General features: G+C 68.1%; 39 protein-coding genes. 24 read left to right on the forward strand and 15 right to left on the reverse strand.

Translation table 11 applies throughout. From position 1 onward, the window contains the following. Positions 1-232 precede the first annotated feature (232 nt). Positions 233-1126, forward strand: coding sequence for a 1,4-dihydroxy-2-naphthoyl-CoA synthase (locus D7X74_RS07320; protein ID WP_120532204.1), 894 nt, complete (start codon positions 233-235; stop codon positions 1124-1126). 19 nt (positions 1127-1145) lie between these two features. On the opposite strand, the gene D7X74_RS07325 is transcribed toward D7X74_RS07320, so the two are convergent. Beyond that, a complete protein-coding gene (locus tag D7X74_RS07325) occupies positions 1146-3209 on the reverse strand; it encodes a lipoxygenase family protein (protein ID WP_120532205.1) in 2064 nt (687 codons plus the stop codon). Positions 3210-3373: 164 nt separating this feature from the next. Between D7X74_RS07325 and D7X74_RS07330 the strand changes: the two genes are divergently transcribed. Next, complete coding sequence (locus tag D7X74_RS07330; RefSeq protein ID WP_120532206.1) at positions 3374-5404, forward strand: lipoxygenase family protein; 2031 nt, start codon at positions 3374-3376, stop codon at positions 5402-5404. Between the two features lie 20 nt (positions 5405-5424). Then, a complete protein-coding gene (locus D7X74_RS07335; RefSeq protein ID WP_120532207.1) occupies positions 5425-6849 on the forward strand; it encodes a cytochrome P450 in 1425 nt (474 codons plus the stop codon). A 9-nt stretch (positions 6850-6858) separates the two neighbouring features. Here D7X74_RS07335 and D7X74_RS07340 read toward each other — a convergent pair whose 3' ends face one another. Next, positions 6859-8709 (reverse strand): hypothetical protein, encoded by a 1851-nt coding sequence (locus D7X74_RS07340; RefSeq protein WP_120532208.1) that lies wholly within the window; start codon positions 8707-8709, stop codon positions 6859-6861. 315 nt (positions 8710-9024) lie between these two features. Between D7X74_RS07340 and D7X74_RS07345 the strand changes: the two genes are divergently transcribed. Together D7X74_RS07345 and D7X74_RS07350 are read left to right on the forward strand one after the other, a co-directional pair. Next, positions 9025-9471, forward strand: coding sequence for a hypothetical protein (locus D7X74_RS07345; RefSeq protein ID WP_147444254.1), 447 nt, complete (start codon positions 9025-9027; stop codon positions 9469-9471). A gap of 79 nt (positions 9472-9550) precedes the next feature. Next, positions 9551-10066 carry a hypothetical protein gene (locus D7X74_RS07350; RefSeq protein WP_120532210.1) on the forward strand — a complete coding sequence of 172 codons (516 nt, stop codon included), beginning with the start codon at positions 9551-9553 and terminating at the stop codon, positions 10064-10066. Between the two features lie 43 nt (positions 10067-10109). On the opposite strand, the gene D7X74_RS07355 is transcribed toward D7X74_RS07350, so the two are convergent. The 4 genes from D7X74_RS07355 to ada all read right to left on the reverse strand — a co-directional run bounded on the left by D7X74_RS07355 (position 10110) and on the right by ada (position 14231). Further along, complete coding sequence (locus tag D7X74_RS07355; RefSeq protein ID WP_120532211.1) at positions 10110-10832, reverse strand: NADPH-dependent F420 reductase; 723 nt, start codon at positions 10830-10832, stop codon at positions 10110-10112. A gap of 179 nt (positions 10833-11011) precedes the next feature. Continuing rightward, the gene (locus D7X74_RS07360; RefSeq protein WP_120532212.1) at positions 11012-12322 is read right to left on the reverse strand and encodes a GAF domain-containing sensor histidine kinase; all 1311 of its coding nucleotides are present in this window, start codon (positions 12320-12322) and stop codon (positions 11012-11014) included. A gap of 95 nt (positions 12323-12417) precedes the next feature. After that, entirely contained in the window at positions 12418-13161 is a 744-nt protein-coding gene (locus D7X74_RS07365; protein WP_120532213.1) for a 2OG-Fe(II) oxygenase, read from the reverse strand. Beyond that, positions 13158-14231: a bifunctional DNA-binding transcriptional regulator/O6-methylguanine-DNA methyltransferase Ada gene (gene ada / locus D7X74_RS07370; protein WP_120532214.1), complete on the reverse strand. Its 1074-nt coding sequence runs from the start codon at positions 14229-14231 to the stop codon at positions 13158-13160. Before ada ends, D7X74_RS07365 begins: the two co-directional genes overlap by 4 nt. A 237-nt stretch (positions 14232-14468) precedes the next feature. Between ada and D7X74_RS07375 the strand changes: the two genes are divergently transcribed. The 10 genes from D7X74_RS07375 to D7X74_RS07425 all read left to right on the forward strand — a co-directional run bounded on the left by D7X74_RS07375 (position 14469) and on the right by D7X74_RS07425 (position 27901). Continuing rightward, the gene (locus D7X74_RS07375) at positions 14469-17744 is read left to right on the forward strand and encodes a C45 family autoproteolytic acyltransferase/hydolase (RefSeq protein ID WP_120532215.1); all 3276 of its coding nucleotides are present in this window, start codon (positions 14469-14471) and stop codon (positions 17742-17744) included. 565 nt (positions 17745-18309) lie between these two features. Then, positions 18310-19587, forward strand: coding sequence for a hypothetical protein (locus D7X74_RS42605; protein WP_147446489.1), 1278 nt, complete (start codon positions 18310-18312; stop codon positions 19585-19587). Positions 19588-19593: 6 nt separating this feature from the next. Then, complete coding sequence (locus tag D7X74_RS07390; RefSeq protein ID WP_120532218.1) at positions 19594-20604, forward strand: DUF2169 domain-containing protein; 1011 nt, start codon at positions 19594-19596, stop codon at positions 20602-20604. Positions 20605-20738: 134 nt separating this feature from the next. Beyond that, on the forward strand, positions 20739-21632 hold the full coding sequence (locus D7X74_RS07395; protein WP_147446490.1) for a hypothetical protein: 894 nt from the start codon (positions 20739-20741) through the stop codon (positions 21630-21632). A gap of 3 nt (positions 21633-21635) precedes the next feature. Beyond that, positions 21636-22721, forward strand: coding sequence for a PAAR-like domain-containing protein (locus tag D7X74_RS07400; protein ID WP_120532220.1), 1086 nt, complete (start codon positions 21636-21638; stop codon positions 22719-22721). Positions 22722-22791: 70 nt separating this feature from the next. Then, entirely contained in the window at positions 22792-23688 is an 897-nt protein-coding gene (locus D7X74_RS07405) for a type VI immunity family protein (protein WP_233595425.1), read from the forward strand. A 39-nt stretch (positions 23689-23727) separates the two neighbouring features. Next, entirely contained in the window at positions 23728-24279 is a 552-nt protein-coding gene (locus D7X74_RS07410) for a hypothetical protein (RefSeq protein WP_120532222.1), read from the forward strand. Positions 24280-24405: 126 nt separating this feature from the next. Beyond that, positions 24406-25032 carry a TetR/AcrR family transcriptional regulator gene (locus D7X74_RS07415; RefSeq protein ID WP_120532223.1) on the forward strand — a complete coding sequence of 209 codons (627 nt, stop codon included), beginning with the start codon at positions 24406-24408 and terminating at the stop codon, positions 25030-25032. Between the two features lie 4 nt (positions 25033-25036). After that, the gene (locus D7X74_RS07420) at positions 25037-26665 is read left to right on the forward strand and encodes a DHA2 family efflux MFS transporter permease subunit (protein ID WP_120532224.1); all 1629 of its coding nucleotides are present in this window, start codon (positions 25037-25039) and stop codon (positions 26663-26665) included. A gap of 3 nt (positions 26666-26668) precedes the next feature. Continuing rightward, on the forward strand, positions 26669-27901 hold the full coding sequence (locus D7X74_RS07425) for an HlyD family secretion protein (protein ID WP_120532225.1): 1233 nt from the start codon (positions 26669-26671) through the stop codon (positions 27899-27901). A gap of 65 nt (positions 27902-27966) precedes the next feature. Here the strand turns inward: D7X74_RS07425 and D7X74_RS07430 are convergent, their stop codons facing one another. After that, a complete protein-coding gene (locus D7X74_RS07430; RefSeq protein WP_147444258.1) occupies positions 27967-28314 on the reverse strand; it encodes a hypothetical protein in 348 nt (115 codons plus the stop codon). A 318-nt stretch (positions 28315-28632) separates the two neighbouring features. Here D7X74_RS07430 and D7X74_RS07435 point away from each other — a divergent pair, with 318 nt between their 5' ends. After that, the gene (locus tag D7X74_RS07435; protein ID WP_120532227.1) at positions 28633-29286 is read left to right on the forward strand and encodes a glutathione S-transferase family protein; all 654 of its coding nucleotides are present in this window, start codon (positions 28633-28635) and stop codon (positions 29284-29286) included. Between the two features lie 12 nt (positions 29287-29298). Here D7X74_RS07435 and D7X74_RS07440 read toward each other — a convergent pair whose 3' ends face one another. Next, positions 29299-29856, reverse strand: a complete 558-nt coding sequence (locus D7X74_RS07440) for a hypothetical protein (RefSeq protein ID WP_233602006.1) — start codon at positions 29854-29856, stop codon at positions 29299-29301. A gap of 51 nt (positions 29857-29907) precedes the next feature. Here D7X74_RS07440 and D7X74_RS07445 point away from each other — a divergent pair, with 51 nt between their 5' ends. From D7X74_RS07445 to D7X74_RS07455, 3 genes are all read left to right on the forward strand, one after another. Further along, positions 29908-30345: a hypothetical protein gene (locus D7X74_RS07445; RefSeq protein WP_147446491.1), complete on the forward strand. Its 438-nt coding sequence runs from the start codon at positions 29908-29910 to the stop codon at positions 30343-30345. A 242-nt stretch (positions 30346-30587) separates the two neighbouring features. Beyond that, positions 30588-31382 (forward strand): hypothetical protein, encoded by a 795-nt coding sequence (locus tag D7X74_RS07450; RefSeq protein WP_233595420.1) that lies wholly within the window; start codon positions 30588-30590, stop codon positions 31380-31382. 191 nt (positions 31383-31573) lie between these two features. Beyond that, entirely contained in the window at positions 31574-32611 is a 1038-nt protein-coding gene (locus D7X74_RS07455) for a hypothetical protein (RefSeq protein WP_147446492.1), read from the forward strand. 23 nt (positions 32612-32634) lie between these two features. Here D7X74_RS07455 and D7X74_RS07460 read toward each other — a convergent pair whose 3' ends face one another. Continuing rightward, a complete protein-coding gene (locus D7X74_RS07460) occupies positions 32635-32877 on the reverse strand; it encodes a hypothetical protein (protein ID WP_199741786.1) in 243 nt (80 codons plus the stop codon). A 345-nt stretch (positions 32878-33222) separates the two neighbouring features. On the opposite strand from D7X74_RS07460, the gene D7X74_RS07465 reads away from it, so the two are divergent. Continuing rightward, the gene (locus D7X74_RS07465; protein ID WP_120532231.1) at positions 33223-35037 is read left to right on the forward strand and encodes a hypothetical protein; all 1815 of its coding nucleotides are present in this window, start codon (positions 33223-33225) and stop codon (positions 35035-35037) included. Between the two features lie 228 nt (positions 35038-35265). Continuing rightward, on the forward strand, positions 35266-36090 hold the full coding sequence (locus D7X74_RS07470; RefSeq protein WP_120532232.1) for an alpha/beta fold hydrolase: 825 nt from the start codon (positions 35266-35268) through the stop codon (positions 36088-36090). 254 nt (positions 36091-36344) lie between these two features. Here D7X74_RS07470 and pcaD read toward each other — a convergent pair whose 3' ends face one another. After that, the gene (pcaD, locus tag D7X74_RS07475) at positions 36345-37151 is read right to left on the reverse strand and encodes a 3-oxoadipate enol-lactonase (protein ID WP_120532233.1); all 807 of its coding nucleotides are present in this window, start codon (positions 37149-37151) and stop codon (positions 36345-36347) included. 100 nt (positions 37152-37251) lie between these two features. Between pcaD and D7X74_RS07480 the strand changes: the two genes are divergently transcribed. Next, on the forward strand, positions 37252-38184 hold the full coding sequence (locus D7X74_RS07480) for a LysR family transcriptional regulator (RefSeq protein WP_120532234.1): 933 nt from the start codon (positions 37252-37254) through the stop codon (positions 38182-38184). A 302-nt stretch (positions 38185-38486) separates the two neighbouring features. Here D7X74_RS07480 and D7X74_RS07485 read toward each other — a convergent pair whose 3' ends face one another. Both D7X74_RS07485 and D7X74_RS07490 read right to left on the reverse strand, forming a co-directional pair. Then, positions 38487-38978, reverse strand: a complete 492-nt coding sequence (locus tag D7X74_RS07485; protein ID WP_120532235.1) for a GNAT family N-acetyltransferase — start codon at positions 38976-38978, stop codon at positions 38487-38489. A gap of 5 nt (positions 38979-38983) precedes the next feature. Beyond that, positions 38984-40270, reverse strand: coding sequence for an MFS transporter (locus D7X74_RS07490; protein WP_120532240.1), 1287 nt, complete (start codon positions 40268-40270; stop codon positions 38984-38986). A gap of 189 nt (positions 40271-40459) precedes the next feature. Here D7X74_RS07490 and D7X74_RS07495 point away from each other — a divergent pair, with 189 nt between their 5' ends. Both D7X74_RS07495 and D7X74_RS07500 read left to right on the forward strand, forming a co-directional pair. Then, complete coding sequence (locus D7X74_RS07495) at positions 40460-42034, forward strand: alpha-amylase C-terminal beta-sheet domain-containing protein (protein WP_120532236.1); 1575 nt, start codon at positions 40460-40462, stop codon at positions 42032-42034. 159 nt (positions 42035-42193) lie between these two features. Next, complete coding sequence (locus D7X74_RS07500) at positions 42194-43177, forward strand: hypothetical protein (protein WP_233602007.1); 984 nt, start codon at positions 42194-42196, stop codon at positions 43175-43177. 87 nt (positions 43178-43264) lie between these two features. On the opposite strand, the gene D7X74_RS07505 is transcribed toward D7X74_RS07500, so the two are convergent. The 3 genes from D7X74_RS07505 to D7X74_RS07515 form a co-directional block, all read right to left on the reverse strand. Further along, positions 43265-46405 carry an efflux RND transporter permease subunit gene (locus D7X74_RS07505; protein ID WP_120532238.1) on the reverse strand — a complete coding sequence of 1047 codons (3141 nt, stop codon included), beginning with the start codon at positions 46403-46405 and terminating at the stop codon, positions 43265-43267. A 25-nt stretch (positions 46406-46430) separates the two neighbouring features. After that, positions 46431-47639, reverse strand: coding sequence for an efflux RND transporter periplasmic adaptor subunit (locus D7X74_RS07510; RefSeq protein WP_370450724.1), 1209 nt, complete (start codon positions 47637-47639; stop codon positions 46431-46433). Further along, positions 47636-48891 (reverse strand): TolC family protein (locus D7X74_RS07515; protein ID WP_147446493.1); only part of this gene is annotated, 1256 nt, incomplete at its 5' end. The genes D7X74_RS07515 and D7X74_RS07510, both read right to left, overlap by 4 nt.

Here is a 48891-nt window from a genome sequence, read left to right on the forward strand (position 1 = left end):
GTGTCCTGGCAGACGTCGAAGCGGGCGATGCCGGGCTCCTTCACGCTGGCGCTGGCGTTGGCGAGGGTGGCCTGGAGGAAGGCGTCGACGTGCTGGGGCAGCACGTGCACGTGGACATGGATGACGAGCAGGCTCGTGGGCATGGCGCGCACGGTAGCGCGGGCGTCTTCGAGCGGGAAACTGGTAGGGTGCCGGCCCGTTCACTCCCCCTATTTTCGGAGCAAGACTGCGCATGGTCTCGGACCTCTTCGACGCGTCCCGCTGGCAGCCGGTGGAAGGCTTCAAGTTCAAGGACATCACGTTCCACCGCGCGGTGGACCAGGGCACGGTGCGCATCGCGTTCAACCGGCCGGAGGTGCGCAACGCGTTCCGTCCGAAGACGGTGGACGAGCTGGCCCGGGCGCTGGAGGCCACGCGGTTCATGACGGACGTGGGCGTGGTGTTGCTGACGGGCAACGGGCCGTCGCCGAAGGACGGCGGGTGGGCGTTCTGCTCGGGTGGGGACCAGCGCATCCGGGGCAAGGATGGCTACAAGTACGAGCCCGGGGAGGACGCGGCGGATCCGGCGCGGCTGGGGCGTTTGCACATCCTGGAGGTGCAGCGGCAGATCCGCTTCCTGCCCAAGGTGGTGATCGCGGTGGTGCCGGGTTGGACGGCGGGAGGCGGGCACAGCTTGCATGTCGTGTGCGACATGACCATCGCGAGCAAGGAGCACGGCATGTTCAAGCAGACGGACGCGGACGTGGCGAGCTTCGACGCGGGCTACGGGTCCGCGCTGCTGGCGCGGCAGGTGGGGCAGAAGCGGGCGCGGGAGATCTTCTTCCTGGGACAGTCCTATACGGCGGACGAGGCGTTCCAGATGAATGCCATCAACGCGTCGGTGCCGCACGCGGACCTGGAGAAGGTGGCGCTGCAGTGGGCGGCGGAAATCAATACCAAGAGCCCCACGGCCATCAAGATGCTGAAGTATGCCTTCAACCTCCCGGACGACGGGCTCGTGGGCCAGCAGCTCTTCGCGGGAGAGGCCACGCGTCTGGGTTACGGCACGGAGGAAGCGCAGGAAGGCCGGGACGCGTTCGTCCAGAAGCGGAAGCGCGACTTCAAGCGCTTCCCGTGGACGTACTGAGCGCGGTTGTCCAAACCGCTCAGATGTTGATGCGGGAGCTGACCGTCCGGACATCCAGGCCCAGCGCTGCGAACTCCGCCGCATGGGCCCGCAGCAGCTCCAGCAACCGGGGATGCACGTCCTCTTCTTCATTGGAGAGGATGAACCCGTAGTTCGTCTTGGACAGCATCCAGGAGATCCACAGCATCTCCGTCGCCTCATCCGGCTCCGGCGCCACGTCCAGGTCCTCTTCCGTCGACAGCGCGCCTCCCTTGCCCCAGCGGAGCCCCAGACACGAATACAGCACCTCGCCCGCGTCCTCCCACTGGAGGTTGTTCGCCCAGGCGTGTCGGAAGGTCGCGAAGAAGATGACGTAGCGGCAGAGGTTCTTCAGCGCCTCCACCTCCCCGGGCTGGGGCGAATCCGTATGCGTCACCGCGCTCACGGCCTTGGGCGGTGGCTCCACGGCCTTCGCGTCCAGGTCCATGCGCTCCGAGCGCACGAACCACGGCGCCTCCTTCCCCGGCACCTTCGCCCGCAGATAACGACACACGAAGGCAGGCACCGAATGCGTCACGAGGTCGTCCGAGAACCGGCGGACCTCATGCCACTGCGCCTCCAACTCCGTGCCGTGCTCCGCGAAGAACGCGTCGATGTGCTCCCCGAGCAATCGCCAGAAGAGCTGTCCGGCCTTTGCATACCGGTGTCCTTCACAGACAGGCGTCGCGGGCGCGAAACCCTTCCAGTCATAGCTGCCCATCAGGTGTTCCAGCCGCTTGTTGATGCCCCGCTCCGTCAGCGCACTGGAGCGCGTGATGTATCCAGTCGATCCCACCAGGAACCCGTTGGCCGAATGGTTGATCAGAACCACCTCCCGCAGGTGCGGCATCAACAGCCAACGCAAGGGATTGCGTCGCAGGTTCCGGTGCGCGGCAATCGCATACTGTTCCACGTTGAAGTGGCACTGCCCCAGGTGGTTGCCCAACTCCACGTCCAGCGTCGCGCTCACCCGAGCCATCCGTTTGGCCGCCTCCCAGTCCGCGCCGTCCGCGGGCGTGAAGGTCCGCCGTGTCACGGGTGAACCCGGCGCCGTCGCTCCAGGCTCGCGCATCCCCAGGATGATGCGCACGGGCAGCAGCCTTCCCTCCACCAGCCGCAGCCTCACGTCCACATCCGGCAGGCAGTGGCGGCCGTCCTGCTCATACGCATTCCACGGCAGGTAGAGCCGGAACGCCTGGGCATCCCCGGGGGCTTCCGGGTCCCGGTCCATCACGCTGGAGAACATGCCGTTGAGCAGGCGTTCACCGAAATAGGCATCACTCCGGGTGGAGCCCGGCGACTCCCGCTCCATCCGGGCCGTCGTCGACTCCGGATAGTCCGCTTGAATCTTCGCCAGACTCGGCGCCTGCCCCAGCCGTCCCTGGAGCTGGTGCTGCCGTTTGATGAGTTCAATGGGCGCGACTGCCTTCAGCATCGCCAGGGAACGTCCCGGCGCATACGCCGTCGGTGGCGTGCCTTCCTCCACGACGAGCAACCGCGCCAGGGGTGACGCCGGGTCGTATTCCCAGTAGGGAACTCGCACCGTGCCGAAATCGTACTGGAGCCCGCCGTGGTCGTCCGGGCCCCGCTCCGAACCGATGCGCCGCCACGTCTCCACCACGCGCCCGTCCTTGCGGAACGTGTGCTGGGGCTCGAAGAAGCGAAGCTCAAGGTCCGGCAGGTCGCCTTCACCCGCGTCGGCCGGGTCGTAGCGGATGGCGAAGGCCCCGTCCGCATCCGTGAATCCCTCGCCCAGGAAGTCGTCCGGCGTCCCGAAGTCCCGGTCCCATAACTCCACCTTGAGGTGGTGCAGCGCAATGGGCCCCCGGGGACCGTCCTGCTCGAAGACCAGGCGGCCCCTGGCGACGGCGGGCAGGGTGGCTGGATCCCTTGTCGCACGCGGCGCACGCACGCGCGAAGCCAGGTTCCGGCTCACCGCCAGCCGCTGTTTCAGGTCGAGCCCCGCGTACCACCGGGCCAGCTCGTCCGGCTCCAGGAGGTCGGCTTCGGGGCTTCGGGACTTGAGGCCCAGGGACGCGATGATTCGGCGCCAGACGGTGCTCATTGACGGCGGACCTCAATGCAAGACATCGCACCGAAGGGCATCGTGGATTCGGGTCCGTGACAGAGGCTGTTCGGGGCGGGTGTCATCGCACCCTGGAGGGTATCACGGCTTGTCCAGCCCGCTTTTGCGCCATACGGTGTGTCCCCGTGCTAGTGGGGGATTCCATGACTGTCGATTACACGCTAACGATTCGCACGAACTCGCGGCTCGGTGCGGGAACCAACGCCAACATCTCTGTCGTGCTGGTTGGGACGCAGGGTGAAAGCGACTCACACCCGCTGGACAAGCGCTTCCACAATGACTTCGAAGCCGGAGCGCAGGACTCCTATCCGCTCCAGACCCGCGACCTGGGCGAGCTGCTGCTTCTCCGTTTCTCGAACACCGGCAATGGCGTCGCGAGCGACTGGCTGCTCGACAATGTCGTCGTCACCGCGGGAGAGAAGCGCTGGTTCTTCCCCCACCACCGCTGGGTGCTGGGCAGGGCGACCGTGGAGGTCCTCGAAGGCACGGCGCGAATGGCGCATCAGGAGCAGCACGAGCGCGCGGCGTCCGCCCGTCAGGAGCAGCTCCAGGCACGCCAGCGGATGTACGGCTGGCGTGCGCCCGAGGCCACCGCCGGGCTGCCCGGGGCGCTCGACATCAGCGAGGCGAAACCGCTCCCGAAGGATGAACTGTACCGGGGCCTCGTGGATGGCAGCTACGAGGTGGTCATCGCGAAGACGCTGGCGGCCATCAAGCTGCACATGCCCCTGCTGAACAAGGCGTGGAACGGCCTGGTGGACATCTTCGACTTCTTCAAGGGCATCGAGCTGCCCCAGCTCGCCAACCGGTGGAAGGACGACTACGAGTTCGCCCGGCAGGCCGTCCAGGGCATCACCCCCGTCCACATCCAGTCCATCACCGCGCTGCCCCAGGGCCTGCCGCTCGCGGACGGAGACCTGCACGGCCTGCTGTCACCGGGCACCTCGCTGGCCCAGGCGCTCGCGTCGAAGCGGATCTTCCTGCTCGACTTCGAGATCCTGGACGACGTGCCCATGTTCAAGAAGGTGGACGAGAAGGGCGTCGAGGAGCGGCGCTGGTCGCCCGCGTCCCGCTGCCTGCTGTACCTGGACGACACCCGGCAGTTGCGGCCCATCGCCATCCAGCTCGGCCGGGACCCGGAGAAGGATCCGGTGTTCACGCCCAATGACAGCCAATATGACTGGCTGGCCGCGAAGATCTACGTCCGGTGCAGCGAAGGCAATACGCACCAGATGGTGGGGCACGCGCTGCGGACGCACTTCATCGCGGAGCCGTTCGTCATGGCGACGATGCGCAACCTCCCGGACCCCCACCCTGTCTACAAGCTGCTGCGCCGGCACTTCCGGTACACGCTCGCCATCAACGATGGCGCCCGAAGGGGCCTGCTCGCGGAGGGCGGCGTGTTCGACGACATCATCGCCACCGGCGGCCCCGACAAGGGCCACGTGTTCCTGGGCAAGAAGGGCTACCAGCGCTGGAAGCTGACGGACAACAAGCCGCGCCAGGACATCGAGCGCCGCGGGGTGATGGATCCAGCGGTGCTCCCACACTACCCGTACCGGGACGACGCGCTGCCCTTGTGGGACGCGTTCGAGGAATACGTCGGCGGGGTGCTCGGGCACTTCTACAAGTCCGACGCGGACCTCATGAACGACGTCGAGATGCAGCGCTGGTGGGCCGACCTCATCTCGCACGGCATGTCGGTGGAGAAGCTGCCCTGCACGGAGCTCAAGCGCGTCGCGGACCTGGTGGACATCCTCACCACCGTCCTCTTCACCGTCAGCGTCCAGCACGCGGCGGTGAACTACCTCCAGTACGAACACTATGCCTTCGTGCCGAACGCGCCCCTGTGCATGCGCAAGCCGCCTCCGACGAAGAAGGGCCTCATCGGGCCGGATGACATCGTGGAGATGATTCCCACCAAGTCGCAGATGCTCTGGCAGGTCTCCATCGGCCGCGCGCTCTCCAGCTTCGGTGACGACGAGGAGTACCTGCTCCACGAGGGCGGCTGGTACGAGGAGTATTTCCAGGAGCCGGAGGTGCTCGCCCTCCGCGACCGCTTCCATGCCCGGCTGCGCGCCCAGCGCGACGCGGTGAAGGCTCGCAACGAGAAGTGCGAAGTGCCCTACACGGTCCTGCAGTCCGACCGGATCCCCTGCGGCATCACCGTCTGAGACGTCTGGAGAAGATGCCCATGCCCAACCTGCTTTCTCGTGGCCTGTTCAACCTGTTCTTCGGTTCCAGGCGCAAGCCCTTCGCTTCACTCCCCGGGCCGCAGCCCGGCGTGCTCGGCACCGCGGGTGACTTCCTGGGGCCCCAGCCCTGGGACGTCTGCGCGCGGTATGGCCGCGAGTACGGCGGTGTCACGCTCATCTGGATGGGGCCCAGCCCCGGCGTGGTGCTCAACGACCCCGCGATCATCGCGGAGGTGCTGGAGTCCCCCCGCCGGATGGAGTTCGAGAAGGGAAACATCAGCGAGCAGATCCGGCCCACGGTGACGGACGACACGGTCTTCATCGCGAAGCTGAGCGGGGACTGGGCCCAGAAGCGCAAGCTGGAGCCCATGGAGCAGCCCTGGTCCCCGAAGTGGCTGGCCGCCCAGGTGGAGCCGATGCACCGGTCCATCGTGGAGTCCGTGGAGGCCCTGCTGAAGGAGCCCTCCATCGACTACACCACCGCGATGCGGAAGCTGACCTTCGACGCCTTCGCGGTGGCGGCGGTGGGGGAGAGGCTTCCGACCTCCGTGTTCGACGACTTCATGCTGCTGGCGAAGGGCGCGGATGCCCGGATCCAGGCGAAGCTGCCATTGAAGTTCGTCTCGCCGCCCAAGGGCTTCGACGAGGCGAAGGCGCGCTTCTATGGCCAGTTCGCGGACCGGGTGCGCGCCGCGCGCAAGAACCCGAATCCCCAGGGCGTGGACGTGATGTCGTGGACGCTGCGCGAGACGCCTGGGATTGATGACCAGGTGCTGGCGCACCTGCTGGGCGGCATCTTCTACGGAGGCGCCTTCTCCTCCAGCGTCACGCTGGTGGGGGCGTTCCACCAGCTCCAGAAGCATCCCCAGGCGGAGGCACGGCTCGCGCAGGAGGCTGCTTCGCTGGGGGACGGGCCGCTGACGTTCGAGAAGCTGGGCCATGCGCCCTGGGCGGAGGCCTGCGCCTTCGAATCCCTGCGCCTCCTGCCGGCGGTCCGGGTCTTCACCCGCACGCCGTCGAAGGACGCGCAGCTCGCGGGCGTCACGCTGCCCGCGGGCGCGATGATCATGATCTCCAACCAGCACCTGCACCGGGACCCGGCCCACTGGACGGAGCCGGACACGTACCACCCCGCGCGCTGGCTGGACGGCGGCGCGGCCCGCGACCCGCTGGGCAGCGGTCACTTCTTCCCGTTCGGACGGGGCCCGCGCGCGTGCGTGGGCGGGGACTTCGCGATGGTGTTCCTTCGCACGGCGCTGGCGACCATCGCCGCGCGTGCGAAGGCCCATGTCGATTCGACGGAGCCCTTCGAAGAGGGGTTCTTCTTCGGCGTCGTGCTTCCCAAGGGCGTCACCGGGAAGCTCGTCGCGCGCTCATCGCAAGCAGCGCGGGCCACTCCGCCGGTGGGAGCCATCTCCGCTTGAGGGTGAGCGCTACGGAATGCGGCCGGTGTCCATGAAGGTGTCGGAGGCGATCTGCGACACCTTCCACTCCCATCCGGGGGGCATCGTCGGACGGAGCCACCACTCCCACGCCTCGTGGATGTCCACGTCGTAGCGGCCCACGTAGAAGAGCCGCTCCCGCATCCTGCCGAACGCGCCGCGGGGGCCCAGGCCGTAGGCCGCCTGCAGCACCTCCACGTTGTAGCGATACAGGAAGGTGGATACGCGCATCTCGTTCTCGTTGCCGTTCGCCCACACCGTGCCCGCATCGCCATAGGTGCAGCCCGCACCGTTGCAACCGGTGATCGTCGTAGCGAAGTTCCTCAGGTTGCCGCCTACCGGGTAGCCGTGCCACTGGGCCAGGAGCGCACCGAAGTAGCTGGCCCAACCCTCGTTGTACGCGAGCTCCGGGTGCTGCTGCTCGGTCCCAAAGTGGCTGCCGTAGGCGAAGCTCGGGAAGGTGATGGCGAGCGCTCCCAGCTCATAGGCCGAGTACCAGGATACCGGTGACGTCGTGAAGTACATCAGCTCGTGGCCGAACTCGTGCCAGACGGTGAACGGATCCGCCCAGTCCTGCTCCACCAGCTCCAGCTTCGACACCGTGGCGAAGGAGACGGAGGTGAAGGGCACGTGGGTGGGCCAGGCCACGCGCAGCGAGAAGTAGGAACCTCCCGTGCCGCCAGCGTACGCGTTGAATTCCTCGGCGTGCTGGATGAGGTTGAGCACGCCCAGGGCCTGCTCGGCGGGAGAGTTGCTTGCGGCCAGGTTCACGGAGAAGGTCGTGCCGCTGGTGTCCCAGAAGGTGCCGGTGCGCACGCTGTGGGTGCCGCTGTAGGGCGTGAGGATGTAGTAGACGCCCATGGAGTACAGGTCCTCCGTCTCGACGACGAAGAACAGGTCCGCGAGCGACATGTCCCACGGGGCGCCGTAATCGCAGGTGGGTTTGCGGAAGTGGAACCAGCCCGAGGCGTCCGTGTAGCCCGTGGCCACCTGGGTGTTCGGCAGGGCGGGGTTCTCGTCATAGACGGTGACGCGGGTGTTGCGGACGTCCTGCCAGCGCCCCTGGTACGACAGGCCCACGTGCACGGACGCCGCGTCGCCATTGGCGTTGCAGCCCAAGCCCTTCGCCTGCACTTCGCCGGACGGCGCCACGCGGGAGGCGGCCTCCAGGTCGACGCGAGACGGGGCGCCACTGCCGGTGTCGGGCAGCACCGTCATCACGGTGCTCACGGGGGCGGAGCGCGTGCCATCCCCTCGGGGGAAGGTGACGCCATCCAGCATCACCGTGCGGGGCGACGTGTCCTGTCCGCCGCCGCGCGCCGCCGCGCGCACGTCCTCGGCGTCCAGTCGGGCCAGCTCCTCGGCGGAGTGCACCCGGGGGACTCCGGACAGGTGCTCGGTGAGTGTCTGCGTGACGGGTGCGAGGACGGTCTCGCCGGGCCGGTGCGCGTTGAGGCCGAGCAGGTGCGACGTGGGCCGTCCCCATGCGTCAGCCCGGGCCACGGCGGTGACGGAGAAGAAGCCCGCGCGAGGCGCGTGCCCGCGCACCCACACCGACTTCGTCTCGCCCGCCGCCAGGTCCACCGTCAGCGTGCGGCGCTCCAACGCCAGACTTTCGGGAGCGCTCAGCTCCACGGTGGCCGTGGTGGCCACCGGGCTCGCGACCTCCACCCGCAGGGCCAGCGGACCGCCGGCGATGAGGTCCTCCTGCGCGAGGTGGAGCTTCACCGCGGCCTCGTGCGCGGCCTCCGTGACTACGGGTTCCAGAGCCGGGTCCCCACACCCACTCAGCGCACCCATGACGAGCGCCACACCGCACACCGCTGCCTTGATCCTCGACATACCCATCCCCTCATCGTGTTGTGTGGGAAAGGGCCTTCGTGCTCCGGCCGTCCCCCCTGCGAATACGGAGCCGGGAAGGAAACCGGGTCGTTGCCCCGAACTTCTATTTTTCTGTTGGGGTTGCGCTTCAAAGCCAGAGGTCCGCCTCGGGCCAGGCGCGGCGCTTCCACAAACGTCCGCTGCACAATACTTCCAGGCGGCGGGACGGGCCCTTCAGGCCCGGACTGGCTTGGCGGGGATGTCCTGGCTGGCATGATTCCAGGTCGGAAGGTCGGGCTTCATTCGGGAGCCCTGTACCGGACCCAGGAGTCGTCCATGAAGTCTGGAACCTTGTGGCTGCGAGCGCTCACCCTGGTGTGCACGAGTCTGGCATTGACGGCCTGTGGCGGGGCGATGACGCCCGAGGAGGCCGCGGCCGAGGAGGCCGAAGCGCTGGCCACGGTGGAGGCGGAGCTGGGCTCCTGTGGCACCTGGTCCACCTGGACCAACACGGGCACGACCTCCTGTGGTGCCACCACGTCATGTGGCTACTACTGGGTTTGTGAACCGTACGCGAAGGAGGGCGACCCCGAATCCCTCGTCGGTGGGGGAGGAATCGAGGGCGCCGCCCCGTCCTGCCCGCTGGGTCAGACGGCCCGGCGCTACAACTATCGCGGCCGCTTCAACCAGCAGTCCAGCTACCGCGTGTGCTTCAACGAGGCGGGGACCTACACGCACACGGAATACCAATACCAGAACATCTTCAACACCTGCAGCTGCTGAGCGGGAGGGCGAGTCCCTGCGTCTCCACTCCAACGCCTGACGCCCATCCGTCGTATGGGCGTACCCAGGAAGCCCGCCCATGTTCCGTCCGCTTGCCCTGACGTCCTCCGCCGCCGTCTGCCTCCTCTGCTCCGCCTGCGGTGGAGGTGACGACAATGACAGTCCCATCGAGCCGCTCCAGGACACGCGCTCCAGCGTCACCGGCACCCATCCCGTCACGATGACGATGTTCAGCCCGGTGACGAGCGACGCGATGAATCCCGTCCAGTCCCAGCCCATCCTGAGCCTGACCGCGGAACCGGGCGTGTCGGATCGCCTGCGCGTCTCCCTGGCCCCTTTCGAGTGCACCCTGACCGCGACCATGACGGGCGCGGCCACCTTTGCCCTGAATCAGGGCTCCTGCTCCTTGATCATCCCTCCTCAAGACATGAAGTTCGGCTGCTCCATCACGCTGGTCATCACCGAGGGCACCGGCGGGCGCGACACCCCGCACGCCAAGGTTGGAATGACCTTCAACGCGGACTACCGCAAGATGTGCGCGGACGATGACGCTCCCTTCGTCACCCCCGTGAGCGTGACGCTGGTAGGGAGCTGAGACACCGGGACCCCGGTTGTCCCCACGCGGCGACGGTGGGGTGTCAGTCCTTTTCAGGCAGGCCGAGCAGGCGACGCAGCTCCGGCATCGTCGTGTTGGCCCGGAAGCCCGGCCCGCCCCGCTGGAAGCGGGTGGCCGCGGCCAGGTTGCCCACCACCAACGGCTCGCAGCCGGCGTCGCGCACCAACTGTGCCGCCACCTGGACGGCCTGGGTGTCGTCCCCGGCGATGGGAACCGCCAGCAGCCCGCTCTGCCGGCCGGCGGACGCTTCGACCGCCGTGGCGTCGACGGCGCTGAAGGCCCGGACCAGCCGCGTGCCCGGCAGGTACTTCGCGGAAGTGGGGCCGGCGCCGTGGGCCTGTGCCTCGCGCGCCAGGGCGTCGTCGCGGCCCGCGGGCGGATTGCAGGCATCGAGGACCACCTTGCCGCGCAGGGCCTTCTTCAGGTCGCGCCCGAGCTGCGGAATCGCGCTGTAGGGCGTGGCGATCAACACGACGGAGCCGAACTCGGCCGCCTGCTGTGGCGTGCCCACCGAAGCGCGCGGGCCGAGCTGGCGGGTCATGGAGACGAGCTCGTCAGGATGGCGGGAGGAGAACAGCACCTCGTGCCCGGCCCGGACCCAGATCTGGCCGACGGTGCCCCCCAGCCACCCCGCGCCGATGACGCCGATCCGCAGGGCCTGGGTCTTTGTCTTCATCTGGCCCAGGACCGGGAGCGAGGCCAATGCTGCGAAGGTCCCCAGGACGGAGCGACGGGAGATCGGCATGACGGTGAACCTTCCTTGGAGTCGAGGGCGTTCGTGCCTCGCTGTCAGGAAGAAATACGCCCGGCGCCGGTCGGGAAATAGACGCGACCGACGCAATGGGCCTTCAAGCCATGCTTCACAATCACGGACGCGCTCCCTGACTCAGGGAGGCGTCTCGCGCCCGCGGTGGGCGCTCGTGCTCAGCTCCGGAAGCCCGTGAACTCCTTCGCTTCAATGCGCGCGAAATCCGCGAGGGTCGCGTGCGGCTCCCGCGAAGTCGCCTCGAGCGGGAGGATGATGGTGAAGCAGGTCCCGTCCTCGGCGGAGCTCGTCACGGTGGCGCTCCCACCGTGCGCCTCGGCGAGTCCCCTCACCAGCGGCAGGCCGAGCCCCCAGCCCTTCTCCGCGCTCTCCGATGCGGACCGCGTGCGGTGGAAGGGCTCGAAGATGGTCTGCTGCTCGTGCTCGGCGATGGGGGTGCCCTGATTCCTCACCTGGAGCGTCACACGGTTCCCACTCTGGGCGAGCAGGACTTCAATCGGGGTGCCCGGCGCGCCGTACTTCGCCGCGTTGGAGGCCAGGTTCTCGACGATGCGGCGAAGCCCGAGCGGATCCGCCTTCATCTTGAACACGCCCTCTGCCTTCAGGACGAAGCGCTCCGTGTAGACGGCCGCGAGTTCCTCCAGGGCCTGGGTCGTGATGGCGTGGAGGTCGCATTCCCCCAGATCCAGGGCCACCCGCTTGCCGGCCTTGATCCGGCTCGCGTCCAGCAGGTTCTGGATCATGCGCTCCGCGCGGTCCAGGCTCGCGCTCACCCGCGCCACGGAGGTCTGGACGCTCGGCAGGTCCGCATGGCGCCTTCCCAGGAGCTGCACGCTCAGCTTCGACGCCGTCAGGGGCGTGCGCAGGTCATGGGTGAGCGCCGCGACGAACGTCTCCCGCAGGTTCTGCTCCGTCTTCAGCTTCTGGATCTGATTGCGGAGGTTGATCTCCGTCATGATGGACGTCGTCAGCTCCCGCATCACCTTGAGGTCCCTCGGGGTCCACTCGCGCACCTTGGGTTCGATGCAGCAGAAGGTCCCCAGCACGTGGCCGTCCGGGTTGATCAACGGCAGCACGATGATGGCGACGATGCCCCAGGGCCCGGTCGAAGGATGGAACTTCAGGAAGGGGTCATTGAGCGCATTCGAGGAGATGATGGGGTCTCCCTCGAGCGTGTAGCGGCACAGCGAGGCGTCGATCGGCAGTGTCCGGGTCTCCCGGAAGGGGGACGGCAGGCCGAAGTCCGCCTTGAAGAACTGCTTGTCGGCGTCCACCAGCGACATGATGGTCAGGGGGACGTCGAGCAGCTCCGCCGCCAGGCGTGCGAGGCGGTCGAAGGTCTCCTCCCGGGGCGTGTCCAGCAGCCCGGTGTCGCGGATCGCCTGCAGGCGGTTCGGGTCCGTGAGGCGACGGTTGCACCGCTGCGTCCGCCCCAGGGAGACATCATCCAGTTCGCCTAGAAACTTCATGGGGCGAGCCTAATCGGGGCGCCTTCCAGGTGAACACTTTGTGCTCCCTGTCCTGCTCCTCCGTTCGCTGAGGAACCTTCCGTGCCGCAGGTGCTTCAGGCCGCGTCGTGGAAGATGATGCCCGCGGTGTGCCTCTGCCCTGAACGCACCCGGCTGACGCCGTGCCGGAGGTTGACGCGGTAGGTGCCCCGCGTGCCCTGCACCGGACGGTGATGCACCGCGAAGACGACCGCGTCCCCCTGTCGCAGCGGGACGACCTCCGGTCGAGACTGCATCCGGGGCCGCTGCTCCGACAGCACGAACTCACCGCCCGTGAAGTCCCGTCCCGGCTCCGACAACAGGAAGGCCACCTGGAGCGGGAAGACATGCTCCCCGTAAAGGTCCTGGTGCAGGCAGTTGTAGTCCTCCGCGCCGTAGCGCAGCAGCAGCGGCGTGGGCCGCACCTGTCCCGCCGCGTGACAGCGCGCGAGGAACTCCGCGTGCGCTTGCGGATACCGCACGTCGATGCCCATCGCCGTGTTCCAGCGGTTCGCGATGGGCACGAGCCGCGGGTACAGCGCCGTGCGCAGCTCCGACACCACCTCCGGCAGGGGATGGTCGAAGTACTGATATTCCCCCCGCCCGAACCCGTGCCGCGCCATCACCACCCGACTGCGAAACGCCCCCTCCACGTCGTACAGCAGCGCCAGGGCCTCGCACTCCTCGGCGGTGAGCAGCCGCTCCATGGTCGCGCAGCCCCGCGCATCCAACTCCTGCTCCACCGCGCCCCAATCCACCGTCCCCACGCGGGTCGCGATTCCATCCACCGGGGATGGCGCGAACGCACCCCGGGTCCTCATCGGTTCGCCTCGCGGTCCAGGAGCGCGCGCTTGCGCTCCACGCCCCAGCGGTAGCCCGACAGGGCCCCGTCATGGCGCACCACCCGGTGGCAGGGAATCGCCACCGCCAGCGCGTTCGCGCCGCAGGCCTGCGCCACCGCCCGGACCGACTTCGGTGCGCCAATGCGCTCCGCGATGTCCGTGTAGCTCGCCGTGGTGCCCACCGGAATCTCCCGCAGCGCCTGCCACACGCGTTGCTGGAACGCCGTGCCGCGCACGTCCAGGGGCAGATCCAATCCCACGCCGGGAGCCTCCACGAAGCCCACCACCCGCGACACCAGTCGTTCGAACGCCGCGTCCCCGCCCACCAGCGTCGCCTGGGGGAAGCGGTCCTGGAGGTCCTTCGCCAGCGCGTCGGGGTCTTCCCCCATCAGGATGGCGCACACGCCCCGGTCGCTTGAGGCCACGAGGATGGGGCCCAGGGTGCACTCGCCAATGGCGAAGCGGATTTCAGTGTTCGCGCCACCGGCGCGGAAGTTCGTCGGAGTCATGCCCAGGACCTGGCTGGAGGTTTCGTAGAAGCGCCCGCTGGAGTTGAAGCCCGCGTCGTAGATGGCTTCGGTGACGGAGCCGCGTCGCGTCAGGCCGGTGCGGATCCGCTCGGCCCGGTGGGCCGCCGCGTAGGCCCTGGGCGTCAGCCCGGTGACGGCCTTGAACACGCGGTGCAGGTGATGGGGGCTCAGGCCGGCGCGGTCCGCCAGTGCCTCCAGGCTTGGTGGCTGCTCCGCGCCCTGGATGAAGCGGCACAGCTCGGCCACCTGATCCGCGTGCCGCGAAGCGAGCGAGGGCTGGCCCGGCTTGCAGCGCTTGCACGCCCGGAACCCCGCCTGCTCCGCCGAGGCCGTGGTCGCGTGGAAGCCGACGTTCTCCGGCCGGGGCGTCCGGGCGCCACACGAAGGACGGCAGTACACGCCCGTCGTCCGCACGGAATAGAAGAAGCGTCCGTCCGCCGCCGCATCCCGCGTGGCGACCGACGGCCAGCGCGGGTCACCCAGCGTCGCCGCCGCGAGGGCCTTCAGCTTCGCCGTCATGGTGTGTTGCCTCCCTTCGAGAGCGGTCCTCATGACCACGCCCGGAAACTAACCTCCGCGCTGGAGGTCAGCACTCCGCGGCTTGCTCTCGAATTCGCCCGGGCCCCCATGAGGCGTGCGACATGCGCCCACCACCAGGCCAGACAGAGACGAGTCCCTCGCGGCCTGCACGCTCGCGGTCGGCATGACAGGATGCCGCGCCCCACTTCCCCGTTGCCGGTACGAGACGAGCACGCCATGCCCCACCTCCGACTGATGTGGAAACGCTCCCATCTGCTGGGTTCCACGCTGCTGGCCTGCGCCGCGGCCCCCGCGTGGGCGGCCCCCGCGCCCATCTCCGTCCCCAACGCCGGCTTCGAGGCCACCGCGAGCGCGGGACTCCCGAAGGGCTGGTCCGCGTCCGGCCAGGGCAAGGTGTCCACCAGCACCGACGCGAAGGCGGAAGGCAGCCGGGGGCTGCTCATCGAAAGCCCCCAGGGCGGCGCCGAAACGACCGTGCAGTCGGAGCCGGTGAAGCTCCAGGTGGGGCGCCTGTACCGGCTGAGCGCGTGGGTGCGCACGAAGGGCGTGCAGGCGGATGCGCAGGCGCGCTACCCCACGGCGCTGGGCGCATGTCTGTCCATGCAGAGCTTCCCCTTCACCAACTGTTCGCCGCCGCAGGGCGCGGACGCCAGCGGCCGGGTGCAGGTGATGTTCTTCGCCACCCAGTCCACCGACCGCGTGCAGGCGCACCTGGGCCACAACGGCAAGGCCACCGGCACTGCGTGGTTCGACGACGTGAAGCTGGAGGAGGTGGACGACATCACCGCGTACGTCCCGATGGAGAGCGTGCGCTGGGCCGGCAAGGGCTTCCGGTATGACGACGGCGGCTGGGTGTACGTGCACATCGAGGGCGAGCCCTACGAGCGCGGCCGGCAGTTCGGTGAGCTCGTGTCGCAGGAGATCGTCCGCTACATCGAGAAGCTGGGCATCCAGAAGGACAAGGCGGACGCCGCGAAGGGCTGGGCGCAGGTGCGCCTGCTCGCGGACTCGCTCTTCCTGCGCCGCTTCGACCCGGAGTTCCTGGAGGAGATGAAGGGCATTGCTGACGGCGCGAACGTGGCCGGCGCGAAGTTCAAGGGCCCGGACGCGAAGGAGCGCGACCTGGATGTGCTGGACATCGTCGCGCTCAACTCCGCGGTGGACCTGGGCCAGTTGGAGGAAGCCAACCGCGTGACGGCGTCCCCGCTGTCCGGACGCACCTTCCTCAAGGGCGAGGACGAGAACGGCCGGGCGGGGGAGGGTGACCACTGCTCGTCGTTCGTCGCCACGAAGTCCGCGACGAAGGACGGCCGCGTCGTCATGGGGCAGATCTTCATGTGGAACGGCTACACCGGCGTCCACTGGGACGTGGTGCTGGACGTGCAGCCGACGAAGGGCCACCGCTTCGTGATGCAGACCTTCCCGGGCGGCATCCACAGCGGCGCGGACTGGTTCCTCAATGACGCGGGCATCGTCATCGGAGAGACGACCGTGGGCCAGACGCCCTTCAACATCGACGGCACCCCGCAGAGCAATCGCATCCGCCGGGCCGCGCAGTACGCGTCGTCCATCGACGACGTGGAGCGCATCCTCAAGGACCGCAACAACGGCCTGTACACCAACGACTGGACGCTGGCGGACACCAAGACGGACGAGGGCGCGTGCCTGCTCCTGGGCACGAACAAGACGCGCCTGTGGCGCACCGGCAGCAAGGGCAAGCAGGCCGACACGCCCGGAAACCTCAAGGACTTCATCTGGGCCAACAACAACAACCGCGACCCGGAGGTGCGCAAGGAGTCCGTGCCCAACACGAGCAACGCCCCGGTGGATCTGGCCTTCAACACCTGGAACCGCGACATCGCCTTCCAGGAGGCCTATGCCCGGTACGGCAAGGCCGGCTTCGACGTGGAGAGCGCCACGCGGATGCTCGCGACGAGCCCCATCAACCGCCCCCACGCGTGTGACGGCAAGGTCACCACGTCGGAGATGGCGGAGAAGCTGATGTTCCTGGCCCACTTCGGCAAGACGACGCTGCGCGAGAAGATGGTGGGCAGCCGCTGGATTCCGGACCTGCCTGGCGCCACGCCGCACCTGTCGCTGGGCTACACCGCCTTCAGCCCCGTCTACGTGGCGGACAAGCTCAAGGCCGCGAAGGCGCAGCAGAAGCCCGAGCCCAAGGTGGAGAAGCCCAAGAAGGACTTCACCCGCGTGAAGGACGCGCTCGCCTTCGACGAGAAGAAGCTCTGGGCCAACACGGTGTTCCCCGCCACGGATGGGGACAACTGGTTCGTCAGCGGCTCGGCCGCGTACTGGACCCAGCTCAAGGACCTGCCGGAAGGCGATGATGCGCTGGGCAAGGCGTTCGACCAGCAGCGGGACGCGCTCGTGGAGCTCAATGCCCGCTACCTCTACGTCTCCTCCCGCGAAGGCGATGTGGTGCCCACGTCCGCGCGCACGGACTACGGGCGCTATGGCCAGTACGCGGTGCCCCGCATCAAGGGGACGTATCTCTTGCACCAGTTGCGGCTGACCCTGGGCAACGCGAAGTTCGCGCAGGTGATGGCCGCGGTGCACGGGAGGTTCGCGAACAAGAAGCTGTCCACCCAGGACTTCATCAAGACGGCGTCGGAGGCGGCGGGCCGGGACGTGGCGCCGCTCGTGAGCCAGTGGGTGGCGCGTGAGGGCCTGCCCGCGCCGCGCCTCACCTCCCGCGCCCAGAAGACGAAGGAGGGTTACGAAGTCACACTGAAGGTGGAGCAGTCCGGCAAGCCCTGGCAGTTCGTCGCACTGGTGGAGGTGCAGGCGGAGAAGGGCGCCACGCTGGAGCGCGTGGAGGTGAAGGGCGGCAGTGACACCTTCACGGTGAAGGTCGCGGACAAGCCGGTGCGCGTGGTGTTCAACGTGGGCAATGACATCCCCGTGGCCCGCGAGCGCTACCAGACCCTGGCCAACACGCTGGACGACTGGGAGAAGCTGCTCTTCGTCTACGGCTCCGCGCGCCAGGTGGAGTCCATGCGCACGCTGGCGCTGAACTACCGCGAGCAGTTGGCGGACGCGTCGCCGGAGAAGCTGGCCCCGCTCAAGCCGGACGCGGAGGTGACGGACGCGGAGCTGGCGGACCGCGACCTCGTCGTGTTCGGTGGCGCGGAGGACAACGGGCTGCTCGCGCGGCTCCAGGCGGAGAAGAAGCTGCCGGTGGAGCTGGGCCGGCGCTACTTCCGCTGGCAGGGCAAGACGTACGGCCGCGCGGATGACGGCCTCGCCCTGGCGCTGCCCAACCCCTGGAATCCCAAGCGCACCCTGTACCTCTTCGTCGCCAACAGCGGCCTGGAGCTGTGGCACATGACGCGCACGTTCCAGCGCGGCCTCCAGAGCTGGGCCCTGTTCCGCGCGGGCGAGGTGAGCGGCAAGGGCTTCCACACCCCGGACAACCTCACGCAGGAGCTGTCCGTGGACCTGCCTGCGCCCAAGCTGGGCATGCTCACGCCGTAGTGGATTGAAGCCCACCCATGTCAGGACAGAGGAGGTCATTTCTGTCTGACATGGGTTTGGGCGGACCTCACGGGGGAGGGGCTTGCCTTTGCGCGGATGCCAGGGTTTGAATCGGGCAGACGCTGAATGCGCAAGGAGGCTGCATGCAGGCCCTGCCAATTCCTCTTCCGCTGGAGCAGGCTTCTTCGGGAGCGCTCTACCTCGCCCAAGTGGTCAGCGCGCCGGGTGAGCCGCTCCTCGTCCAATGCGCCGCGCTTTCAGCACAATCAGTGGCAGCAAAACTCGTCCTGCCCGTGGGCATCTGCGCCGCTCCTCCCCCGGCCCCTGGGGCCCATGTCCTGGTCTGCAAGCCTGTCGGCTCCCCAGACATGCTCCTCATCCTGGGAGTCGTGGGTGAGCAGGCGCATACCGCGGACGCTTCGCTCCAATTGCGGTGCGGACAAGGACGGATGGAGATTCGAGAGGATGGGCGCATCCAATTGCGCGGAACCGACGTCACCGTTCGTTCGACAGGGATGGCTCGGTTGAAGGGAAGTGCTGTTCGGATCAATTGAGGAGGGCTTGAATGTCCTCCAATCCTCCTCCCTATTATCTGCCATTCCTTCGGCAACACCTCGAAGGCGTCGGTGACTTCCGGGCCCGGTATCAACGCCTCCTTCGGACGCGGCACGCCTCCTGGGCGCAGCTCGCGAAGTGGGAAACGCGGCACCAATTGCATCTTGATGCGCTTCGTTACTCCCGGGAAAGCAGCCTGGAATTGGCGCGGCCCCTCCTCGACAGTGAATGGGAGGAAGAAGTATTCGGGGGCGCGGCGGTGCTTCTGGGCTGCGATGAAATCGAACCCGTATTGGATGCCCTCTCAGGCGAACGCGCGACGCCGTTTCGGAACGCACTGCTCGACGCCCTCTTCTGGCATTCTGGCAGCGAGCTTGCGCCCCAGATCTGGCGCCGCTTCGAGAGCAGCTCCGAGTCTCAGGTCCAGGTCCGGGCGGAGCTTCTTCTCCTGCTGGGGCGGCGCCGTGAACATGCGACCGCGATTCTCCAACGCGCCATCCAGGACGAGCAGCCGGCGGTCCGGGCTGCCTGCCTCCTGGCGGGTGCCTGGCTCGCGCCTTCGCTGGTGGTTCCCCTTCTGGACAATGCCCTTGCTACGCCAGCCCTCGAGCAGGCCGCGCTCCTGGCCCTTTTGGAGATCAATCCTCCACGCTGCCTCCCCCGTTTGCGCGGTTGCGTCCGGGCAGGACGTCACATCGAAACACTGCTGCCCGCGTTGGCGGCTCTGGGGGAGCCCGAGGATTTCAAGCTGATCCAGGCGCAACTGGAGGGGCCACATGCGTCCTTCGCGCTCCTGGCGCTGGGCTTTCATGGAGACCCGAGGGCACTGCCCGTGGTGGTGGCGGGGCTTGAACAGAGCGCCTCTCGGAGCGTCCTCTCGGCGGCATTGGAGGCCTATGCGTGCCTCTCTGGATGGTCACCCGCGCAGGGCCTCTTTCCCGAGCCCGAAGAGGACGTGGCCGATGATGGGGAGGCGTTGGACCCGGATGCGGAGGCGGACCGCGTCGAGCGAGACGCGCACCGCGAGGACCTGCGCGCCCAGGCCCTTCGGCACTGGCGAGCCCAGCCTCCGCGACAGCTCGCGGGCCAGCGCATCCGGCATGGCGCGCCCTGGAGCCTTGCTCGCAGTCTGCGTGACCTGGAAATCCAGGGTGGAACCTTGAGGGCGTGGACGTTTCGTGAAGTTGCCCTTCATTCCGGACATCCCCCCATCGCGGACCCCGAGTCGCTCCAGGGCCAACAACGTAAAGCCCTCCAACATTGGGCCCGGAAGCTCGGCCAGCGCTGAGTCGCCATGCATGTCACCAATCACAGCCCCTTCGCGGCATCACACCTGATCGCCTGGGATCGGGATGGCCAGGAGGTGCTGGTCGTCATCGTCAAGTGCACCTACGCCTTTGAACCGGACGGTCGGTTGGTGACCGCGGGGGAGCAGAGTCCCGTCTCCCGGGGCGATGAATTCGAACCCGGCCAGCCCTTGAAGCTGAAGAGGCCTGGCGACTTCAACACCGGCAAGCCAGGCACCGACATCCTCGTTCAGGGCAGCGCCTGGACGGCGCACGGTGAACCCATGACGGTCATGCCTCTCTCCCTGCGGGTCGGCCCCATTTCCATCTCCGCGCGCGTGTGGGGTGAGCGGTGGAACGAGAATTCATTGTTGGGATGGCGGTTGAGCTCCCCGCAGCCGTTCGTACGGCTTCCGCTCACGTGGGAAACGGCCTTTGGTGGTGCGGACCCAGACCCGTCGAAGTCGGTCTTCTGGCCGGAGAACCCGATTGGCCGTGGCTTCCTCGCGGGACGTCCGTCGTCACGTGAGCCTGTTGCCGCCCCGAACCTGGAGTGGGCTGACAGTCCCTACCGGGGCTTCAGCGAGCCGGCGCGGACACTGGGATTCGGTCCGGTCCATCCTGCCTGGAGCCCCCGGAGGCAGCACGCCGGGACCTATGACGATCGCTGGCGTGAGGAGCGCGCCCCATTCGTGCCAGGGGATTTCGACCCGCGCTTCTTTCATGTCGCGCCGCCGTACCTGCGCACCGCCGTGCCGTTGAAGGGGGGCGAGGACGTGATGTGGAAGGGCTTTCATCCCGAGGTTCCCACTGCGTTCCAACTGCCTCGCCCTTCTCATGACGTCGTGTACCGCCAGCGTGGATTGAAGTCGGACCTCGATGCCGTGTGGCTGATGCCAGATGAGAAGCGCGTGAGCATGGCGTGGCGGACGCTGCTTCCCCTGCCTCGCTCGGCGAGCACTTCCGTGGAGGTCTCCATCCAGGGCAAGCCCAGGGTCCGTCTGGGGCAGGTTTCATGAGGCCGCTCGCCATCACAGGGGTCGGCGCCCGGACTCCCGTGGGGCCTGGCGCGCGTGAGACGTTCTTCTCCGTCCAGGCGAAGTTCAACGCCTTTCACGAAAGCTTCATCGTCGACAGGACCGGGGAGGGCGCCGTGCTCTCCGCCATCGCTCCGCTCCACCCTCGGGTGGGTGAAGAGGCCCGATTGCTGGAACTCGCGGTCGCGGCGCTCACGGAGGCATTGCAGGGTGTGGCGGATTCCTGGAACGCACGCCACCGCGTGGGGCTGGTCCTGGTGACCCCCGAGCCAGGGGCGCGGCCCTCGCCATGGAGCTTCCCCGCCTCGGTGGTGCAGGCGCTCCTGGAACGGTTTCCCCGGTCGATAGGCAGTCCCAGGGTGTCCCTGATCCCCGGAGGACACACCGGGTGGGTCATGGCCCTGGAGCAGATTTCCGTGTTGTTCGCGCAGGGGCAACTCGACGCATGTGTGCTGGGCGCAGTGGATACGTTGTGCTCTCCGAGGACGGTGGAGCACCTCGACCGTCAGTGCCGGCTCCGCAACAGCCTGGAGGTGGAGGGCAGGGTCCCGGGGGAGGCGGCCGCATTCCTGGTGCTGGAGCCGCTCAGGCCCCAATCCCGAGCACTGTCCCAATTGGCTGCGTGGGGGGAAGGCACCCCACTGCAAGGCGAGAAGAGTCCTCTGCCGGGAGCCCTCCTCACTCGCGCCACCCGTGAGTGTCTGCGCTCGAGCGCCGCCAACAACGAAAGCCCTGGCCTCATCTTGAGCGACATGGACGGCTCGAAACACGAAGCCCTTGAGATGGCCTTTGCCCGCTTTCGTGCTTTCAGGGACCAGGCCAGTGCTGCCTCGCTGCTTCATCCCAGTGAGAGTCTGGGCGACGTGGGTGCGGCAACCGGCCCCCTCCTGATGGTGCTCGCGACGCTCTGCCTCCTCCACGGAAGCGGGCTCCCTGGAGGCGCCCTTGTCGCCACCCACACCCCACCCGGTCATGGCGCGGTCTGCCGGGTCTTGCCGGAGAAGCGCTGAACCATGGGCACCACCGTGATGGTGAATGGTCGCACCGTCGTCCACGAGAAGTCGGACGGTGTTTCGCTCGCGGGGCCAGACCCCTGTCTGACCCCGACACCCAGCCCCTCACCCGTGCCCTATATGAATGAGGCGAAGTCCAGCGATACCGCTGCTGGAGCCTCGAGTGTGCTCGTGGATGGCGTGCCGCTCGCCATCAAATCCTCCTACTTCGCCCTGAGCACGGGCAACGAACCGGGCACCGCGGGGGGCGGAGTGGTGTCGGGACGCATCAAGGGCAAGGCGTCCTTCGTGAGCTATTCCTTCGACGTGATGGTCGAAGGCGAGAACGTCCCGCGCATGGGTGATGCCATGCAGCACAACCACGGGAGCCCGAGCAATTCGATGAGCCCCGCCGAGCTTCAGCCTCCCGGGGCGAGTGGCGCGGGTCTCTCGCCCACGGACAAGCAGGTGCTTTGCGAGCTGATGTGCCACTGCAATAAGGTGGGGAACTTCAAGACGGGAAAAGACGGCCGGGCGCTCAAACAACAGTGTGTCAGCACCCTCCTCCAGGGAATCGATGACAGTGTTGGAAACAAGAGTCGCTACAAGCCGGAGATCAGCTACGACATGCGGTCGACTCCTCCGAAACCCATCATGGATGGCAATCGTGGACTCCGCGGGCACGCCTGGGTGCCGGGATGGATGAAGAAGAACGGTGTGCCCGCGAATGCTGGCATGGTCCGCCGGCCTGATGTCGTCATCGTCAAGAACGGGAGCAGTCCTCCGCTCCAGAACAACATCCAGCATGTCGTCGAGATGAAATTTCCGGGCGATACGCCGACGCTCGAACAACGCAGGGCCTACGAGAGGATCGCTGGCGACCGGAGCAAGCTCACCATCCTCAAGTTGGAGGACTGCAACTGCCGGAAGGACAAGCAGCCCCAGGAGCAACCGGAGCCGGTGTCCGCGCCGAACTGGTGGGAGGTGACCTTGCTGAGTCTTGCGCTGGTCGCGCTCGTCCTCGATGACCTGGCGCCGACCGGCGCGACGCAGGCGGATGATGTCCTGATTCCGGGGATTGTCGCTCGCCTGGTCCTTGCTTTTTGATAAGGCAGCCGCTGGACGGAGTGAGCCCATGACAACGGACGACGATTTCACGGAGGAGAAGCAGTTGGCCGTGCGCGACGGTCAGGGCCGCGTCGTCGTGCAGGTGGGACTCCTCGCCACACTCTATTTCGAGAATGCCCACCGGCCGGAAACCCGGGATGCGGTGCTCACCTGCGTGGAGCGCCTCCAGGCATGCTTCGGCCAACACCTGCGCTGGGTGGTGCATCCCAAGAGCGGGAAGATGTATCCCCACGGCTCCAGTCGTGTTCCCTCTCTTCGCGCGGTGATGGCGCAGCGAGGTGGCAATCAGGCCTGGGAGTACTCCACCCACGGTGGCGAGCAACCGGAGGCCGCGAGTCACTTCCGGATTGAAGCCTTTGGTCCCCCGGACTGGGAGAAGGCGCTGGGCCACCTGTCGTTCATGCTGCCCCTGACCTGGTTCGCGGACCATCCGGGGAGTCTTCCCGCGCTGATGCTTGAGCTCTGCAACCATCTTCATCCCATCCATGGGTACGGAGGGCCTGGCCTGGCGGAGTCTCCCGATGTGGGCGTGGAAAGTGACTTCCAACCCGCTGTCTATGCCATGGCCCGTCGATTTCCCGGACTGGAGGTGGACAGTCCTCTCAGCCATGCCCGGTATCTGGGAGATGGCATCAAGGGCGTCAACTGGCTCACGATCGTCGGGGAGCGTTTCCTTCCACGGGTGGGCGGAATCCCTGGCCTCGTCGCGACCCTGGGCGATGAGATTTCCCTCCGCGAATATGATGGAGGTGTGCTCATCCAGGCCGGTTCCCGCCCTCGAATGGGCGACGCGAACGATGGCCGTATTCCCGAGCCCTATCTCCGGGTGGCCCAGGCGCTTCGGCCTCTCCGGGTCGAATCCGTGGGGTCCCTGCACTTCGCGGGTGGGAACCGATTCACCCCAGAGACTTCCGACGAATGGCTTCGCCGGTTCGATGGCCCTTGAGGTCCAAGCCCCTCCACCGCGCAACCGCACGAGTCGTCCATGTCCGAGGCTTCCCACTTCTTTGCCGCGCTGGTGACGAGCCCCGCGGTTTTCCGCAAGACCCTGGAGAGGGCCCGGCTTCAGGCCGTGCTGGACGTGGAGCCGGCGGGGGACGCCGTCGCCCCTTCGGGCCCCGGGGCGACACCTGCGGTCCCCGGGCCACGATGGGTGGCGTTCGCCAGCCCGGGTGAGAACCGAGAAGCCCTTGGGAAGCTGACGGAGCGGCTCGTGGAGGTGTTCGACGAAGGGGGGGATTGGAGCCTCGGCTTCTTCATGGACCAGGCGAAGCTCACCCTTCGAAGCGAGGACCTGGAGCCCTCCGTCGAGGACCGGAGAACAAGCGCGCGTCGGCATGCCTGGCTCCTGCTCTTCCTGGGGCGCACCCCGGATGAGGCCCTGGCCGCACTGTCCACGGGGGGCGCCTTCGCGTTCTGCGAGGCGCTGGAGATTTCGTTCCTGGAGTTGGTGGATCAGGAAATGGTGCCGTGGGAGGCGCTGTCCCGGGAGTTTCCTGACAGGTACACCGTGGCCTCTTGGGAACTGGCGGACTGAGCAAGTCGCCTCGGAGAAAGAGCCCTACCGCCCGACATGCGGGTCGTGGACCTGGCCGGTCGCTCGCTCCTCGCCACCCTCTCGATTTGACTCCGGGACGGAGAGGGTTAAATCTCCCTTCAAGAAATGAATCGAGATTCAAAATCTGAGGCGCCTGTCAAAAAGCTGCGCTCGCGCCTGAAGGAAGCCACCGCTGACGCCATCCTGGCGGCGGCCGCGGCGGTGTTCGCCCGGGAGGGCCTGCACGCGGCGAAGATGGAGTCCATCGCCGAGCAGGCAGGCGTGTCGGTGGGGACGCTCTACAACCACTTCACGGACCGGGCGGCGCTGCTGGAGGCGCTGCGCGCGAAGCGCCGGGAGGCGTTGCTGGAGCGGCTGGATGTCGCGCTGGCCCAGGTGGAGGGGCAGTCCGCCCGCGAGCAGCTCCGCGCCTTCGTGGTGGCGGTGTTCGCCCACGTGTCGGAGCACGACGCCTTCATGCGCGTGATGATGCAGCTGCCCGAGGACGCGGCCCGCACCCAGAACAAGAGCCGTGTCCTCGCGGAGCTGAACCGGCGCATGGAGCCCGTCTTCGCGCGCGGCATCCAGGCCGGGGAGTTCCGCGCGGAGGGCAGGGCGTTCTACCCGGCCCTGCTGATGGGCATGGTGCGCGGCGCGTTGGACCGCGTGCGCGAGGGCGACCGCGCGAACCCTCCCGCCTCGGCCTGGGCGGAGGAGGTCCTCCGCGTCTTCCTGAAGGGAATCGAGGTCTAGCGACATGGCGACTTCCGTCGCATCACCCGGAGCCCTGGCGGCCACACCCAAGGCCCTGCCGAACAAGTGGCTCGTCACGCTGTCGGTGACGTTCGGCACGCTGATGGGCGCCATCGACTCGTCCATCGTCAACGTGGCGCTGCCGCAGATTCGCGGCGCGGTGGGCGCCACCGTGCAGGAGATTACCTGGGCCACCACCGGCTTCGTCATCGCCACGGTGATGGTGATGCCGCTCACGGGCTTCCTGGGCCGCCTGTTCGGTCAGAAGCGCGTGTACCTGGCGTGTCTGGTGCTCTTCGTCGTGGGCTCGTTCCTCTGCGGCTTCGCGTGGAACCTGCCGACCCTGGTGCTCTTCCGCTTCCTCCAAGGGCTGGGCGCGGGCGCGCTGCAACCCACCGAGCAGGCCATCCTGCGCCAGACGTTCCCGCCCAAGGAGCAGGGCACGGCGATGGCCGTCTTCGCCATGGCTGTGATGGTGGGCCCGGCCATCGGACCGACGCTGGGTGGCTACATCGTCGACAACTTCCACTGGTCGTGGATCTTCTTCATCAACGTGCCGGTGGGCATCCTGGGCTTCTTCATGGTGGCCCGCTTCGTCCAGGAGGACGAACAGCTGCGCGCCACCGCGCGCGTGGAGGCCGAACGCCAGCGCAAGCACATGGACTGGGCCGGCATCACGCTGCTCTGCATGGGGCTCGCGTCGCTCCAGTACTTCCTGGAGGAGGGGCAGGCGGATGACTGGTTCCAGTCCCCCCTCATCATCGCCTGCGCGCTGTTCGCGGCCACGTGCCTCATCGCGTTCGTCATCCGCGAGCTGACGGCGGAGGCGCCCGCGGTGAACCTGCGCCTGTTCAAGGACCCGGTGTTCGCCTCCGGCACGATGCTCAGCGCGCTGGTGTTCGCGGTGCTCATGGCCAGCATGTTCCTCTTGCCGGTGTTCATGCAGGAGCTGCTGGGCTTCACCGCCACCCAGTCCGGGTTCGCGCTGATGCCCCGCACGCTGGTGATGCTGGTGATGATGCCCATTGTCGGGCGGCTGTACGGCAAGGTGCCGGCGCGGGTGCTGGTGGCCGCGGGCATCGTGTTCGCGGGCTTCGGCGCGTTCGAGATGAGCCACTTCTCGCTCGCCACGGGCTCCGGGAACATCATCAGCGCCATTGCCCTCCAGGGCGTGGGCTTCAGCCTGATGTTCGTGCCGCTCAGCGCCACGGCGCTCGCCAACATCCCGCGCGAGCGGATGGCGGACGCCACCGGGCTCAACTCGCTGCTGCGCCAGATTGGCGGCTCCATGGGCCTGGCCATCTTCACCACGCTCCTGTCGCGCTACACGGTGACGGCCAAGGCCTCCATCGCGGCGCACCTGAACCCGGAGCGCTGGGAGGTCGCGGGCCGCATGGCCGCCACCCAGCAGGGGCTCATGCAGCACGGCCTGGATGCCGCCGGCGCGAAGGCGGCCAGCCTCCAGATGATGGTCGGCTCGGTGTCCCGGCAGGCCATGGTGCTCGCCTTCGACAAGCTGTTCGTCCTCGCGGCGCTGATGTTCGTGGTGGTGCTGCCGCTCATCTACTTCCTCAAGGCCGCTCCCAGCGGCGGGGGCTCCCACGAGAAGCCCCACATCGACGTGGAGATCTAAGCCATGGCAACGACAACAACGGCCCCCCAGCTCGTCCCCGAAGCGGCGCCCGCGCCCTCCGCCGAGGCGCAGGCGAAGCGTGGCAAGCGGGGCTTCTTCATCCTGGGCGCCGTGGTGGCCTTCATCCTGCTGTCCCTGGGCGGCTTCAAGCTGCTCACCGCAGGGCAGGAAACCACCGACGACGCGCAGGTGGAGGCGGACGTGGTGCCCCTGTCCGCGCGCGTGTCCGGCCCGGTGGTGAAGGTGGCCCTGGCCGACAACGCCACCGTGCACCAGGGCGACGTCATCCTCCAAATCGATCCGCGCCCCTACGAGGCCCGGGTGAAGCAGGCGGAGGCGGAGCTGGAGTCCGCGCGCGCCCAGGCCGTCGCCGCGGACGCGCAGGCCACCGTGGCCGCCGCCGGGGCGAAGGGGGGGCTGTCCAGCGCGAGGGCGCTCGTCACCACCAGCAACTCCGCGGTCAGCAGCGCCCAGGCGCAGGTGGCCTCCGCCCGCGCGGCGGTGTCCCGGGCCGAAGCGCAGGCCCGCAAGGCGGCGTTGGATCTGGAGCGCGCGAAGAGCCTGCGCGAGCAGAACGTCGTGGCGCAGAGCGCGCTGGATGATGCGCAGACGGGCCACGACACCGCGCAGGCCGCGCTGGAAGGTGCCCGCGCGCAGCTCACCCTGGCGGAGGAGGGCCGGCGCACCGCGGAGAGCAAGGTCGCGGAGGCGCAGGGCCAACTGGATGTGAGCGCTCCCATCGACGAGAAGATCGCCGCCGCCCAGGCCAACGCGGCGCTGGCGCACGCCCGGGTGAAGGGCGCGGAGGCGGCGCTGGACCAGGCCAAGCTCCAACTGGAGGACACGCGCATCGTCGCCCCGGCGGACGGCCAGGTGTCCAAGCTGTCCGTGCACGCGGGACAGCTGCTCACCGCCGGGCAGGCGGTGGCGGAGCTGGTGCCGCTCACCACCTACGTGGTGGCCAACTTCAAGGAGACGCAGGTGGGCCACATGCACGCCGGCCAGCGCGTGGAGGTGGAGCTGGATGCCTTCTCCGGTGAGAAGCTGGAGGGCAGGGTGGAGAGCCTGTCCGGCGGCACCGGTTCACGCTTCTCGCTGCTGCCTCCCGACAACGCGTCCGGCAACTTCGTGAAGGTGGTGCAGCGCGTGCCCGTGCGCATCACCTGGGTGCACCCGCCGGAAGGACTGGCCCTGCGTGCCGGCCTGTCCGCTGACGTCACGGTGCACACGAAGTAGTCAGCACCGGGGCTGCACGAAAGGCGCCGCGCTCCTTCGCAGGAACGCGGCGCTTCTTCATGCCCTCACAGGTCGACGACCCTCTCCACGTCCGCCCACGAGGGCGAAGAGCACCTCTCCGCCCGGGGCCACGAACGTGCCGTATGACCGCACTGGTAGATGCCCTGAGCGTTGTTGGTGACGCGGCCGTAAGACACGCCGGTCTGCCCCGACACGACCAGCTCGTTGTTGTTGAAGAAGGCCGCCCCGAGCAGGCGCTCGTTGTTGAGCGCGGTCCCCACGACATTCGGTGACGCCGCGCCGCCGGGCACTTCGAGAATCCCGGTCTGCTTCAGGTGGATGCCCTGCGAGGACAGGACGACGTTCTCGACCAGTTCATAGATGGCGTAGTCCCGGGTCGGGAGGCCCGTCATGGAGCCATCCGCGTCCTTGTACCAGCGGAGCCAGCCAATGGGCCCGAACGCCACGTCCTGCCGATGGTAGATGGGCTGGAGGTCGTCGAGGTTCGGCGTCGCGTCGTGCTCGGATTCCGCGAGGCAGCGCCATGCGGAGATCGCGATTCAGGGCGGCGGATGCGATCGGCTTCAACATGGACGGCCTCGGCTGTGCTGTGATGGACAACCGGTACGGTGCCATCGCAAGGCCGGATGCAACCGGACTCACGCCGCGCCGACGCGGGGTGTAGGGAACGCCGTCGTCGGATCGTCCTTTGAGCGATCAAGGAGCAGGACATGACCATCACCATCACCGCCTTTGAACGCTCGCCCGATCGCGGCAGGGGACTGGCGCGGGACATGCGGGTGCGCTGGGCGCTGGAAGAGGTGGGCCAGCCCTACGACGTCCGTCTGCTGTCGTTCGATGCGATGAAGGAGCCCGCGCACAAGGCGCTGCATCCGTTCGGTCAGATCCCGACCTATCAGGAGGGCGATCTCGCCCTGTTCGAGTCCGGCGCGATTGTCTTCCACATCGCGGAGCGCCATGCCGGCCTGCTGCCGGAAGATGCGAATGGCCGCGCGCGCGCGATCGCGTGGATGTTCGCGGCGCTCAACACGGTCGAGCCGTCGATCTTCGACCGCAGTCTGGTGATGATCCTAGAGCGCGACCAGCCCTGGTACGAGCATCGCCTGCGCGCGCTGGACGACATCATCCGGAAACGGCTGGAGGATCTCTCCGCGCGCCTCGGCGACGCTGACTGGCTCGACGGCGCCTTCAGCGCGGCCGACATTCTCATGGTGACGGTCCTGCGCAGGCTGCAGGGGTCGGGCATTCTCGAGGCGTATCCGAACCTCGCCGCCTATATCGCCCGCGCCGAAGCGCGGCCGGCCTACAAGCGTGCGTTCGCTGCGCAACTGGCGGTGTTCAACGCCGCCCCGCCGACCGGGTGACGGCGCGCGGGCTTACGCCTTGGGCAGACCCGAAAGCAACGGCATCACGTCCACCGCGTCGCACGGGAAGATCGTGAAGTGCGGATGATTTTCGAACAACTTCGCCGCGGCTTCATGCGACGGCGCGCGCACGACGACGAAAACGGTCAGCTCGTTCACGACGTCCGCCACGCCATCCGGCGACGTCCGCTTGGTTTTGCCGAGCGGGCCGCCCTCGTAGACGATGACGTCCCGGTGCTTCTCGTCCCAGGCCCTCAGGGCGGAGAAGCCTTCTTCGTCCTTCGCGCGCCGTTCGTCGTCGGACATCGCATACCAGGCCCGCCAGCGCGGACTCATCTTGTTGCTGAGGAAGACCGCGAGATAGGTGCCGTCCGTGCTCATGCATTCGCCTCTCTTTGCGCTTGTGCGTGAGAGGCTCGCCGGGAACAACAGCGTCAACCGCCTTCCGGGAGCGACCGGGATGGTTTGCTTGACGCGGAAGAGACCGCGCGCCGTGTCGGTGGCGTCGACGTGCAAGCGGATGGTGCCGGGGAAGGGCGTGTCACGCGGCGCCTTGATGGGCGGCGGCATGGGCGCGGGTTGGGGCAGCGGCCAGGACTGGGATGCGGAGGGTGCCTGCGCGTGCGCCACCGTTTGCGAGGCAGCGAATTGGAGGGCGAGGTCCGCCTGGGGTCGCCGCAGGACTTCGCCGAAACCTGGCTGCCCCGGGTGCTCAGCACCTTCGCGCGCGCATCCGGCGGTGCGCATCGAGGTGCGCACCGAGCGCAACGCCCAGCGTGGCGGATCGCGTTCGCGAGCCCGAGCCTCGCGGGCCTGTGGGCGGCGGCCGAGGCGGGGCTTGGCGTGACGCTGCGAACGGCCTTCGGCCTGCCGAAGACGCTGGCCGTGCTGGAGCCCGGCGCCTCGGGCCTGCCCGCGCTCGGGAGCATTCCGGTGCACCTGCTCAGGGCCGAACGGGAGCCGAGCAAGACCGTGGCCCAACTGGCCGGCATCCTGCGTGAAGCGCTCGCGCAGGAGCTGACGACACCCCGACGGGCGCGGCCGCGCGGCGGGGGCTGACGCCCGGCCGCGCCGCTCCTCGGCCTCTGCACACCCGCCACGCACCGCAGTCCCTGCGTAGAGGAGGGACGGGAGCCCTGTTGAGGGAGAGGGCTGGAGCCGAGGAGCCGAAGTAGGCGGCTGACGGGGCCCCCAGGCTGTGCGCCAGGCCGGCGGGGAGGCCGGGCAGGCCATGGAACCGTCAAGGGGCCGCGCGTGTCTCAATGGGTCCATGCCGGAGGTACATCCTGCTGCCCTCCCTCTTGTTGAGCCTGCTCGCTGTGACGCCCGTGCCGGTGGTGGAGATAGAGGTATTCGTGCCGTTGTGCGACAACGCCTTGATTGCGTGCGGGCGCGGCCCCGCGGGCGATCCCCGCTCCCTGGAGGCGAATCTCTACTGGGGCGCGGCCTACGGGGCGGAGCGCTTCCTCTCGCGGGCTTCCGGGTTCCGGGTTCGGAGCCGCCGTGATGGCCCGGCGGACTCCGCGGTGCTGCGCGAGCTCGTCATCGAGCGGGCCGCCGCCCACGGTGAGCGGCCTGTCCGGCTCCTGCTCCATGCCTATGCGGGAGACCGGATTGACAGCGCACTGGAGGACTTCCTGCGCGCCGCCGCGGGTGCGAGCCAGGCCGACCTCGTGGTCTGGGCCGGACATGACCGACTCATGGACCGCTCCCCGCCCGGGATTCAGCCCCTCCCTGGTGAGACGCCCAGGCCCGTTGTTGTCCTGGCCTGCATGAGCGAGCAGTTCTTCGGGCCAGTGCTGGAGCCACTGGGAGCCCGGCCGGTCGTGCTCACCCGAACCCTGATGGCGCCCGAGGCCTACCTTCTCGAAGCGTTGGCCTCCGCCACTGCGCGGCATGGCCTGACGGAGCCAGCAGCCCTGCGCACCGCGCTCGTCGACGCCTATGCCCGCTACCAGCGAATCACTCGCCGTTCGGCCAGTTCGGTCTTCTCCAGGGTGCACCCGGCTCAAGCGCTGCCCCGCGATGCAGCAACGCCCGCGGCGCCGTCCACGGCCCCTCGAAGCGCGCCTGCCCCATCGCCGGCTGGACGGTAGAGACGGCATGCGTAGACGGCGTGCCGTGGCCATGTCCCCTCCGACGGACCTGCATCCCCGGCAATCAGCAGCCGGGCCTGGTCCTTGATGATGAGGTTCCCCTTCACGGAGACGTGCGCGGCCTCGATATACGCTCACGAAACGAACGGCATGGCCTTCAGCAGCTTCGAATGACGATGGGGACCCACGACTTGAAGAATGCATTCCGAGGTGTCGTGCACAGTGGCTGCTTCATCGACGAGCGCAACCTGGCGCTGGTCGTCAGCCACCCGCATCCCGACAATGACCACGGAGGCGGGCCGGGCCCCGTCGAGGAGTGGAACGGGCCCTACGACCCGGAAGCGTTCCAGAGTCTCATCGACTCCGACTTCGACCCCGACGACGTCCGCTTCGAGGTCGACAGGTTCCAGCACGTGGCGGTGTGCACGGAGGGAACCTGGACGTTGGAGGAACTGCCGGGCGCTGGAACCATTGAAGCGCTGTACCGGCAGGGCACCAGCAGTCTGGGCGCGCTGCTCTCGTACGGCGGCTCGGCCTTCCATGCCGCCATTCGCGAGCGCGACGGAGGCCGCTGGGAGGTCCTTGAGTACCAGGGACTGCCGGCGGGGCTCGTCGAGACGCGTGCGTGTTTCAGCGGTGCTGACATCGTGGTCGCCGGGAGTCTGTCGTACGCGCCCGACGCTCCGTCCGAGGTGGGCCTGCTCATGCGCGGCGATGGGGGCATGACCTGGACGCAATCGCTGGGACAGGTCCCAGGGCGGGTGCTCGCGCTGGACAGCTGTCCCGGAGAGGACGGAACGAGAATCCTCTACGCCGGAGGCAGGGGGCTCTGGATGCACGCGGAGGGCCGCTGGCGGGAGGTGCATTCCTACCTGAGCGGCGAAGTGGCCTACCTGCGCTGCTTCCCCTCGGGCGATGTCATCGCGGGCACGACGCGAGGCGACGTCATCGCCGGGAAGGGGGCGGACTGCCGCGTCATCGCGCGGGTGGGCCCCATTCATTCCGCCGAGCGGTGGGCAGACAGCCTTTACGTCGCGGACCCGGACCGGGTCTACCGCCTGGGCACGTCCGGCATCGAGCGTTGCGCCATTGCCCTGGTGGATTCCGTCGGCCAGCTGCCCACCGTGGGCAGGGTGTCCGCGGGAGGCGGCCGCCTCTGGTTGGCGGGGAGCCACGTTCTCGCATCGAGCGTTGACGGCATGGCCTGGACGACGCACCCGGTGCGCTGAGCGCCGGCCCAGGGGAGACCGCTTCAGTCGAGCCCGCTCTTCCCCGCGAACCCGTACGCCTTCACCTGCTGCGCCGCGTCCACCCCGTCCGCGCGGAGCCGTGAGCGCAGCGCCTGGAGGGGCTGCGCCCTTCCCGTCATGACGAGGTGCGCGCCCGGCCGCTGCTCCAGCGCCGCGCGCAGGCGCTCCGCCACCGCGGGCAGGTGTGCCTCATCGGGCGCCCGCTTGATGACGGCGCTCCCGGACAGCTTGAACGCCCGCAGCACCGCCTCGGACTCGTCGCGGGAGGAGACCTCGAACGCCCTGCCTGACGTGTCAGCCGCCCTGCCTGACGTGTCAGCCGCCCTGCGAGAGCTTGAAGCATTCCCCAGAGCGAAGTGAGCGCCAACGGCCCTTTGATGGACTCCAAGTGGCCGAACTCATGGGGGTCGAGTTCAAGAAGGAAGGGATGTCTCAGGCGAGGACTCGCGCGGGCCTGGACTGGCATTTCACTTGCAGTGTGCCTGTTCACTTGGGTGCCCATCAGCCTGCGCACCGCGGGCAATGGCCCTGGAATTGATCACTGAAACAGATTCAAGCAACAGGCTTTGACAACAGCAAGGAACGTCAAGATGAAGAGCACGCTTCGAATCATCAGCACCTGCGCCTGTGCGCTGGCGCTGGCGACGACACTCGCCTCATGCATGAAAACCATGCCCCCCGGAAACAACAACCCGGATCCAAAATTTCCGGGGGGGGCACCCATCACAGTGACAGATTTGACCACGAGCGCCACTCTACCCGCTGAGCCACCGCCTTACGACGGCAGCATCAGTCGCGAGGAATATGCCCGCTTTGCCTGGCGGCAGTTCATCTATTTGAACTCCCCCGTCCAGCGGATCTATGATCCTTCCCCTCCCGCGGGGATGATTGCGGTGGTTCGGGGCACTATCTCTGCCGATCCGGAATACACCTTTCTCGACTCCGGCTCGCCAGACTTCTACGAGACAGGCACCCGTAAATTTGGTGGACCCTTCCCCCTGGGTCGCAATCACCTGATCTGGGAAACCTTTGCTCACCGCTCCGAGTTGTTCCCCGCGAACGCGCCTCCCAAGGGCGATCTGAAATCCCTGAGCCCTCAGTACAACTTCGCGAATGTCACGGTCGGTAGAGTGTCCGACATGATCCGGTTCAACAACCTCGACGAAAACACTCAGATCAGTCAAAACCAGATCTTTTTCCCGAAAAACGGAAGCACGCCGTCAGCCAATCCATATGACGATCATATGATCTTTTTCGAGGCCAAGGTGAATCAGGCAGAGCATGACTATATCAAGAAGACCTTGGGTAATACCTACCCCGAAGAAGCCGACGTCCACAACGCCATTCCACGCATTGAATTTCCTCCCAATGTGGGCAGTCCTGTGCCTGCCGGTGCGCAGAGTGCTGATGAGTCCATCGAAGTCAAGGCGGCCTGGCGGGAGATGACTGATGAGCTGATCAAATCACGCCGCTACCATACAGCCGAGGCCACGTACTACGTCAATGGTGGGAACGGTCCTGAACCGCGGGTGGGCACTTTCGGTCTGGTCGGCCTGCACATCCTGCGCAAGATGAAAAACTACCCCGCCTTTATTTATACCACGTTCGAGCATGTAGATAACTTGCAGAAGCCGGATAAGAGCCCTACCGGGCTGTATGTCGTTACCCTCTACGACACAATGAATTACAAGCCGCCGATCACCAAGCCTGTGCAGGCCATGGTCAATACGGGGGCCGGCCACTTCCAGTCGGTTGCGCTACCCCTGGAAGGCCAGGTGAACGCAGCCAACGGATATCCGATCATTGATGGGTCATTCCAAGTGCGTCCGCCCTTGGCAGGCCCGATCACGGTCGAGCCGTCACAGGCCATGACAATCGCCGTCAATAATGTCAATGCCGAAGTCCTTCAAGCCATGGGCAAGGATGATGAGTTCGAGAAAACGGTGTGGCCGTATTATCGCCTCGCGGGAATTCAGATTGTACCCGTGAATGAGAACAGCGTCACCTCCACGGGTGAGCCCGATCCGCTGACCGAGGACTTCTACCTGGCAAACACTGTGATTGAAAGCAGCCGGTCTGGTGTCCAGTTGTTCAAAGGCGCGGTCGCGGATCCTGGCCTTCGCGGCGCAGCGCCGAATCAATTGATCAACGACCGCAGCAAGCCGAATGTCCGGCAAGTGCGGGGATTGGACCCGAGCACCTACGACACCGTGGTGATGGGTGGATGTATGGGTTGCCATGGCAATGCCCAATACCCCAGGGACCCAAACAACAATGAGCTCGGTCCGACAATCTTCAACTTCCTGACCAGTGAGGACACCTTGTCGGGCAAGGGCTTTGGGGTCGATGTGCGGCCTGAACGCCTTGGGGAGCCGAGGACAAACACTCACGCGTATATAGAGTAAGAGAGCCCTGGCGTTGCTTGTCAGCCGACCCGCGCGCAAGAGTTCAGGGTGACGATTTGCCCCAGTGCTTTCGCGCGGCGTCCGGGACGTCGAGGAGCGCACGGTTCAGGCCGGGGAGTCCCGCGGGCCCATCGTGGTCGGCGCGGCCGTCGGCGGGCGGGCGCCCCGCGCCGGTCGCGTGCAGATCCGCTCGCCCTTGCTGCGCGCAATCTGGTAGCTGGCTGGCTCATGACCGAGACAAAGTTCACGCGCTCCGGCGTCCGCCTTCGTCGGCATTCCGAACGGCCGGGCGGCTTGAACTGGCTGCTGCTCCCCGGCGGTCCGGGGATCGGGTCGGAAAGCCTGGAGGAACTCGCCGCCGCGCTCGAGGTTCCGGGCGCGATCTGGCTGGTCGACCTGCCGGGGGACGGCTCCAACCGCTCGCCGCCCGGCGCGCCGGCCGACGTCTTCGATGTCTGGCCCACGGTGGTCGTCGAGGCGGCGCAGGCGGTCCCCGATCCCGTCTTCGTCGGCCATTCGACCGGCGGAATGTACCTTCTCGCCACGCCGGAGCTCGCGCCGCACCTGAAAGGGCTGGCGCTGCTCGATACGGCGCCGGATGCCAGCTGGCATCCGCGCTACGTCGAGATGGCCCTCGCCTCGCCGCTGCCGGAGGTCGAGGCTGCCATGGCCGTGTACGAGGCCGACCGGTGCGACGCCAACATCACGGCCATCACCGTGGCGTCCGCGCCCTGGAACTTCACGCCTGCCGGCCTGCAGGCCGGCCGCGAGCTCCTCGCGCGCATGCCCTACAACAGCGCCGCCGTCGATTGGTCGGACGCCCACTTCGACCACGTCTATGCTGCCCGTTGGTGGCCGGCGGACATCCCAATCCTGCGTCTTGCGGGGGCGCAAGACCGCATTGTCTGGCAGGGCGGCTGGGACGCGCCGCGGTATTGCACGCCGAACGTCATCGAGCGCGCCATCCCGGGCGCCGGCCACTTCCCCTGGATCGAGAACCCGGACGCGGTGCGCGCGGCCTTCGCCGACTTCAGCCGCCGGCTCGTCGGCTAAGGCCAGGCGTCTCGGCGCGCTCGTCTCGTCGGGCCTCGGGCCTCGTCCGGACGCTCGTGCAGCCGTGCTCGACGCGCGCCTCGAACTCGAATGGCACGTCAAGGCTCTCCATGCCCGCAGGCTCGAAGGGGCATGACGGGCGCGTCGATGACCGCCACCTCGGCCAGTCCTGCGCGGGCATGAGTGGCGCGCCCAGCACGGCGCCCGAGCTTGTCGAGATGTCCCGAGGGCCGCTGAAGCTGTGCCCCGTGTCGTCAGACGTGTGGGTCGAGGAAGCCCACCACGGCCTTCAGGAACTCCGCCGGCCGTTCGACGTTCGACAGGTGTACAGCGGGCAGGACCTCAAGCCGCGCGCCGGGAATGGCGGAGGCAATCTCTTCGCCATGGCGGGCGGAGGTGACGGTGTCGTGCTCGCCTGCGATGACCAGCGTCGGGTTGCGAATCAGCGTGAGGGTGCGGCGCAGGTCCGCGTCGCGCACCGCGGCCCAGCTTCCGGCCACGCCCTCGCGCCGCGTGGCGAGCAGCGTGCGGCGGAACGGCTCGACGACCTTGTCGTTCGCCTCAAGCATGGCGGCCGGGAACCAGTTGCGCAGGAACATCTCCGCTGTGGCCCGCATGTCGGGGGCCGCCAGAAGCTCCGCGATCGCGCGGTCCCATTGCTGCGCCGGGCCGAGGTATGCGGCGGTGTTGGCCAGCACCAGGCGGTCGACGCGCTCCGGCGCATGAATCCCCAGCCACTGCGCGACGAATCCGCCGAGGGACAGGCCCAGCACGTGCACCCGCTGTAGGCCCGACGCGTCCAGCAGCTCCACCACGTCGCGCCCCAGCCGGTCCAGCGAGTACGGACCGGTGGGGACGCCGGAGGCGCCGTGGCCGCGCGCGTCGTAGCGCAGCAGCCGGAAGTGCTCGGTGAGCGCCGGCACCTGGGCGTCCCACATGTGGAGGTTGGTACCGATGGAGTTCGAGAGCAACAGCACCGGCTTCTGTAGCGCGCCGTCGAAGCGGTAGGCGATGCGCACGCCATCGCCGGTGGTGATGAAGGAGGGGGGCTGGGATTCCATATCGGCTCCAGGAAGGTGATGAGAACGGTCTCATCCATAGGAGCCGGGCGGCCGGAGAGACATTACAAAGTTTGAGATGAGCGTGTAGCTTTCTCCGACAATGACCGGCTTCACACTTCATGAGTTGCAGTGCTTCGACGCCGTCGTGAGCGGCGGAAGCTTCCAGGCCGCGGCGGAGCGGATGCACCGATCGCATCCGTCGGTGTTCGCGGCAGTGGCCAAGCTGGAACAGCAGCTGGGCCTGAGCCTGTTGGACCGTTCGGGCTATCGCGTGCGCCTCACCGAGGCCGGGCGGGCTTTCCATCGCAAGGCCCGCACGTTGCTGCGCGAGGCCGAAGAGCTGAGCACGCACGCCCAGCAGCTCGCGATGGGCGAGGAGGCAGAGCTGCGCGTGGTGCTCGGGGACCTGTGCCCGCTGCCGCCGGTGCTGGCGCTGCTCAGCCGCTTCTTCGCGCAATGTCCGCAGACGCGGCTGCATCTGCAGTTCGAGGCGGTGAGCGGCCCATGGGAGCGGCTGCTGGAGGACGAGGCCGACCTCATCGTGCACCGTGTACCCAAGAGCGACGTACGGATGGAGTGGATGGATTTGGGCCGAGTCGCGCTCGTGCCGGTGGTGGCGCCGGGTTTCCTTCCCTTCCAGCCGAAGACCGCCATCACGCCGCGGCAGATGCAAGCCTTCACCCAGTGCGTGCTCCGGGACTCGGCGCGGCATCCTCCCGAACAGGGCCACTTCCTGGTCGAAGGCGCGCCTCAGTGTTCCGCGCCAGACCACCTCATGAAGAAGGAATTGGTCCTGCACGGCATGGCGTGGGGGCATCTGCCGCGGTTCATGATCGAGGCCGAGTTGCGGGACGGACGCCTGCGGTCCATTGCCGGACGGCACTTTCCCGGCGTCATCGAGGAACTCGTGGCAGCGCGCCGGCGTGACCGGCCGCACGGGCCGGTCGCCAGCCGGCTGTGGGGCTTTCTGGCTGGCCATGCACCGGTGCTGCGGCCCGTGCTGGGACGCGTGCCCCGGGCGAAGGGAGGCTGACGGGCGCGCCGTCGAGGCCGGGGGCGCCGACGCTACCGGTGCACGAAAGCTTTACGCACGGGAGCGCGGCGCCGGCCCGCCATCACCTCCCGTCACGCACTGAGACCGGCCCGCTATCGGACGCGGATGCGCCCGTCATCCCGCGCGCGCAGGACGGCGTCATGCCCCGCGCTCCCGCCGGAAGGACTGGCCCTGCGCGCCGGCCTGTTCGCTGGCGTCACGGTGCACACGAAGGGGTCAGGACCGAAGCCGCACGAAAGGCGCCGCGCTCCTTCTCGGGAACGCGGCGTTTCTTCATGCCCTCACAGGTCGACGACCATCTCCACGTCCGCGCGCGAGTAGCCCGTCGCGGCCGCCAGCTCCGGGCCGCTGCGCGTGGTGACGAAGCCGTGCTTGCGGTACAGGCCCAGCGCGGGTGCGAGCGCGCTGTTCGTCACCAGGTACATCCGCCGGGCGCCGCGCTCGCGGGCCGTGGTCAGCGCGGCCCGCATCAACGCGTCCCCCAGGTCCCGGCCCCTCGCTTCCGGGGACACCGCCATCTTGCACAGCTCGTACGTGTCGCCGTCCGCCTTGCGCAGCGCGCACGTGCCCAGCACCCGGCCGTCCACGAGCGCGAAGAGCACCTCACCGCCCGGTGCCACGAAGGTCCCGTGCGGATCCGTGAGCGAGGCCAGGTCCGAGCCCTCGATGTGGAAGTCCTTTTCAATCCACTGGCGGTTGAGCCGTTCGAAGTCCGAGCGGAAGGCTTCCCGCCAGGTGACGACCTCGACGGTGGACGGAGGAGGGGAGGACATGGGGCTCACGCGGTGGCGGTGGGGGCCGCGGGCTTCTTGCGCAGGAAGAGCGCGAAGATGAGCACGACGATGCTGATGCCTCCGAAGGTGATGAGGCCGTCCGCCGCGATGCTCGCGCGCGTGCCGATGCCCCGGAACGCCGACGCGTGTCCGTCCAGCGCGGTGGTGTAGCTGATGGCGAAGTTGGAGGCCGCGACGAACAGCGAGTACTTCGTCGTCACCGCCGCGCCCTCGCTCACCATCTCCAGCACCATGCCCGCGAAGGCCGCGAAGGCCGCGCCGTTGGCGAAGCTGTACGCGAGCGTGCCCCAGATGTACGTGGTCGTCGTCATGGGCGCCGCCGCCATCGCGAAGGCGCACAGGCCCGTGGCCCCGCCCATCAGCGCGTACGCGAGCTTGCGGTTCATCCGGTCCGACAGCCAGCCGCCCACGAGCGACCCCAGCGCGCCCAGGATGCCCATGCCCAGGCCGTTCACCAGCTCCACCGTGTGCTCCGGCACCTGGTAGTCGTGGGCCATCGCGCTGAACAGGTTGGTGAGCGCGCCGCAGGCCACCGGCGCCAGACACAGCACCAGCATGATGATGCCCTCGCGGCTGAAGGCCGTCTTCGCCAGGTCCCCCACGATGCCCTTCACCCGCTCCCACGCGACCTTGAGCAGCGGCCCGGTGGGCACCGTGGACGGGTCATGTCGTTCGGTGATCCAGAAGATGCCCGCGCCGCTCGCCAGCACCAGCGTGGCCAGCACGATGCCCGCCACCTGCCGGGAGAACTGGCTCGCGAGGAAGATGGCCAGCGCGCCCAGCAAACTCGTGGAGCCCACGTTGCCCGCCATCTGCCAGCCCGCCGTGCGCCCCTTGTCCTCCAGCTTCGACGTCGTGGCCATCAGCCCGTTGAGCGCCGCGTGCGCCGTCGTGGACGCCGCCTGCAACGCCGTCAGCAGCAGCGTGAAGACGCCCAACTGGTGAGCGGGATCCGGCAACAGCGCGCACGCCAGGATGAGCAGCGCGGTGAGCAGCGTGCTCACGCCGTACCAGACCCGGCGCCAGGGCCCCAGGTCGATGAGCGGCACCCACAACAGTTTCCACGCGTGCGGCGAGAAGGCCGTGCCCGACAGCACGCCAATCTGCGCCAGCGGCATCCCGTCCTTCGCCAGCCAGTACGGCACCGCCGTCTGAAGGAAGCCCACGGCCGCGCCGAACTGGACCTCCAGCAGGCCGAACAGGGGAGGCCACGACCAACGCTCTTCGGCGACCGGTGCGGTGGCCGGAAGGGCCGTCTCGGGTTCAATCAAGGGCAACGCTCGGGGGTGGGAACGGCGGAGGGTGGGATTCTAGACAGCTCCGCCGTTCAGCAAAGCGCGACGCACCGCGCCGTCGCCCGTGCGCACCGTGTGGGAGGGTGGCCCTGACGGGCGGTCCTGGTTTGCAGGGAAAGGCAGGACTAGCTTGCCGCCGCTGCCTCCCCCAACCCCGAGCTCAAGATGACGCTGAAGACCCGCCTGCTGGCCGCTTCCGTGGCCAGCCTGTTCGCCGCCGCGCCCGCCGCGGCCAAGCCGCTGGATGGCGCCAGCACGGACGTGATGATCCAGGGCTTCCACTGGAACTCCGCCAGTGCCGGCGGCTGGTGGAACACGGTGAAGAACAACGCGGCCACGCTGAAGTCCGCGGGCTTCACCCTGGTGTGGCTGCCGCCGCCGTCCGACGCGGCCTCCACCCAGGGCTACCTGCCCCGGCAGCTCAACGTGCTCAACTCCAGCTATGGCACGGAGGCGGAACTCACCGCCGCGCTGGCCGCGCTCAACGCGCAGGGCGTGAAGCCCATCGCGGACATCGTGGTGAACCACCGCGTGGGCACCGCCAACTGGGCGGACTTCACCAACCCCACCTGGGGCGGCTGCAACACGGTGGCGGCGGGCGACGAGTGGGCCACGGCCTGCGGCAACGCCGACAGCGGCGAGGGCTACGCGGCCGCTCGCGACCTGGACCACTCGCAGGCCATCGTCCGCGCGGACCTGAAGACGTGGATGAACAGCCGCCTGAAGGGCGTGGGCTTCGCCGGGTGGCGCTTCGACTTCGTGAAGGGCTTCGCGGGCTCCTACGTGAAGGAGTACGTGGACGCCACCGCGCCGTGGTTCTGCGTCGGTGAGCACTGGCCCACGAACTACTTCGACGCGAACAACCCCGACAACTGGAGCCAGCAGATCGGCAACTGGGTGACGGCGAACGGTGGCACCTGCGCCGCCTTCGACTTCTCCACCAAGGGCCTGCTCAACGACGCGCTCACCAACAACAACTACTCGCGCCTCAAGACGGCCGCCGGCAAGCCCGCGGGCTTCATCGGCCACTACCCGAAGGGCGCCGTGACGTTCGTGGACAACCACGACACCGGCCCCAGCGAGTCGTGCGGCAACGCGCAGAACCACTGGCCCGTGCCGTGCGCCAAGGTGATGCAGGGCTACGCCTACATCCTGACCCACCCGGGCATCCCCAGCGTCTACTGGGCGCACTACTTCAACTGGGGCCTGGGGAACGACATCAAGACGCTGATGACCGTCCGCAAGACGGCGGGCCTCACCTCCGAGTCCGTCGTCAACATCCAGCGCGCGGAGGCGGGCCTGTACGCGGCCGTCATCGACAACAAGGTGGCGGTGAAGATTGGCGGCACGGCCTGGAGCCCGTCCGGCACCGGCTGGACGCTGGCCGCCTCCGGCACCGACTACGCCGTGTGGACCCTGGGCGGCACCACGCCTCCTCCCACCACCGCCAACGTGGAGTTCGTGTGCAACAACGGCACGACCGTGATGGGCCAGAACGTCTACGTCACGGGCAGCATCACGGAGCTGTCCAACTGGAGCGCGACGGGCACCACCAAGATCCTCAGCCCCACCGCGTACCCCACGTGGCGCGCCACCTACGCCATGCCCGCCAACACCTCCATCCAGTGGAAGTGCGTGAAGCGTGACGGCGCCGGCAACGTCGTCTGGCAGGGCGGGGGCAACAACACCGTCAACACGCCCGCCGCCGGCGGCAGCATCACCGCCACCGCCAGCTTCTAAGACGCCGAGACAGGCGCCCCTGTTGCACAGCTTGCCGGGGGCGCCTGTGTTTCACCTGTTGCTTGAGTTCCCGTCTTCAAGCTGTCACAGGGGCCGCTTCACTCCCCGGGCGGGCCCCTCCCGCCCCCTTGAACGAAGGCGGAAGCGATGAAGCGTGGAATGGCAGTGCGTAGCGCGATGCTGTGGATGTCCGCGGCGGGCCTCCTGGGCGCCTGTGGTGGCCCGCCGGAGCAGACCCCGGCCCCCGAGGCCGGCGACACGGTGACGACGGCGACGCAGTCGCTGGTGCCGGCTCCGCCCACGCCGTTCGACTCCTTCATGTCCGTCCGGGGCCCGCTCGCCGTGGGCAGCGCGGTGGCGTCGAACACCGGCACGTCGGCGAACTATGAGGCCTACACGCTCACCGTCGCGGCGCACACGCAGGTGGCGCTGGAGGTGACGCACCTGGGCACCGGCGTGGGCGTGGACACCGGCCTGTTCGTGTACGGGCCCAAGACGCAGTACGGCTACGGCTACCGCCCGCTCTTCGAGGACGACGACTCCGGCTACGGCGAGCTGAGCAAGATTCCGCTCGCGACCTTCGACGCGGCGGGCGAGTACCTGGTGGTGGTGGGCTGGAGCAACGGCCTGGGCAAGCAGTACCGCCTCCAGGCCGCCTGCGTGGGCGGCGCGTGCGTGGCGAATCCCACCCCGGCGCCGACCAACGCCCCGGTGACGCTGGCGCAGTTCCCCCTGGAGGGGAACCTCCAGGCGCTGCTCAACGGGGGCAATGCGTACCGCGAGGACATGTACTCCTTCCTGGACCGCTATGACTTCGCGTGGCCGTACTCGACGCCCGCGTCCCTGGACTCCGCCGCGGCGGCGGTGCTCGCGAAGAGCGAGTACCGGGGCTACCGCTCCGACACGGCCCCGGTCACCTCCACGTACGCGGCCTTCCAGTCCCGGATGTACGGGCAGTTCCAGCCGCTGCACCCGGCCATCCTCGACACCTACGGCGAGCTGGGTGCGAACGCGCAGGTGAAGAGCTACTTCCGCGAGTTCAGCACCGGCCCCAACGGCGATAACTGGCGCACGCTCAACATCATCCTCCTGCCCGTCTCCCGCCACGTCCTCGTGTACGAGCAGACCGCGCACGAAATCTGAAGGCGCGCCCCAGCACGCTGAAAACGAAACCGCCCTCCTCTCCACGTCGGGAGGGGAGGGCGGTTTGCTGTTTCAGGCGCTGTCAGCTCAGGGCGCGTGGGCCGCCGGCAGGGCTTCCACTTCGCTGGACCGCTTCGCGTCGCCCCGCAGCTTCTGCATCAGCACGTAGAGGCCGGGGATGAAGATGAGGTTGACGATGGTGGACACCAGCATGCCGCCGAACACCGCGGTGCCCAGCGAGTTGCGCGCCGCCGCGCCCGCGCCCGACGCCGTCATCAGCGGCACGACGCCCAGGAGGAACGCGATGGACGTCATCAGGATGGGCCGCAGCCGCACCTCCGCCGCCGTCACCACCGCCTCCAGGGAGCTCTTGCCCTGCTCGCGCAGCTGCTCCGCGAACTCCACGATGAGGATGGCGTTCTTGGAGGACAGGCCCACCAGCATCACCAGGCCCACCTGACAGAACACGTCGTTGGCGAAGCCGCGCGCCACCTGCAACCCCAGCGCGCCCATGATGGCCAGGGGCACCGACAGGATGATGACGAACGGGAGGCTGAAGCTCTCGTACTGCGCCGCCAGCACCAGGAACACGAAGAGGATGCCCAGGCCGAAGATGATCATCGTCTGCCCGCCGGACTCCTTCTGCTCCAGGCTGATGCCCGTCCACTCGGAGGCCATGCCCTGCGGCAGCACCTGGTTGGCCACGCTCTCCATGGCCTCCAGCGCCTGACCGGACGACACGCCGGGGGCGCCCTGGCCGTTGATCTCCACGGAGCGGAACAGGTTGTAGTGCTTGATGACCTGCGCGGAGACGATGGGCGTCACCTTCACCAGCGACTCCAGCGGAATCATGTCCCCGGTTTCGGTGCGCGCGTAGAACGAGCCGATGTCCGACGGGCTGTCGCGGAACTGCTGCTCGGCCTGGACATAGACGCGGTACGTGCGGCTCGCGTAGTTGAAGTCGTTGACGTACTGGCTGCCCATGTAGAGCTGCATCACGCCGAAGATCTGCTCAATGGGCACGCCCAGCGCCTTGGCCTTCTGGCGGTCCACCTCCACGTCGAGGATGGGCGTGTTGGCGTTGAACGGGGTGAAGACGCCTCTCAGGCGGCCCTCCTCGTTGCCCTTCTGCACCATCTCCTGCGTGGCGTTGGCCAGCTCCTCCAGCGAGTGGCTGCCGGCGACGTCCTCCACGATGAACTGGAAGCCGCCCACGCTGCCCACGCCTCGGATGGCCGGGGGCTGGAAGGGGATGACGCGCGCGCTGCCAATCTTGCCCAGCGGGCCGCGCAGCCGCTCCACCAGCGCGGCCACCGACTGGTCCTTGCCCTTGCGCTCCTCCCAGGGCTTCAGCGCCGTGAACACCGTGGCGTAGTTGGACCCGTTGCCGTTGGGGGAGAAGCCACCGATGGCGAACATCACGTTCACCTCCGGCTGGGCCTTGAGCACGGCCTCCGTCTCCTGGAGCACCTTCTCCGTCTGCGCAAGCGACATGCCCTCCGGACCCTGCACGGAGATGATGACGTAGCCCTGGTCCTCGTCCGGGATGAAGCCCGTGGGCGCCGCGCGGAAGAGCATCACCGTGGCGCCGATGCAGGCGAGGAACGCCACCAGCACCAGCAGCGGGTAGCCCAGCAGCTTGCGCAGCCCCTTGCCGTAGGTGTCGCGCGTCCAGTCCAGCACCTGGTCCACCTTGCGGAAGAAGACCCACTTTTCCCCGTGGTGGTGCTTGAGCAGCCGCGCGGACAGCGCGGGCGTCAGCGTCAGCGCGCAGAAGGTGGACAGGGCCACCGACGCGGCGATGGTGAGCGCGAACTGGCGGTAGATGGAGCCCGTGGTGCCCGGGAAGAGGGCCACCGGGATGAACACCGCCACCAGCACCACGGAGATGGCCACCACCGCGCCGGCCACCTCCTTCATGCCCTCGCGCGCCGCCTGCATCGGCGACAGGCCCTTCTCCGCCATCAACCGTTCGATGTTCTCGATGACCACGATGGCGTCGTCCACGACGAGGCCCGTGGCCAGTGTCAGGCCGAACAGCGTCAGCGTGTTGATGGAGAAGCCCATCAGGTAGACGAACGCGAACGTGCCAACCAGCGAGACGGGCAGGGTGAGCGCCGTGATCAGCACGCTCCTCCACCCGTGCAGGAACAAGAAGATGACCAGGATGACGAGCGCGATGGCCTCGATGAGCGTGTGCACCACCTCGTTGACGGAGGCGCGCACGGCCAGCGTGGTGTCCGTGCCGGTGCGGTACTCCAGGCCCGGCGGGAACGCCTGCGACAGCCGATCCAACTCCTTGATGACGCCGTCGCGCACGTCCAGCGCGTTGGCGGTGGGCAACTGGAAGATGGCCATGCCCACGCCGGTGCGGCCGTTGAAGCGCAGGAGCGTGGCGTAGTTCTCCGCACCCAATTCCACGCGGCCCACGTCCTTCACGGTGACGGCGCGGCCGTCCGTGTTGCGCATGAGGACGATGTCGCCGAACTCCTCCGGCTCAATCAGGCGGCCCCGGGCGCGCACGGCGATCTGATACGGCTGCTCGTCGCTGGAGGGCGGCTGGCCCACCTGGCCCGCGGCCACCTGGAGGTTCTGCTCCTGGAGGGCTCTCACCACGTCCTGGGGCGTGAGCTGGCGGCGGGCCAGCTCCGTGGGGTCCAACCACAGGCGCATGGAGAACTTGCGCTCGCCGAAGATGCGCACCTCGCCCACGCCGCGCACGCGTTTGATGGCGTCCTTGAGGTTCACGTCCGCGTAGTTGGACAGGAACTTCGCGTCGTAGCGGTTGTCCGGGCTGGACAGGCCCACCGTCAGCAGCATCTGGCTGGAGGCCTTGTTCACCACGATGCCCGTCTGGTTCACCTGCGCGGGCAGACGCGCGGCGGCGCGGCTGACGCGGTTCTGCACGTCCACGGCCGCGACCTCGATGTTGCGCGTGGGCGCGAAGGTGACGGTGATGGTGCTGGTGCCGTCGTTGCTGCTGGTGGAGGTGATGTAGCGCATGTCCTCCACGCCGTTGAGCTCCTGCTCCAACGGGATGGTGACGGCGGCCTCCACCACCTCGGCGCTCGCGCCGACGTAGGTGCTGGTGACCGTCACCTGCGGCGGCGCCAGATCCGGGTACTGCGCGATGGGAAGCGTGGGGATGGCGATGAGCCCCACCAGCGTCAGGATGATGGAGCAGACGATGGCGAAGACGGGCCTGCGGATGAAGAAGTCGACGAACACGGGGTGACGCCCTCTCTCGAAACGCCTAGCGGCTGCCGCCGGTGGTGCCGCCCGCCGCGGGCCGGGGCGCCATGGCACGGGTGGGGACTTCGTCCGCGCGCGCCGTGCCCGGCGCCTGCGCGGGTTCGTTGGGGGCGCTGACCTGCTTGGGAATCACGGCCATGCCGTCCTTCAGCATGTGCAGCGAGGACACCGCGACGAGGTCGCCCTGCTTCAGGCCGCCCTCCACCACGTAGGACATGTCGCCCAGCGTGCCCAGCGACACCGGGCGGCGCTCCACCAGCGTCTTGCCGTCCTTCTTCTCCACCACCATCGCGAAGGGCTGCCCGCTCTGGCGCACCACCGCGAGCGCCGGAATCTGGAGCGCGTCACGCGTGGAGTACACCAGCCGCGCGCGCAGCAGCTCGCTGGGGCGCAGGCCCACGGTGTTGCGGAAGGCGGCCTTCACCTCCACCAGCTGCGTGCGGGGGTCCGTCTGCGGCGCCACGTAGAAGACGGTGCTGGAGAGGATGAGCTTGCCCTGCTGATCCAACAGCTCCAGCACGGTGTCCGGCTTGAGCGAACGGGCGCGGAAGGCCGGCACCGACACGCTGACCTCCAGCGCGTCCGCCTGGGCCACCGTGGTGAGCGTCGTGGTCGCGCCCACGAAGTCACCCACGCGCACCAGCACGTCCCCCATGGTGCCCGCGAACGGCGCGCGAACGACATGGAACTGCAGCTGCACCTGGCGCTGGGCCACCGTCGCGCCGGCCGCGCGCTGGGCGGCCTCCGCGGCCTTCACGGCCGCCTGGGCGCGCTCCAGCTCCTGCACGCTCGCGAGGCCTTCCTTGTTGAGGGATTCGGTGCGCGCCAGGGTGCGGCGCGCCAGCTCCAGGTCCACCGCGGAGGAGCTCTGCTGGGCCTGGGCGCTGTCCAGCGCCGCGGTCTCCTGGCGCGCGTCCACCTCCACCAGCGGCGTGCCCGCCTCCACCTTCTGGCCGGGCCTCACGTGGATCTTCCTCACGTAGCCGGCCACCTGCGGCAGCACGGTGACGCTCTGCCGCGACAGGAGCGAACCCAGGTACTCCCCGGTGTCGCGCACCTCGTGCGGCGCCAGCGCCACGACCTGCACCTCGCGCGGCGGGGGGGCGGTCTTCACTTCCGTCTTGCCCGAGCACCCGGCCGCGCCGGCCACCAGGGCCGCGCCAAACAGCGTCTTCGTCAACAGCGCCTTCAGGGGGCGCACCCTCGTCACCAGTCGCACCGGGCCTCCGTGAGGAACGCATCCAGGCGGGCCTGGACGAGCTCGAATTCCCTCAAAACCAAAGCGAGCTGGGCCTGGCGGAGGGCGGCTCCGCTCTGCACCAGCTCCAAACTGCCACCGCGTCCCACCTCAAAGGCCCGCCGGGTGAGCCGGTCGGTCCGGTCCGCCAGGTCGAGGGACTCGGCCGCCGTCTTCAACAGCGCCTCGGACACTTCCACTCCACGCCGTGCGCGAGAAACCTCCACGCCCACGCTGCGGCGCGCGGCCTCCAACTGCTGCGCGGCCTGCTCCTCCACGCCCGCGCGCTCCCGGACGAGGCCGCCGCGAAGGCCGCCTTCCCAGAGGGGGACGGACAGCACCGCGGACACATTCCACAGGGCGAAGCGGCCGAAGCCGGGATCCGTGGTGAGGCCCAAGAGCGTGCTGCTCACCCCCACCGTGGGCAGATAGCCCGCGGAAGCCTGCCGCCGGCTGTCCCGGGCCGCGTCCACGTTGGACTTCGCGGCCTGCAGGTCGGCCCGGGCGCCCAGGTCCTGAAGGGGAGAGCAGTCCCGGCGCGTCTGCTCCACCAGCCCGGACAGGTTGAAGTCCGGGTTGACGCCCACGCCGTGGTCCGTGCCCAGCGACAGGCCCAGCGACTCGCGCGTGCGGCGCAGCTGTTCATCACCGGCCACCAGCGACTGCCGCGCCAGCGCCACGTCCTGGCCCACCCGCACCACGTCCAGCTGCGTGCCCGCGCCCAGCTCGAAGGAGCGCTGGGTGAGGGCCTGACGCTCCAGCGCCTGACGCAGGCCCACCCGGTTGATCTCCGCGGCGCGCTCGGCGGCCACCGTGGCCACCAGCACCTGCGCCAGCCCCTGGGTGAGCCGGCGCTGCGTGTCCTTCAGGCTGGCCACCGACGACAGCTCTGATGCCTGCGCTGACGACAGGCCCCGCCATGCGCCTACATCCACCACGGACTGGGTGAGCGACACGGACAGCGTGCCCAGGGGCGCGCTGGGGACCTTGGTGCCCGCGCCTCCCGTCGTACCTCCACCCACCACACCGCCGCCGGGGGCGGAGGGGCTGTCCGGATGGAGCACATCGAACCCCACGCCCGCGGAGGCCCGCGCGTTGGGCAGCAGCAGCGACAGCGACTGGCGCCACCGGCCCTGGGCGCGCTCCACGCCCGCCTCGGCGTTGCGCAGGTCCGTGGAGCGCTGGCGCACCAGCGTGAGGGCTTCGTCCCACGTCTTCACCTGCT

This window comes from Corallococcus sp. CA047B, assembly GCF_003612065.1.
In the GTDB taxonomy this organism is placed as follows: domain Bacteria; phylum Myxococcota; class Myxococcia; order Myxococcales; family Myxococcaceae; genus Corallococcus; species Corallococcus praedator.

Bases quoted from the DNA above. Each gene is read 5' to 3' on its own strand.
- D7X74_RS07325 (WP_120532205.1), bottom strand. From the start codon at position 3,209: ATGAGCACCGTCTGGCGCCGAATCATCGCGTCCCTGGGCCTCAAGTCC.
- D7X74_RS07335 (WP_120532207.1), top strand. From the start codon at position 5,425: ATGCCCAACCTGCTTTCTCGTGGCCTGTTCAACCTGTTCTTCGGTTCC.
- D7X74_RS07430 (WP_147444258.1), bottom strand. From the start codon at position 28,314: ATGACGGGCCTCCCGACCCGGGACTACGCCATCTATGAACTGGTCGAG.
- D7X74_RS07480 (WP_120532234.1), top strand. From the start codon at position 37,252: ATGACCGGCTTCACACTTCATGAGTTGCAGTGCTTCGACGCCGTCGTG.
- D7X74_RS42605 (WP_147446489.1), top strand. From the start codon at position 18,310: ATGTCCTCCAATCCTCCTCCCTATTATCTGCCATTCCTTCGGCAACAC.
- D7X74_RS07465 (WP_120532231.1), top strand. From the start codon at position 33,223: ATGAAGAGCACGCTTCGAATCATCAGCACCTGCGCCTGTGCGCTGGCG.
- D7X74_RS07415 (WP_120532223.1), top strand. From the start codon at position 24,406: ATGAATCGAGATTCAAAATCTGAGGCGCCTGTCAAAAAGCTGCGCTCG.
- D7X74_RS07500 (WP_233602007.1), top strand. From the start codon at position 42,194: ATGGCAGTGCGTAGCGCGATGCTGTGGATGTCCGCGGCGGGCCTCCTG.
- D7X74_RS07355 (WP_120532211.1), bottom strand. From the start codon at position 10,832: ATGCCGATCTCCCGTCGCTCCGTCCTGGGGACCTTCGCAGCATTGGCC.
- D7X74_RS07375 (WP_120532215.1), top strand. From the start codon at position 14,469: ATGCCCCACCTCCGACTGATGTGGAAACGCTCCCATCTGCTGGGTTCC.
- D7X74_RS07485 (WP_120532235.1), bottom strand. From the start codon at position 38,978: ATGTCCTCCCCTCCTCCGTCCACCGTCGAGGTCGTCACCTGGCGGGAA.
- D7X74_RS07350 (WP_120532210.1), top strand. From the start codon at position 9,551: ATGTTCCGTCCGCTTGCCCTGACGTCCTCCGCCGCCGTCTGCCTCCTC.
- D7X74_RS07495 (WP_120532236.1), top strand. From the start codon at position 40,460: ATGACGCTGAAGACCCGCCTGCTGGCCGCTTCCGTGGCCAGCCTGTTC.
- D7X74_RS07390 (WP_120532218.1), top strand. From the start codon at position 19,594: ATGCATGTCACCAATCACAGCCCCTTCGCGGCATCACACCTGATCGCC.
- D7X74_RS07435 (WP_120532227.1), top strand. From the start codon at position 28,633: ATGACCATCACCATCACCGCCTTTGAACGCTCGCCCGATCGCGGCAGG.
- D7X74_RS07470 (WP_120532232.1), top strand. From the start codon at position 35,266: ATGACCGAGACAAAGTTCACGCGCTCCGGCGTCCGCCTTCGTCGGCAT.
- D7X74_RS07330 (WP_120532206.1), top strand. From the start codon at position 3,374: ATGACTGTCGATTACACGCTAACGATTCGCACGAACTCGCGGCTCGGT.
- ada (WP_120532214.1), bottom strand. From the start codon at position 14,231: ATGACGGCGAAGCTGAAGGCCCTCGCGGCGGCGACGCTGGGTGACCCG.
- D7X74_RS07410 (WP_120532222.1), top strand. From the start codon at position 23,728: ATGTCCGAGGCTTCCCACTTCTTTGCCGCGCTGGTGACGAGCCCCGCG.
- D7X74_RS07420 (WP_120532224.1), top strand. From the start codon at position 25,037: ATGGCGACTTCCGTCGCATCACCCGGAGCCCTGGCGGCCACACCCAAG.
- D7X74_RS07320 (WP_120532204.1), top strand. From the start codon at position 233: ATGGTCTCGGACCTCTTCGACGCGTCCCGCTGGCAGCCGGTGGAAGGC.
- D7X74_RS07345 (WP_147444254.1), top strand. From the start codon at position 9,025: ATGAAGTCTGGAACCTTGTGGCTGCGAGCGCTCACCCTGGTGTGCACG.
- D7X74_RS07440 (WP_233602006.1), bottom strand. From the start codon at position 29,856: ATGCCGCCGCCCATCAAGGCGCCGCGTGACACGCCCTTCCCCGGCACC.
- D7X74_RS07365 (WP_120532213.1), bottom strand. From the start codon at position 13,161: ATGAGGACCCGGGGTGCGTTCGCGCCATCCCCGGTGGATGGAATCGCG.
- D7X74_RS07425 (WP_120532225.1), top strand. From the start codon at position 26,669: ATGGCAACGACAACAACGGCCCCCCAGCTCGTCCCCGAAGCGGCGCCC.
- D7X74_RS07340 (WP_120532208.1), bottom strand. From the start codon at position 8,709: ATGTCGAGGATCAAGGCAGCGGTGTGCGGTGTGGCGCTCGTCATGGGT.
- D7X74_RS07360 (WP_120532212.1), bottom strand. From the start codon at position 12,322: ATGAAGTTTCTAGGCGAACTGGATGATGTCTCCCTGGGGCGGACGCAG.
- pcaD (WP_120532233.1), bottom strand. From the start codon at position 37,151: ATGGAATCCCAGCCCCCCTCCTTCATCACCACCGGCGATGGCGTGCGC.
- D7X74_RS07400 (WP_120532220.1), top strand. From the start codon at position 21,636: ATGGGCACCACCGTGATGGTGAATGGTCGCACCGTCGTCCACGAGAAG.